This window comes from Pedobacter hartonius, assembly GCF_900107535.1.
Lineage (GTDB): Bacteria > Bacteroidota > Bacteroidia > Sphingobacteriales > Sphingobacteriaceae > Pedobacter > Pedobacter hartonius.
Genome location: NZ_FNRA01000004.1, coordinates 288,358 through 346,028 on the forward strand (window position 1 = coordinate 288,358; position 57,671 = coordinate 346,028).

Annotated in this window: 52 protein-coding genes and 1 tRNA gene (2 of these 53 only partly in view); 27 read left to right on the top strand and 26 right to left on the bottom strand. The window is 42.7% G+C overall.

The features are described 5' to 3' along the window. From BLW16_RS09730 to BLW16_RS09750, 5 genes are all read left to right on the top strand, one after another. Positions 1 to 302, top strand: the final stretch of a protein-coding gene (locus BLW16_RS09730) for a sigma-54-dependent transcriptional regulator (RefSeq protein ID WP_090556386.1). Its footprint begins 1,030 nt before the window's first position; only the last 302 of its 1,332 coding nucleotides appear in the window; its start codon lies off the left edge, out of view; it ends in the stop codon at positions 300 to 302. Between the two features lie 108 nt (positions 303 to 410). Next, a complete protein-coding gene (locus BLW16_RS09735; protein WP_090556387.1) occupies positions 411 to 1,046 on the top strand; it encodes a (2Fe-2S)-binding protein in 636 nt (211 codons plus the stop codon). Then, complete coding sequence (locus BLW16_RS09740; RefSeq protein ID WP_090556388.1) at positions 1,043 to 2,029, top strand: FAD binding domain-containing protein; 987 nt, start codon at positions 1,043 to 1,045, stop codon at positions 2,027 to 2,029. The genes BLW16_RS09735 and BLW16_RS09740 overlap by 4 nt, the downstream gene beginning before the upstream one ends. A gap of 3 nt (positions 2,030 to 2,032) precedes the next feature. Next, positions 2,033 to 4,267 carry a xanthine dehydrogenase family protein molybdopterin-binding subunit gene (locus BLW16_RS09745; RefSeq protein ID WP_090556389.1) on the top strand — a complete coding sequence of 745 codons (2,235 nt, stop codon included), beginning with the start codon at positions 2,033 to 2,035 and terminating at the stop codon, positions 4,265 to 4,267. 372 nt (positions 4,268 to 4,639) lie between these two features. Continuing rightward, positions 4,640 to 5,179 (top strand): YfiT family bacillithiol transferase, encoded by a 540-nt coding sequence (locus BLW16_RS09750; protein ID WP_090556390.1) that lies wholly within the window; start codon positions 4,640 to 4,642, stop codon positions 5,177 to 5,179. A gap of 27 nt (positions 5,180 to 5,206) precedes the next feature. Here BLW16_RS09750 and BLW16_RS09755 read toward each other — a convergent pair whose 3' ends face one another. Further along, positions 5,207 to 7,231: a cation:proton antiporter gene (locus BLW16_RS09755; RefSeq protein WP_090556391.1), complete on the bottom strand. Its 2,025-nt coding sequence runs from the start codon at positions 7,229 to 7,231 to the stop codon at positions 5,207 to 5,209. 337 nt (positions 7,232 to 7,568) lie between these two features. Here BLW16_RS09755 and BLW16_RS09760 point away from each other — a divergent pair, with 337 nt between their 5' ends. After that, positions 7,569 to 8,462 carry an aldo/keto reductase gene (locus BLW16_RS09760; RefSeq protein ID WP_090556392.1) on the top strand — a complete coding sequence of 298 codons (894 nt, stop codon included), beginning with the start codon at positions 7,569 to 7,571 and terminating at the stop codon, positions 8,460 to 8,462. Positions 8,463 to 8,464: 2 nt separating this feature from the next. After that, positions 8,465 to 8,974, top strand: a complete 510-nt coding sequence (locus BLW16_RS09765) for a hypothetical protein (RefSeq protein ID WP_090556393.1) — start codon at positions 8,465 to 8,467, stop codon at positions 8,972 to 8,974. Position 8,975: 1 nt separating this feature from the next. On the opposite strand, the gene BLW16_RS09770 is transcribed toward BLW16_RS09765, so the two are convergent. From BLW16_RS09770 to BLW16_RS09785, 4 genes are all read right to left on the bottom strand, one after another. Further along, entirely contained in the window at positions 8,976 to 10,832 is a 1,857-nt protein-coding gene (locus tag BLW16_RS09770) for an ABC transporter ATP-binding protein (RefSeq protein ID WP_175470535.1), read from the bottom strand. Then, positions 10,807 to 11,952 (bottom strand): metallophosphoesterase family protein, encoded by a 1,146-nt coding sequence (locus BLW16_RS09775; protein ID WP_090556394.1) that lies wholly within the window; start codon positions 11,950 to 11,952, stop codon positions 10,807 to 10,809. Before BLW16_RS09775 ends, BLW16_RS09770 begins: the two co-directional genes overlap by 26 nt. Before the next feature lie 6 nt (positions 11,953 to 11,958). After that, a complete protein-coding gene (locus tag BLW16_RS09780) occupies positions 11,959 to 12,600 on the bottom strand; it encodes a DUF47 domain-containing protein (protein WP_175470536.1) in 642 nt (213 codons plus the stop codon). Positions 12,601 to 12,683: 83 nt separating this feature from the next. Continuing rightward, entirely contained in the window at positions 12,684 to 12,926 is a 243-nt protein-coding gene (locus BLW16_RS09785) for a hypothetical protein (RefSeq protein ID WP_090556396.1), read from the bottom strand. A 250-nt stretch (positions 12,927 to 13,176) separates the two neighbouring features. On the opposite strand from BLW16_RS09785, the gene BLW16_RS09790 reads away from it, so the two are divergent. Beyond that, positions 13,177 to 15,114 (top strand): KUP/HAK/KT family potassium transporter, encoded by a 1,938-nt coding sequence (locus BLW16_RS09790; protein ID WP_090556397.1) that lies wholly within the window; start codon positions 13,177 to 13,179, stop codon positions 15,112 to 15,114. Between the two features lie 75 nt (positions 15,115 to 15,189). Here the strand turns inward: BLW16_RS09790 and BLW16_RS09795 are convergent, their stop codons facing one another. Beyond that, positions 15,190 to 15,987 carry a helix-turn-helix domain-containing protein gene (locus tag BLW16_RS09795; RefSeq protein WP_090556398.1) on the bottom strand — a complete coding sequence of 266 codons (798 nt, stop codon included), beginning with the start codon at positions 15,985 to 15,987 and terminating at the stop codon, positions 15,190 to 15,192. A gap of 83 nt (positions 15,988 to 16,070) precedes the next feature. Here BLW16_RS09795 and BLW16_RS09800 point away from each other — a divergent pair, with 83 nt between their 5' ends. The 3 genes from BLW16_RS09800 to BLW16_RS09810 are packed head-to-tail and all read left to right on the top strand — an operon-like array spanning position 16,071 to position 20,055. Beyond that, positions 16,071 to 17,399 carry a TolC family protein gene (locus BLW16_RS09800; protein WP_090556399.1) on the top strand — a complete coding sequence of 443 codons (1,329 nt, stop codon included), beginning with the start codon at positions 16,071 to 16,073 and terminating at the stop codon, positions 17,397 to 17,399. 1 nt (position 17,400) lies between these two features. Then, positions 17,401 to 18,459 carry an HlyD family secretion protein gene (locus BLW16_RS09805; RefSeq protein WP_090556400.1) on the top strand — a complete coding sequence of 353 codons (1,059 nt, stop codon included), beginning with the start codon at positions 17,401 to 17,403 and terminating at the stop codon, positions 18,457 to 18,459. Continuing rightward, the gene (locus BLW16_RS09810) at positions 18,460 to 20,055 is read left to right on the top strand and encodes an MFS transporter (protein ID WP_090556401.1); all 1,596 of its coding nucleotides are present in this window, start codon (positions 18,460 to 18,462) and stop codon (positions 20,053 to 20,055) included. On the opposite strand, the gene BLW16_RS09815 is transcribed toward BLW16_RS09810, so the two are convergent. Beyond that, positions 20,052 to 20,399: a hypothetical protein gene (locus BLW16_RS09815; protein WP_090556402.1), complete on the bottom strand. Its 348-nt coding sequence runs from the start codon at positions 20,397 to 20,399 to the stop codon at positions 20,052 to 20,054. The two genes, BLW16_RS09810 and BLW16_RS09815, sit on opposite strands and share 4 nt — an antisense overlap. A 167-nt stretch (positions 20,400 to 20,566) precedes the next feature. On the opposite strand from BLW16_RS09815, the gene BLW16_RS09820 reads away from it, so the two are divergent. The 6 genes from BLW16_RS09820 to BLW16_RS09840 all read left to right on the top strand — a co-directional run bounded on the left by BLW16_RS09820 (position 20,567) and on the right by BLW16_RS09840 (position 25,929). Next, on the top strand, positions 20,567 to 20,746 hold the full coding sequence (locus tag BLW16_RS09820; protein ID WP_090556403.1) for a histone H1: 180 nt from the start codon (positions 20,567 to 20,569) through the stop codon (positions 20,744 to 20,746). 171 nt (positions 20,747 to 20,917) lie between these two features. After that, a complete protein-coding gene (locus BLW16_RS09825; protein ID WP_090556404.1) occupies positions 20,918 to 21,673 on the top strand; it encodes a CHASE3 domain-containing protein in 756 nt (251 codons plus the stop codon). Between the two features lie 63 nt (positions 21,674 to 21,736). Beyond that, positions 21,737 to 22,633 carry a LysR family transcriptional regulator gene (locus BLW16_RS09830; RefSeq protein WP_090556405.1) on the top strand — a complete coding sequence of 299 codons (897 nt, stop codon included), beginning with the start codon at positions 21,737 to 21,739 and terminating at the stop codon, positions 22,631 to 22,633. Between the two features lie 69 nt (positions 22,634 to 22,702). Then, a complete protein-coding gene (locus BLW16_RS09835; protein WP_317039952.1) occupies positions 22,703 to 23,326 on the top strand; it encodes a YeiH family protein in 624 nt (207 codons plus the stop codon). A gap of 96 nt (positions 23,327 to 23,422) precedes the next feature. Continuing rightward, complete coding sequence (locus tag BLW16_RS23950; RefSeq protein WP_317039953.1) at positions 23,423 to 23,641, top strand: hypothetical protein; 219 nt, start codon at positions 23,423 to 23,425, stop codon at positions 23,639 to 23,641. Positions 23,642 to 23,748: 107 nt separating this feature from the next. Continuing rightward, entirely contained in the window at positions 23,749 to 25,929 is a 2,181-nt protein-coding gene (locus BLW16_RS09840; protein WP_090556406.1) for a multicopper oxidase domain-containing protein, read from the top strand. A gap of 13 nt (positions 25,930 to 25,942) precedes the next feature. Here BLW16_RS09840 and BLW16_RS09845 read toward each other — a convergent pair whose 3' ends face one another. Beyond that, a complete protein-coding gene (locus BLW16_RS09845; protein ID WP_090556407.1) occupies positions 25,943 to 26,353 on the bottom strand; it encodes a DUF1348 family protein in 411 nt (136 codons plus the stop codon). A 111-nt stretch (positions 26,354 to 26,464) separates the two neighbouring features. After that, a complete protein-coding gene (locus BLW16_RS09850) occupies positions 26,465 to 27,763 on the bottom strand; it encodes a hypothetical protein (RefSeq protein WP_090556408.1) in 1,299 nt (432 codons plus the stop codon). A gap of 1,003 nt (positions 27,764 to 28,766) precedes the next feature. On the opposite strand from BLW16_RS09850, the gene BLW16_RS09860 reads away from it, so the two are divergent. Next, positions 28,767 to 29,411: a response regulator gene (locus tag BLW16_RS09860; protein ID WP_090556410.1), complete on the top strand. Its 645-nt coding sequence runs from the start codon at positions 28,767 to 28,769 to the stop codon at positions 29,409 to 29,411. Here BLW16_RS09860 and BLW16_RS22995 read toward each other — a convergent pair. The 5 genes from BLW16_RS22995 to BLW16_RS09880 form a co-directional block, all read right to left on the bottom strand. Beyond that, entirely contained in the window at positions 29,364 to 29,717 is a 354-nt protein-coding gene (locus BLW16_RS22995) for a hypothetical protein (protein ID WP_139298303.1), read from the bottom strand. The two genes, BLW16_RS09860 and BLW16_RS22995, sit on opposite strands and share 48 nt — an antisense overlap. A 68-nt stretch (positions 29,718 to 29,785) precedes the next feature. Further along, positions 29,786 to 30,832, bottom strand: coding sequence for a phosphotransferase enzyme family protein (locus BLW16_RS09865; RefSeq protein WP_090556411.1), 1,047 nt, complete (start codon positions 30,830 to 30,832; stop codon positions 29,786 to 29,788). Between the two features lie 106 nt (positions 30,833 to 30,938). Beyond that, positions 30,939 to 31,307 carry a YccF domain-containing protein gene (locus tag BLW16_RS09870; RefSeq protein ID WP_090556412.1) on the bottom strand — a complete coding sequence of 123 codons (369 nt, stop codon included), beginning with the start codon at positions 31,305 to 31,307 and terminating at the stop codon, positions 30,939 to 30,941. A 186-nt stretch (positions 31,308 to 31,493) separates the two neighbouring features. Beyond that, entirely contained in the window at positions 31,494 to 33,134 is a 1,641-nt protein-coding gene (locus BLW16_RS09875) for a hypothetical protein (protein WP_090556413.1), read from the bottom strand. 25 nt (positions 33,135 to 33,159) lie between these two features. Further along, complete coding sequence (locus BLW16_RS09880) at positions 33,160 to 33,855, bottom strand: hypothetical protein (protein ID WP_090556414.1); 696 nt, start codon at positions 33,853 to 33,855, stop codon at positions 33,160 to 33,162. A gap of 519 nt (positions 33,856 to 34,374) precedes the next feature. Here BLW16_RS09880 and BLW16_RS09885 point away from each other — a divergent pair. The 5 genes from BLW16_RS09885 (at position 34,375) to BLW16_RS09905 (ending at position 40,396) form a co-directional block, all read left to right on the top strand. After that, a complete protein-coding gene (locus BLW16_RS09885; protein WP_090556415.1) occupies positions 34,375 to 34,995 on the top strand; it encodes a response regulator transcription factor in 621 nt (206 codons plus the stop codon). Between the two features lie 31 nt (positions 34,996 to 35,026). Continuing rightward, positions 35,027 to 36,151: a hybrid sensor histidine kinase/response regulator gene (locus BLW16_RS09890; protein WP_139298304.1), complete on the top strand. Its 1,125-nt coding sequence runs from the start codon at positions 35,027 to 35,029 to the stop codon at positions 36,149 to 36,151. After that, positions 36,148 to 37,620, top strand: coding sequence for a sensor histidine kinase (locus tag BLW16_RS09895; RefSeq protein WP_090556417.1), 1,473 nt, complete (start codon positions 36,148 to 36,150; stop codon positions 37,618 to 37,620). The genes BLW16_RS09890 and BLW16_RS09895 overlap by 4 nt, the downstream gene beginning before the upstream one ends. An 881-nt stretch (positions 37,621 to 38,501) precedes the next feature. Continuing rightward, entirely contained in the window at positions 38,502 to 38,951 is a 450-nt protein-coding gene (locus BLW16_RS09900; RefSeq protein WP_090556418.1) for a DoxX family protein, read from the top strand. 593 nt (positions 38,952 to 39,544) lie between these two features. Further along, the gene (locus tag BLW16_RS09905; RefSeq protein WP_090556419.1) at positions 39,545 to 40,396 is read left to right on the top strand and encodes an SDR family NAD(P)-dependent oxidoreductase; all 852 of its coding nucleotides are present in this window, start codon (positions 39,545 to 39,547) and stop codon (positions 40,394 to 40,396) included. Between the two features lie 123 nt (positions 40,397 to 40,519). On the opposite strand, the gene BLW16_RS09910 is transcribed toward BLW16_RS09905, so the two are convergent. The 3 genes from BLW16_RS09910 to BLW16_RS09925 all read right to left on the bottom strand — a co-directional run bounded on the left by BLW16_RS09910 (position 40,520) and on the right by BLW16_RS09925 (position 43,212). After that, positions 40,520 to 40,828: a hypothetical protein gene (locus BLW16_RS09910; protein ID WP_090556420.1), complete on the bottom strand. Its 309-nt coding sequence runs from the start codon at positions 40,826 to 40,828 to the stop codon at positions 40,520 to 40,522. A 507-nt stretch (positions 40,829 to 41,335) separates the two neighbouring features. Then, the gene (locus BLW16_RS09920) at positions 41,336 to 42,226 is read right to left on the bottom strand and encodes an alpha/beta hydrolase (RefSeq protein ID WP_090556422.1); all 891 of its coding nucleotides are present in this window, start codon (positions 42,224 to 42,226) and stop codon (positions 41,336 to 41,338) included. 110 nt (positions 42,227 to 42,336) lie between these two features. Further along, positions 42,337 to 43,212 (bottom strand): AraC family transcriptional regulator, encoded by an 876-nt coding sequence (locus tag BLW16_RS09925; RefSeq protein ID WP_090556423.1) that lies wholly within the window; start codon positions 43,210 to 43,212, stop codon positions 42,337 to 42,339. A 283-nt stretch (positions 43,213 to 43,495) separates the two neighbouring features. Here BLW16_RS09925 and BLW16_RS09930 point away from each other — a divergent pair, with 283 nt between their 5' ends. Continuing rightward, positions 43,496 to 44,578, top strand: a complete 1,083-nt coding sequence (locus BLW16_RS09930; RefSeq protein WP_090556424.1) for a Fic family protein — start codon at positions 43,496 to 43,498, stop codon at positions 44,576 to 44,578. Positions 44,579 to 44,684: 106 nt separating this feature from the next. Here the strand turns inward: BLW16_RS09930 and BLW16_RS09935 are convergent. Next, positions 44,685 to 44,758 (bottom strand) — tRNA-Arg (locus BLW16_RS09935). A 74-nt stretch (positions 44,759 to 44,832) separates the two neighbouring features. After that, entirely contained in the window at positions 44,833 to 46,215 is a 1,383-nt protein-coding gene (locus BLW16_RS09940) for an exonuclease domain-containing protein (protein WP_090556425.1), read from the bottom strand. A 117-nt stretch (positions 46,216 to 46,332) separates the two neighbouring features. Here BLW16_RS09940 and BLW16_RS09945 point away from each other — a divergent pair, with 117 nt between their 5' ends. After that, entirely contained in the window at positions 46,333 to 46,698 is a 366-nt protein-coding gene (locus BLW16_RS09945; protein ID WP_090556426.1) for a response regulator transcription factor, read from the top strand. Positions 46,699 to 46,747: 49 nt separating this feature from the next. Here the strand turns inward: BLW16_RS09945 and BLW16_RS09950 are convergent, their stop codons facing one another. After that, positions 46,748 to 47,155: an OsmC family protein gene (locus BLW16_RS09950; RefSeq protein WP_090556427.1), complete on the bottom strand. Its 408-nt coding sequence runs from the start codon at positions 47,153 to 47,155 to the stop codon at positions 46,748 to 46,750. Positions 47,156 to 47,200: 45 nt separating this feature from the next. On the opposite strand from BLW16_RS09950, the gene BLW16_RS09955 reads away from it, so the two are divergent. Both BLW16_RS09955 and BLW16_RS09960 read left to right on the top strand, forming a co-directional pair. Continuing rightward, complete coding sequence (locus BLW16_RS09955) at positions 47,201 to 47,650, top strand: PaaI family thioesterase (RefSeq protein WP_090556428.1); 450 nt, start codon at positions 47,201 to 47,203, stop codon at positions 47,648 to 47,650. Positions 47,651 to 47,766: 116 nt separating this feature from the next. Further along, positions 47,767 to 48,006: a hypothetical protein gene (locus tag BLW16_RS09960; protein WP_090556429.1), complete on the top strand. Its 240-nt coding sequence runs from the start codon at positions 47,767 to 47,769 to the stop codon at positions 48,004 to 48,006. 58 nt (positions 48,007 to 48,064) lie between these two features. On the opposite strand, the gene BLW16_RS09965 is transcribed toward BLW16_RS09960, so the two are convergent. From BLW16_RS09965 to kdsB, 6 genes are all read right to left on the bottom strand, one after another. Continuing rightward, complete coding sequence (locus BLW16_RS09965; protein WP_090556517.1) at positions 48,065 to 49,306, bottom strand: nucleoside recognition domain-containing protein; 1,242 nt, start codon at positions 49,304 to 49,306, stop codon at positions 48,065 to 48,067. 92 nt (positions 49,307 to 49,398) lie between these two features. After that, entirely contained in the window at positions 49,399 to 52,191 is a 2,793-nt protein-coding gene (locus BLW16_RS09970) for an alpha/beta hydrolase family protein (RefSeq protein ID WP_090556430.1), read from the bottom strand. A gap of 530 nt (positions 52,192 to 52,721) precedes the next feature. Continuing rightward, positions 52,722 to 54,524, bottom strand: a complete 1,803-nt coding sequence (gene yidC, locus BLW16_RS09975; protein WP_090556431.1) for a membrane protein insertase YidC — start codon at positions 54,522 to 54,524, stop codon at positions 52,722 to 52,724. 20 nt (positions 54,525 to 54,544) lie between these two features. Beyond that, positions 54,545 to 56,161 carry a CTP synthase gene (locus tag BLW16_RS09980; RefSeq protein WP_090556432.1) on the bottom strand — a complete coding sequence of 539 codons (1,617 nt, stop codon included), beginning with the start codon at positions 56,159 to 56,161 and terminating at the stop codon, positions 54,545 to 54,547. 457 nt (positions 56,162 to 56,618) lie between these two features. Then, positions 56,619 to 57,113, bottom strand: coding sequence for a hypothetical protein (locus tag BLW16_RS09985; RefSeq protein ID WP_245735203.1), 495 nt, complete (start codon positions 57,111 to 57,113; stop codon positions 56,619 to 56,621). Between the two features lie 71 nt (positions 57,114 to 57,184). Then, a protein-coding gene (gene kdsB / locus BLW16_RS09990; RefSeq protein ID WP_090556434.1) for a 3-deoxy-manno-octulosonate cytidylyltransferase crosses the window boundary here: on the bottom strand, positions 57,185 to 57,671 show its 3' portion. 254 nt of this gene lie beyond the right edge of the window; the window shows 487 of its 741 coding nt (coding positions 255-741); the start codon falls outside the window, past its right edge — the gene reads right to left on this strand; the stop codon is at positions 57,185 to 57,187.

The window sequence follows — 57,671 nt, forward strand, 5'->3', positions numbered from 1 at the left end:
ATGAACAGTTTGCTGAGCATCTGCAAAATCATGGCTGGAAAGGAAATATCAGGGAACTGAAAAATGTGATTGAGCGGGTGGTGATCCTTGCAGACGGACTAGTGCTGAATGCGTCTCTGCTTCCCTATGAATTCGAGCAGGGAAATGTAGGAGGAGATGCAATGAAGATGGAAACGGTAGAAAAGATGCATATTATCAAAGTTCTGAAGTACTCCCAAAACAATAAAACAGAGGCATCCAGGTTGCTTGGAATAGGCCTTACCACACTTTACCGCAAGCTGGAAGAGTATCAGATCAGCTAAACATAATTAGATTCATTCTATACTGTATTTTCTGCGTTACTACAGGGGCTTTCGTGAAACAAAACCCCGAAATTGGTAGTTGATAACATCAAACTATAATTCAGGCTAATGATAGAAAATAAGACCCGGGAAAAGGAAGATGAAGGAATGGCCAGCAATTCGCGCCGCGATTTCCTAAAGAAATCTTCTGTGATCACTGCCATTGCTCTTACCCCGGTGGCTGCTGTAAAAGCATCTGATCTCAAATTAGACGAAAGACTGTCCGAAGCCATTGAACAGATGTCGCTGAGCATCGAAATCAACGGGCAGCAATATAACCTCAAAGTTGAACCGCGATTGACCTTACTGGATTTGCTCAGGGAAAGGCTGAAGCTGACGGGTACCAAAAAAGGATGTGACCAGGGACAGTGCGGTGCCTGTACAGTGCACGTAGACGGGGTGAGAACAAACTCGTGTTTGTCACTTGCCGTTATGAATGATGGCGCCAAAGTTACTACGATTGAAGGTCTGGCGAACGGACATGAACTGCACCCCATGCAGGAAGCCTTCATCAAACATGATGGTTTTCAATGCGGATACTGTACTCCAGGCCAGATCATGTCGGCCGTGGCCTGTATCCATGAAGGACATGCCAATTCAGAAACCGAGATCAGGGAGTTTATGAGCGGAAATATATGCCGCTGCGGAGCATATGCAAATATTGTGAATGCCATCAGGGAAGTTAAAGCAGGAGGTAAGGTATGAACAATTTCCAATACAAAAGGGTAAGCAGCCCTATCGCGGCTATTACCGAATTGGCTAAAGATCCAGCCGCCAAATTGGTTGCAGGTGGAACAAATCTGATAGATCTGATGAAGTATGGTGTGATGTCCCCGGATAAACTGGTAGACGTAAACCATCTGAATTTTAATGAAATAGTGAAACAGGATGGGTCGCTACATATTGGTGCTACGGTAAGAAACGCTGTGGCTTCGGCCAATGCAGATGTACTGAAATACCAGCCTTTGTTATCGCAGGCTATGCTTTCAGGTGCTTCGCCCCAGTTAAGAAACAAAGCCACGATGGGCGGCAATCTGCTGCAGCGTACCAGATGTGGTTATTTTTATGATATTTCTGCTCCATGTAATAAACGGCAGCCCGGATCAGGCTGTGGCGCCATGGGGGGATACAACAGGATGCACGCCATATTTGGTGCAAGCAGTTCCTGTATTGCCGTAAATCCCAGTGATATGAATGTTGCACTGACGGCTCTGGACGCGGTGATCCTGGTTACAGGGCCAAAAGGCGACAGAAAGATCCCCATAAGTGATTTCCACCGCTTGCCGGGTACCCATCCGGAACTGGATACAACACTTGACAGGAAAGAGATCATCACAGGGATCGTCATTCCTGATAATGCTTTCGCTGCAAATACGACTTATATAAAGGTGCGCGACCGTGCTTCCTATGCTTTTGCGCTGATCTCGGTGGCTGTAGCGATGGAACTGGAGGGGACCACCATTAAAGATATCAGGCTGGCAATGGGCGGAGTGGCACATAAGCCATGGCGTCTAAAAGAAGCGGAACAAATGCTGAAAGGCAAACAGGCCTCAGTAGAAAATTTTAAAATGGCCGCTGAACTGGCAATGAAAGGTGCTAGAGCATATGAGCACAATGCTTTTAAGTTAAAGTTAGCGCCCAACACAATGATTCAGGCATTAAAAACAGCTTCAGGCATAAAAGCATAGATTATGAGCAAGAAACATTTAGAAAACGCGGATATGGAATTGGCAATGTCACGCGTGGATGGAAGGGTAAAAGTAACTGGCGCGGCTAAGTATACCGCCGAAGTACAACTTCCGGAACTTACATATGGAGTGCTGGTTGAAAGTACCGTTGGCCAGGGAGTAATTACCTCGATAGACACGAAAAAAGCAGAATGGGCTCCCGGCGTAATTGCCGTGATCTCACATTTAAACACACCTGGTGTTCCCGAATATAAATTGCAGAACCAGGATGTCATTCAAAAACAATTGCGCGTTTTTAACGACGCCAATGTATATTTCAATGGTCAGCCTATCGCCGTTGTTGTTGCGGATACGCTGGAAAGGGCACAGTATGGGGCTTCACTGGTAAAGGTTACCTATTCCAAAGAAAAGTCATTCAGTAATCTGAAGGATAATATTGCCAGGGCCATAGTTCCAAAAAAAGCTAAAGCTGATCCGAAAGGAATGACCTCTGATTTTATCCGCGGCAGGGCAGAGGCTTATAAGGACGCCGAGTTCCAGGTAAATGAAGAATATATTCAGCCATCTGAGGCCCATCACCCGATGGAGCTGCACTCTATTATTGCAACCTGGGATGCTGAAGATAAACTTACATTGGTAGATAAAACACAGGGCTCACAACAAACTGCGGCAAGCATTGCAAAGTCCTTCCAGCTTCCTGCGGAGAATGTGAAGGTGCTCTCCACCTATGTGGGTGGTGCTTTTGGTTCTGCATTGCGCGTCTGGCCTCATGAAATTGTGGCAATCCTTGCAGCAAAGAAAGTGCAGAAGCCGGTGAAGCTGGTTTTACATAGAAACCAGATGTCTTACATGGTGGGCTATCGTCCTTATACCCTACAAAAGGTGGCTATAGGAGCATCCAAAGACGGGAAGATTCTTGGCCTGTCACATGAATCTTATGGCAAAACCTCCATGTATGAGGAATTCACGGAGAATGTGCTGATCATGTCCCGCATGATGTATGACATTCCCAATGTGGATACCAAATACAGGATTGTTCCGCTGAATGTAAGTACACCCGCACCCATGCGCGGTCCGGGAGAGGCAACGGGTTCTTTTGCACTGGAATGTGCAATTGATGAGCTTTCGTATAAACTGAAAATGGATCCCATTGAACTGAGGCTGGTAAATTATGCAGCACAGGATCCTGACAAAAAAATTCCCTGGTCAAGTAACTTCCTTAAGGAATGTTATCAGCTGGGAGCCGATAAAATAGGCTGGAATAAACGTAAAGCCGAGCCTGACTCCATACAGGACGGGGAATGGAAAGTGGGTTATGGCGTGGCTACCGGTACCTTCGGTGCTTTCCGTAACGCTGCCTCGGTAAAGGCTACATTTAAACCTGACGGAACGCTGCTTCTGCAGTCGGCCATCGCAGATATCGGACCGGGAACAGCTACTTCCATGACAGCTATTGCTGCCAAAAACCTGGGTATTCAGCCTGAAAATATCGCCTTTCAGCTGGGAAATTCGACCTTTCCAAAGGCGCCTATGCAGGGTGGGTCAAATACTGTGGCTACGGTAGGCTCGGCAGTGGTGGCAACCTGTGATAACCTGAAGGTGGAGCTGGCGAAACGTGCTGCAAAACAAAAACCGGAATGGAACAATGCTATTCCTAAAAATATCAGCATTGTAGGAACGCAGTTGGTAAATTCGGATGAGCCTTCTTCAAAAGTGGAAATCGCTTCGCTCTTTAAGGAAGATAATCTTTCTGAACTCGTGATCAAAGGTGATGCGGCACCCGGAGAGGAAAGTAAAAAGTATTCTTTTTACTCTTTCTCTGTCCATTTTATCGAAGCACATGTACATGAGCTGACAGGCGTGGTACGTATTAAAAATGCCGTATCAGTGATCGATTGCGGAACGGTAGTGAGCCCTAAAACGGCGCGCAGCCAGTCAATGGGTGGGATTGTTGGAGGAATAGGCATGGCGCTGATGGAAGATGTGGTGATCGATGACCGCACAGGGCGTACCGTGACAGCCAGCTTTGGTGATTACCATGTTCCTGTGCAGGCCGATATCCCGCAAATGGAAATGATGTTCGTAAATGAAAAGGACCCTTACCTCAACCCCATGGGATCAAAAGGATTGGGCGAAATTGTGATCATCGGCGTGGCGCCCGCTGTGGCGAATGCTGTTTACAACGCGACAGGGAAACGGGTGAGGCATCTGCCGATTACGCCGGATAAACTGATATAAAACAGGCCTGCTTTCAAATTAACGCAGGCTTTTTACTCGATAGCCTGGCAGGATGCGGGGTTATAATGCGGAAAGTTAAATAACCCCCTGCTTAAGGTTCTTCAAGCTTCGCTGGAAAAAAAGCACCTCTCTTTCGATGCTGTATGCTGCTGAAACGCAGCAGAAGGCATCGAAAGAGAGGTGCTTTTTTTAGGATCATCTGTAGCGCGGTGGCTTAGAAGATCTCATAGGAAAATATTTTAAAAAATCACAATTTTTCCATTGTGAAGACGCCATTGAACTTTAAACCATGCATGTTGACGATAAGCTACCATACTCCTGCTTTGATGACAACGCTTTTTTTATTAGTTTTAGTTCTGAATATTCCATTATATGAGCAATCCCGAAGAAGAGCACAGTTATCCGATAGGCCGTTTTATCCCTGCAGAGACCTATACCCCACAATTGCTGGAGAGATGGATAGGTTCCATCAGGTCTGTTCCTTTGCTGTTTGATTACTGCATTGAGAACCTCGATGAAGCGCAGTTAAATACGCCCTACCGTCCCGGAGGATGGACGACCGTACAGGTAATCCACCATGTTGCCGATAGTCATATGAATGCCTATATCAGGCTGAAACTGGCACTTACGGAAAACCGTCCTGAGATCAAACCTTATGATGAAAAGTTATGGGCAGAACTTCCTGATGTTGCGGATGTACCTTTAAATGTCTCCATTACACTGATCCATGCTTTGCACCGCCGCTGGGTTTCAGTGCTGGTTCAGATGAAGGAGGAGGACTGGACACGTGAGTATTATCATCCGGCAGCTAATGCTTATGTGCCGCTCTGGCAGATGACAAACAATTATCACTGGCATGGCAAACACCATGCAGAACAAATCCTTTCCCTGCGTAAGAGGATGGGCTGGTAAGGCTTTAAGAATAAATTGATTGCGGGTTTATGAGGTTTGGGGATAGATCAGTAATCGTGATTGATTTTCAAATAATTGTTCCAGTTTGCTTTGGGTATAACCCAGTGTGGAAAGGTAGCTGGCTTCGGCTTTGCGGTCGAGCACTACGATCAGCAGATCTTCTGAATTTAACCTTGATTTGAGGAGTTTCCATTCCTTCCAGACTTCCGTAGGACTAAAAATGAAATTGGCGTTTGATCTTGTTGCAGACAGGAAATGCTCGATGAGCAGCTGTGTAGGCTCATCACAGTAGCAGGTTACCGTAAGGCTAAGCTCAGAACTCAGCCGGCAAACTTTTGACAGCCATACATTGATTGTTTTTTCCATCAGATACGCAGGCGGGCAAACCAGCTGGATGCTTTTATGTACGGTTATGGGCCTGTTGAGGTGCAGAATGAACAGGTTGGCGGGAGAATTTTCTATCAGTGCCGAAGATTTATCACCGAGGAATTTGTCGATCACTGTTGTTCTTCTGCGCCATCCTGTGATAATGATATTTGCTGACTTTTCTTTTGCAATACGCAGGACGCCGCTGGGCACATTATGGTCCAGTGTGGCGATGATCTCCACCTCAGTTCCGTTTCCGGAAGCATATTTTACTGAATCATTTAGCTTTTTGCGGGCAATCAGCAGGTTCGACTGTGCGTTGTCACTATCAGGAACCACAGATAGGAGGCTGATGGGCTGCAGTCCGCCCTTGTCTTTAAATAAAACGGCAAGATCAAGCAGGGAGTCCATATTGTTGAAATCCGCAATGGGTATCAGTATGTTTTCAGTATCATGTACAGCATTGGGGATTGTGATCTCTTCCTCGGAAACAATTGCACGGCTGGCCCTTTCGGTAGCAAAGGAAGCCGCTACACAGGTCACCAGGATCAGGATAATTGTGCCGTTCAGGATATTATCATCAATAATTTTCGACTGGTATCCTACCAGGATGATGGCCAGGGTAGCTGCGGCATGAGCACTGCTGAGGCCAAATATCAGCAGACGCTGGTTCTTAGTGTATTTGAAGATCCATTGGGTAAAAGTAGCCGACAGGTATTTTCCTGCAATTGCTACCAGTGTTAATGAGCCGGCAATGATCAGGGCATCCGGCCCCCTGAAAAGTACCCGCAGGTCTACCAGCATGCCAACGCTGATCAGGAAAAAGGGTATAAAGAGGGCATTTCCGACAAATTCAATCCTGTTCATCAGAATAGAGGACTGCGGGATCAGGCGGTTCAGGGCAAGGCCGGCTACGAAAGCTCCAATGATCGGCTCTATTCCGGCTAGCTGGGCCAGGAAAGCTGAAAAGAAAACAACAGACAGGACGAAGATGTAATGTGAGGTCTTTTCGCTCTCCAGTTTTGTGAAAAACCACTTCGCAATTTTTGGGATCACAATGAAAACTGTGGCAGTGAATATCGTCAGGGAGATGCCCAGCTGGATCCAGAAACTGCTGTTGAGTTGTCCGTGTACGGAACCCATGATGACGGCGAGAATGATGAGGACCGCTGTATCTGTCAGGATTGTACCTCCAACGGTGACGGCTACGGCTTCATTTTTTGAAATACCAAATTTATTAACGATAGGGTAGGCTACGAGCGTGTGTGTAGCAAACATGCTGGCGGTAAGAATAGAAGTGAGCATGGAATAGTGAAGCAGGAAATAACAGACCGGGAAACCGATCAGTATGGGGACGGCGAAGGTGAGAAACCCGAATATAAAACTCTTGTGTTTCTTTCGTTTAAAATCTGCCAGATCAAGCTCAATACCTGCGATAAACATGATGTATAACAGGCCGATGGTTGAAAAAAGTTCTATTGCGGAGTTTTTTTTGAGAATATTGAGGCCGTTAGGACCAATGAGGATACCGGCGATGATAAAACCCACGATGCCTGGAATCTTGATTTTTCCAAGTAGAATCGGTGCAATTAAAATGATAAAAAGGATCAGTGAAAAGATAAGGACCGGATTGGTAAAAGGGAGGTCGAATTGTCTGGAAATATGATCAAAAAAATTCGTCTGCATAAATGTTATAGTTGCTGTAATAACGCATATAGGCATTCAATAGTTTGAATATGAATGTCTGGAAGTTTGTTTGTGAGGCTTTTATACTCACGCTCTCAGGGGCAAAATAGGTTTTTTTTTATTCGTTTCAATCTGTTAAATGTCATTCCCTTTTTTCTGATGACTGTTTCAAGAGGATGAGGAATGGATTTCAGCGAGCTGATTTTCGTTCAGCCCGGCGGGTGAAATTATTCAAATTAATTTCTTTAGCTAGTCCTAATATTATAAATTGCAAATGAGCCATTAGCCGTATTTTACGATTTGGAAGATGGAAAACTTGTTAAATGAGTGACATCAAATGCAGTATACAACATTAGGAAAATCTGATCTTAAGGTCAGCAGGATCGGCTTCGGCTGTATGTCCCTTACCGGAAGTACGAAAGAAAATGAATTGATTGTTCATCAGGCATTGGAAATGGGGATCAATTATTTTGATACCGCAGATCTGTATGAAAATGGGGAGAATGAGAAGAAAACAGGAAGTTTAATCCGTTCCAGGCGTGATCAGGTGGTCCTGGCAACAAAGGTGGGCAATCAGTACAGGGCGGACGGCAGCGGATGGGACTGGAACCCTTCAAAAGAACACATCCTTTCTTCCGTGGAGGCCAGCCTGAAACGTTTGCAAACAGATTATATTGATCTTTACCAGTTACACGGCGGCACAATAGATGACCCTATAGATGAAACGATCGGGGCTTTCGAACTGCTGAAACAGCAGGGTAAGATCAGGTACTATGGAATTTCTTCTATCCGGCCAAATGTGATCAGGGAATATGTAAAGCGGTCTGCAATAGTGAGTGTGATGATGCAGTACAGCCTGCTGGACAGGAGGCCTGAAGAGGAATGTTTTGAATTGCTTGAACACCATGGCATCAGCGTACTGAGCCGGGGCAGTATTGCACAGGGGCTGCTGGTAGATAAACCTTCGAAACCTTACCTGGGATGGTCTGCGGAGGAGGTTAGCCAGGCTGCAGCAGCCGTACAGCAGGTGACAGGAAAAGGGAGCATGGCCCAGACAGCCATCCGGTTTGTGCTGCAGCATCAGCCGGTAAGCAGCGCAGTCATCGGGATCAGAACCCTGGCACAGCTGGAAGATATCACCGCTGCTTCAGATCTTTCCCCGCTTACCGCGGAAGAAATGAATTTGTTAGCTGGTGTCAGGGCATCACAACGTTATTCAGAACACAGGTAAATATGAAATTATCATTTGGTACCGAAATAAATCATCAGCCCAATTATTTTTTGGAGAAAATATGGAAAGGCCTGTTAAGCGGCCCCGGCAATCTTGAAGAAAGTTATTTCAACTACCAGGGACGTCATATTGCGAAATTTGGAAGAAGCTGGGATGGCGACCGTTTTGGTGATTTTCTGGAACCGAAGATCCATACGATACGCAGGGATCTGGACAACGAATGGACACCGGGAATGGATATTCAGCTGGTGGTGAATTTAAACACGCTCGAGGAGTTTCAGTTTGCGCCGACACTGAAATGTCAGTCGGTACAGAGGATACAGATCGACTATTCGAGGCTGATCAACCCATTGGGACCTTCTGTTTTTATCGATTATCAATTACTGGACAAGCATACTCTGGCCAAAATGGTCAGAAATGATGGTTTCCCCACAATAGCGGATTTCTTTATGTACTTCAAAGAAGATTTCAGCGGAAACCTGATCCACTGGACTTCCTTAAGCTATGATTAGCTTAGCGGTAACCCATTGCCTGGAGATTGAACAGATCAGCATATCTCCCGTTTTTCAGCAGTAATTCTTCATGACTGCCAATCTCTACCAGTTCCCCCTTTTCCAAAACCAATATCCTGTCGGCCATTCTCACCGTTGAAAAGCGATGGGAGATCAGCACTGCCGATTTACCAGCGGTGAGTTCAGCAAAGCGCTGAAAAACTTCGTATTCTGCCCTGGCATCCAGCGAAGCTGTGGGCTCGTCAAGAATGAGCAGCTGTGCATCCTTCATATAGGCTCTGGCCAGCGCAATCTTTTGCCATTCTCCTCCAGAAAGTTCCACCCCCTGTGCAAATCGTTTACCCAGCATCTGCTCGTACTGCTGTGGCAATTTTTCCGCCAGCAGGTCGGCCATGCTCTGATGCGCGGCAGAGCGGATGAGGGTAGCGTTCTCTTTTTCTTTGATGTTACCTACAGCGATGTTCTGCGAAAAGTTCATCTGATAACGGATATAGTCCTGGAAAATAATGCCCAGGTTCATCCGCAGATCTGCAAGGTCATAATCTCTGAGATCTTTGCCATCCAGCAGGATGCGCCCTTCGGTAGGATCGTACAATCTCGACAGTAATTTTACCAGTGTTGTTTTTCCTGCCCCGTTTTCTCCCACCAGTGCCAGTTTTTCACCCGGATACAGGGTAAAATTGAGATGCCTGTTTGCCCAGCGTTCGGAATTCAGGTACTGAAAGCCCACATTCTCAAACTTGAAGCCCGATTTTATGGGATTAGGGAAAGGGATAGGTTTCAGTGCAGTAATGATCCTGGGTTTGATCTCAAAGAAATCAAAAAAGTCGCGCAGGTAAATGGCTCCCTGCGACACGGAGCTGAACCGGTTCAGAATAGTTTCGAGTAGTGACCGGAGCTGACGGAAAGAGCCTGCGAGGAAGGTAAGCTCCCCGATGGTTGCCTTTCCGGAAACCGTATCAAGGATAATAATGATATAAGCGCCATAATAGCCTGCGGTGCCGATCAGGGCGAAAATGGTGCCCCAGGCAGAACGTTGTATGGACAACTTTTTATTCGCTGTGTAAAAGCGGTCAGACAGCATAGAAAAACGTTCAATGACAAAGCCGGACAGGTCAAATATCTTCAGCTCTTTTGCAGTTTCATCACTTGCACCCAAAAACCGGAGATAATCGAGTTCTCTTTTTTCTGGTGTTTGGGTCCTGGTGAGGACATAACTGCGGTCGTTAAAATGAGATTCGCCCAGGAAGGAGGGGAGGATAGCTACAAATAACAATAAGATCAGCCAGGGGTTGAAAACTACCAGTCCTGCTGCCAGGAAACCCATCGTAATCATATCCTGCACCTGGCTCATGACCTGCGAAAGCAATACTGTACGGCCGATAGTCTGCTGCCGCGCCCTTTCGAGCTTATCATAAAATACTGAATCTTCAAACTGGTCAAGATCTAATGTTGCCGCATGTTTCAAAATCCTGATGGAAGTATATTTGGAGAAAAGATCACCCAGGAGGCTATCAATCAGCGTGATGATACGGTTTAACAGATCTGAGCTGATGGCAAGGGCAAATTCAATCGCTACCAGTTCCCACAATAATGTAAGGTCATGGTGCTGCGGTGTTTTGCTCAGGAGAACAACATTGTCGATAATTAGCTTACCTATATAAAGCATGGCCAGGGGCGTAGCTGATCTGGCAATACGGAGCAGCATATTGGCAAAGGTCATTGCCGGGCTTGTCCGCCATACCATTTTTAAAAACAAGGGCAGGTTACTTAATGCGGCGATGCGTTCCCTGAAAGTCAGGTTAGTTTTGCTGGTAGCCTGTAAGGAATCCTTATTGAACAGCTTGCTCGTTCTCATGTTTGCAAAAATACACAAACTCATCATATAGATAAGCATCTTCGCCGGGCTGCAGCCCTTCATGCGGAATGGCGTAATATTTCCCGCTGATCTGGTGCCCGTCATCTGTTTTTTGCACTTCAAGGTTCAGGAACCCATGCTGCATGGCGCAGAAGTTTTCAAGTTTTACGGTGTCAAAGATCTCACTGTCGCTGGTGTATACTACCTCGTCCGCCTCAGCAAGCCAGTGTAATTCGTCAAATCCTCCGGCGCCGCAGACAATGTAGGGGGTGATCTTTCCGCCAGGATAACTTTTACTGAAACGCTGGTAGTTGTGCACATGTCCGCTCATCACGAGATCAGGTTGAACGCCGGCCTCGTCAAAAGCACTTTCAAGGAAGGTGATCATTGGCAGGCTGGAACTGTGGTTAAAGTCTGCTGAGTAGGGGGCATGGTGCAATGCAATAATAATTGCTTTTTCGGTATGCTCTGCGGCGGCATGTTTAAGCTCTTCAACAAACCAGGCCCTTTGTTCTTCACTGATCACCCCGTATTTTGGTACATTGGTGGCCAGGCCAATAATATTGGCTACCGGCGTTTGTAAGGTCCAGTACACATTTGGCTGTATGCCGCTTTTACGTGAAGTAGCTGATCCGAAAGGAACAGGTCTTGGTTTTACACCGCAGAATACGCTGGTGAAGGGGCCAAGACTTAAATAAGGGGTCGGATTCGCGGGGTTTACATCGCCGTCATGGTTTCCGGGAATGGCATATATAGGGAGGGGGTAATCTTTATAGGGTTTGAAAAATTGCTGTTCATACTGCTCGGCTTCTCCAAAGTGGTATACAATATCGCCGACGTGGTAAAGGAAGGATGGTTTGGCGGCAGGACTTTCAGGGTGTAAATATTGTTTTGCCATTTGTCCGGCAATAAGCTGCTGGAAGGCTGGTGACTTTAATCCGCCGGTATCACCCACCACCTGGAAAATCATTTTATCAGGGTCCGGGGTCTGTATGTCTGGCTTCAGGCGGTATGGATAGTTGCCAATTGGCTGGGGCAGGGGCTGGAACTTGTAATTATCGTCGGGTTGGTTTAATTTGAATAATGGTTTTGTAGGTATACTTTTTTTTTCTGACAACATGTTGGTTTACGCGTTTTTAATCAAGATAGATTCCAGCACATTAGCAACATCGTCACATTTATCTGTGGCCATTTCCAGGCTCTGGAGGATCTCCTTTTGTTTGATGAGCTCGATGGCGTCTGTTTCGACTTCGAACAGGTACGCAATGGCAGTATTGCAAAGATGATCTGCCTCGCTCTCTCCTTTGTTTATTGTGATACAAATATCGGCAATAATTTTGATATTTTTAAAGTTACGGAGCTCTAAAATTGCGATTTCCAGATCTTTGCACATGGTATTGATCAAAATGGCGAGCTGTATGATCTCTTTGCTAAAACTATTTATCCTATAGAGTTCGATGTTGAGTGATGTGGCATAGATATAATCGGCAATATCATCTATAGCGCTCACCAGCGAATGGATATCTTCCCTGTCAAAAGGTGTAATGAAATTCTTGCTGAGCTCCAGGAATATGGTATGGGAAATATCGTCTCCTGCCTGTTCCAGTCGCTCTGTTTCCCTGAAATGGCTCTCCCTCAGTTCTTCGTTGTCCTCAGTTACGGTCTGCACCAGGCTTTGTGAAATGTCTACCAGGTTTTTAATATCGCGCTCAAATAAAGGCTGGAACTTTTTATCCCTGGGGCTGAAGAAGTTAAATACGGAGTTCATGATCATTCTTTTAGATGCGTAAATGTAAAAGAGCAATGTTAAGTCATCATCAATTCAGCATGAGATTACAAACAGATGAACCTCTAAGCCGCGATAGTGTCTTTTGCAGGGGTTTTTGCGATCAGGAGAAGATCTGATTCGAAAACAAGTTCGGGATCTTTAAATTGTCTGTTCAGGATAGCTTTCCGGATTCTTAACTTTCTGTTGGAAGTGATCACTACTGCTCCCGATGTATTAAAAGTATGGGACTTGTAAGATCCGATGGAAGGATCAAACCGCTGAACTCTCAGCAGTAATTCATAAATAACAAAAACAGGTATCGGCACGCGATAAATTTAAGTTTACAATTTCGTAATATATAATTATCATTCTGTTAATTCCGGGATGGAGTTAACATAGATTTAACATAGTAGATAAAATGATTTAGCAAAAGCCTTGTTAAAATATTATACAGTTTAAAATAAAAAACACAGGATGATGATATGGATTGTATTTATATAAAAAATAAGGAAAATAGTGCGCGTCAATGACTTAACAAATACCTACATTTGCGCCACTTAATTTTAAAACATAATAATGGGAAATCACAAAGATGTCAATAAACTAACAGCAGCTGGTTTATTAATAAGCTTAGGGATCATTTACGGAGATATCGGTACTTCTCCGCTGTACGTATTTAAGGCCATTATTGGCGACAGACCAATTACCTCAGATCTTATTTTAGGAGGATTGTCATGCATCATCTGGACATTAACCCTTCAAACCACTATTAAATATGTTGTCATTACGCTTCAGGCGGATAATAAAGGTGAAGGCGGAATTTTCTCTCTCTATTCCCTGGTAAAGCGAAAAGCAAAATGGCTGATCATTCCTGCAATGATTGGCGGGGCAGCCCTGCTCGCCGATGGGATCATGACACCGGCAGTAACCGTTTCTTCGGCTATTGAAGGTCTGGGAATCATTTACCACGATCTGCCTACAGTTCCCATCGTTATCCTGATCATTACTTTTCTTTTTGGTATCCAGCAATTCGGTACTTCTTTTATCGGTAAAGCTTTTGGACCTATCATGTGGCTGTGGTTTACCATGATTGCCGTGCTGGGAGGCGTATATGTAGCACAGTTCCCCGAAATACTCAAAGCAGTTAATCCATATTATGCCTATCATATCCTGACTACAAACCCCGAAGCTTTTTTAATCATCGGTGCAGTTTTCCTTTGTACTACGGGAGCAGAAGCCTTATATTCAGATCTTGGGCACTGCGGACGGTCTAACATCCGTGTCAGCTGGGTATATGTGAAAATATGTCTGATCCTGAACTATATGGGGCAGGGCGTATGGCTGCTTCAGCTGCATGGCAAACACCTGGGAGGTATCAACCCTTTCTTTCATATCATGCCGCAGTGGTTCCTGATCTACGGTATCCTGATCGCTACCGTGGCGGCGGCAGTTGCCAGCCAGGCGCTGATCTCCGGATCGTTCACGCTGATCTCTGAGGCGGTACGTTTAAACTTATGGCCAAAAGTAAAGATCAACTACCCAAGTAATTCAAAAGGACAGCTGTATGTGCCTTCTATGAACTGGGTATTATTTATCGGTTGTATCCTGGTGGTGCTGATCTTTCAGAAATCTGAAAATATGGAGGCCGCATATGGTCTGTCTATCACGGTGGCGATGCTGATGACTACAATTCTGGTGTCTATATTCCTGATGCGCAAAAAGGTGCCGAAATACCTTATTGTGATATTCCTTACAGTTTATGGTATAATCGAACTGACATTCCTGGCCGGAAATGCGGCTAAGATACTTCATGGAGGCTGGTTCACATTGATATTGGGTGTTTCCCTGTTCTCTATCATGTGGGCATGGTCTAACGGAAGAAGGATCAGAAACCGTTATATGCGGTTTGTAGATATTGAGAAATTTTATCCGATCATCAGTAAGATCAGTGAGGATGAGTCTATTCCAAAATATGCTTCCCAGCTGGTATACCTGACGAGTGCCAACTTTAATTCAGAAATTGAATCTTCTATCATGTACTCCATGATCCAGAAACATCCTAAAAGGGCCGATGTATATTGGTTGCTGCATGTGGATGTAACGGATGAACCATTTACAATGGAATATAAAGTAGAGCAGCTGATTGATAAAAAACTGGTAAGGATAGACTTCCGTCTGGGCTTCAGGGTTGAACAGCGCGTGAATGTCCTGTTCAGAAAGGTTGTGGAAGAACTGGTTAAAAATGGTGAAATTGATATCACCAGTAAATATACCTCCCTGAAAGAACACAAAATAGCAGGTGATTTCAGGTTTGTTGTGATAGAGAAAGTACTTTCTACATCCAACAGCCTTCGTTTTATTGAGCGTGTGACGATGGTTTATTATGCTGTGCTCAAAACATTCAGCGTGCCCGAAGAAAAGGGTTTTGGTCTGGATTTAAGTTTTGTTGCGGTGGAAAAGGTTCCATTGATTGTAGATCTGCCTACAGATTTTTACCTGAAGCGATTGAAATAAGTCATTCCCGGGAGTGGGGGTAAGTGGCCTGCACTCTTTTTCTATGAATAAGGACGAATCCGGAATATGCCGCTGTTAAGAATTGTGTTTGGCAAAGTCCGAAGGCCTGATGTTTGTCAGTTGAAAAAATGCTTTACTGAATGCCGCCAGGCTGTTATAACCGGTGAGGTAAGCGATATCTGTTGTAGAACGGTCTTCCTGAAGGATCATTTCAATGGCCCTGACGATCCTCAGCAGCTTCAGATACTGCAGAAAAGAGATGTTCATGGTGGACTGAAATAAGCGCGATAAAGTCCGTTCGCCCATTCCAAACCGGCTGGAAATGCTTTCCAGCGTAATTTGCTGTCCGAAATACTGCGCCATATACAATACGATGGGCCTTAACCTGGAGTTGGTGGTAGTAGGCAGGGCAATAGGAAAAGACCTGGTGCTCAGCTGCGGCAATATATTCTTTATGGCAGCCATAAAATGATAGGTATTGTCCTTTTTCTCAATATCACCGTTCCAGTTATTCGTAAAGCCTATCATTTCATATAAGAGGGTGTTTACAGGATAGATGCCCAGTTTCCCGTAGAAGGGCTCAGTATGATCATCGTCAGTATAAAAATACAGGTTTCGGGTAATGGTGGCGGAGGTCCTCACTTTCACAAAATGCGGTAGTCCCTTTGGAATCCATACGTAATGCCTTGCAGGAATAAAATATGTTTTGTTCTCGGTATAAATATAAGCAATACCGCCCTCTACATAAGTAAACTGGCTCTTGGTATGCGAATGCATAGGCAAAAGCCGCTCTGTTTTTTCATGAACGATATATACACTTTTTGGCTGAAGTTCTATCGCATGTAAATATGCTGTGATCTCTAAATCCTGCATTGGCTGGAATGGACAAATAATTGGTAATATATGTAAAATAACAGGTTAAACATTGATGTAATTTTGTGTAACTTTTTAATATCATGTGCTACAGTAATAAATATTTCGTTCTCACCTGTTTCTCGCTCTTCCTGCTGAACAACGCAAATGCCCAGCATCTGGACGATATTCACCTGTCTCTTCCCGAGATATGGTCCAGGGTAGCCGCCAACAGTAAAACATTGAAAATGCAGGACTTCAAGGTACTGCGCAGCCTGGAAGGGGTTAAGGATGCGAAAGCTGAGCGCCTTCCTGAGATCTCCGCAGAAGGCGAGTATTCTAAAATCACCAACCTGCCGATCTACACCAATGGATTGTTTCATACGCCCGACCAGTATGAGCTCCCTACACATACCGTTTATAGCTTTGGGGCAGAGGCTTATCTGAATTTATATAACGGTGGAAAAGTAAACACCAATATTGCAAAGGAAAAGAAGGAAAATGAGATTGCTGTTGCGCAAAAAAATCTAACAACTGAAGAAATCAAACTCAGGGCTACAGCTTATTATCTCGATTTACAGCGTAGCCGGATCTTTAAAACACTGCTACTGAAGGATATCAGCACCCAGGAGAAACAACTGGCAGAGATCCGGGAGCTCCTCAAAAACGGAGTAGTACTGAAAAGCGATTTGCTGAGGGGAACACTAAAATTATCCAGACAAAAAATGTCACTCATTCAGCTGGACAATGACATTCTTATTGCCAATCAGAAACTAAATATCCTGACAGGTTTACCAGAACAGTCGGTGATTGAGACCGAAGATAGCGATAGTGCCGAAATGCCTGTTCTGAAATCTTATGCTGACTATCTGAATGATGCAATAGAAAACTCTCCGGCCTACAGGATCTCTGAAAAGGAAACGCAGCTGAGCAAGTTAAATATCAAAAGTGTAAAAGCAAACGGAGCAATTAAACTGGGGCTTTACAGCAATTATAATTATAGCTATCCTCAGATCCTGATTTTTCCCTACTCGATTGGGCTATACGGGCTTGGTTTTAACGGGATCAAGGCCAGTGTTCCGATCTCTGCCCTTTACCACAACAGGCACAAGGTAAAAGCAGCCGAAATACAATACCAGCAGCAGGAGGTGGAGCATGCCGATACGGAGGACAAGATCAGACAGGAAGTAAATGAGGCTTTCCTAAGGTTTAAGGAGGCCTTAACCCGTATTGATGTGGCCAAAGAAAATATCAGCCAGGCTACAGAAAATCTCAGGATTGTCAACAATACATATTTCAACCAGCTGTCATTAATTACTGACCTGCTGGATGCGGATACACAGTTACTGCAAACCCGTTTTGATTACGCTGCAGCAAGGATTGCAGCACAACTACAATATTATCAATTACAAAAGGCCATAGGCAACCTCTAAAATGCAAACACAGAATAAATATACACAGACTGACCTGTTAATCACGAGAATAACAGCATGGATAGCGGGAGTGATCGCCATAGGACTGGCAGTTTGGGGAGTAATAGCCCTGATTGAGCTGTACAGTTATGAGGAAACCAATGACGCCCAGGTAGAAGAATACATCAACCCGGTTACTTCCCGTGTAACGGGATTTATCAGGGAGATCAAATATGAGGAAAACCAGGATGTGAGGAAGGGCGATACCCTGCTGATCATCGATAATAGTGAGTATCAATTGCAGCAGGAAGAAGGTGAAGCAGCATTATCGAATGCACAGGCACAGATTCAGGTACTGGAAAGTAACGTTGCGACCAGCGCCAAAATGTCGCAGGCGAGCCAGTCGCAAATTGCCTCTGCCAGAGCTAAATTGACCAGGGCACAGCAAGATTATGACCGTTATTCCAAATTATTTAAAGTGGAATCTGCTACACAGCAGCAACTGGAGAACAGCAGGGCCGCACTGGACGTAGCCACCTCGGAATACCGCTCCGCACAGGAAAATTACCAGGCTTCACTGTCAAAAGTGAATGATATCAGGTCACAGAAAGGTGTTTATGAGGCGGAGATCAAACGTCGTCAGGCATTGCTGAACAGGAACAAACTGGATGTGGGGTATACGATCATCCGGGCGCCATACAATGGTAAAATGGGAAGAAGAACGATCCAGCAGGGGCAGCTGATCCAGGCAGGACAAACACTTGCCTATATCGTTGATCAGGATGCCGGGAAATGGGTGATCGCAAATTTCAAGGAAACACAGATCTCCCATATGCATATTGGCGGTACTGCCGAAGTCACGGCCGATGCCTTTCCGGGAAAGAAATTTAAAGGAACGATCGTTTCCCTGTCTCCTGCAACCGGGGCCCGTTTCTCTTTGCTGCCGCCAGACAATTCTACAGGTAATTTTGTGAAGATCGTACAGCGGATACCTGTGAAAATCAAACTCACAGAAAGCCCGGATGTGCTGGCACAGCTGCGTGCAGGCATGAATGCCAATATCAGTATAAAAAAAGATTAGATGAGTTCGGTATTACCAGTATTCAGATCGTGGGTTCCTGTATGGCTGATCAGGGCGACTATTTTCATTGTGATCGTTCCCGGCCTGCTCTTGTTTGGGCTTTCTACTGCCAATGCCCCCGGTGCGGCGGGGTATTACGGTATTGAACCTTCAGATGTACAGTATTCTATGATTGCATTTTATGCTGCTGTAGCCGGTTTTTTTGCGTTGGAAAGACGATTTTTTGTGTTCACAGCTACAAGGGAGTATTTTCTGATCTCTACCATTCTGCAGGTTGTTACCTCTTATCTATGTTTTCATACACATAGCCTGAGCATTTTATTTGCATTCAGATTTTTACAGGGCATGGCCAATTGTATGTCTACCAGCATCTGCATTACACTGATCTTCGGCAGCCTGCACAGTGAGAGGGCCAGGGAAATCGGTTATTCCATTTTTCATGGGCTTTTGTTGTGTATTACCCCGCTTTCTACGATCATCACAGCCCCCATTATTGATGCATTTGATTTTAACGTGCTTTACAAATTTATAATCTTCGCGTACCTGCCGGGAACGGTGATGCTCCTGATAATTATGAATAATGTACGTCTGAACAAAAAAATGCCGCTTTATCAGCTCGACTTTTACAGTTTCATCATTTATTCCTGCCTGCTCTGCAGCCTGGGATATGTACTGATTTACGGTGAGCAGTACTACTGGCTTCAGGATTCAAGGATCTTGTGGAACGTAGTCGCCAGTACGGCACTGCTTATCCTCACTATTGTGCGTCAGATACATTTAAAGCGTCCTTATCTTGATATGTCTGTCTTTAAATCCAGGAATTTCAATATCGGGGTATTCATGATCTTTACCTTATATATTGTACGGGGTGCTTTGGGAATGACCTCCCAGTACTTTGCATCCGTTCTTGGGATGGACCCCAGGCATATCGGTTACCTGATGATTGCCAATATCGGCGGGATTGCAGTCAGTATACTCATTTCATCCAGGCTGATTATTCTGAAAAGACCTATACGGCTGATCTGGATGTACGGCTTTTTTATGTTGCTCGTTTTCCATGTCTGGATGTGGTTCCTTTTCAGCAGTCAGGCTGACTACCCCACCTTTATTATCCCGCTGTTTGTACAGGGAATGGGGGCGGGGATGCTGATGGCGCCGATCATTATTTTTATGATCTCTTCGGTTTCACTTAATTTAGCGGGTTCTGCATCGGCTATGGGGGTATTCTTCAGATTTACAGGTTTTTGCAGCAGTATTGCCGTAATCAACTATTTCCAGTTACAGCATAAGGCAATCCATGTCAACAGGTTTCAGGACCAGCTGAGTGGTGCAGACGGTATTGCGTCCGACCGGCTGAAGGCCTACACCGCTGCAGTAACAGCGAAAGGAGTGGCGCCAGACCAGGCAGCCAAAATAGCCAGGGGCCTGTTAAGCCGCACGATTGACAGTCAGGCATCGCTCAGGACAATGATGGACTACTACCTCTTTATCAGTATTATTCTGATCATCATCCTAATGGTCATTGCCCTGTTTCCTTATCTGAATAAAACCAGGATCAACCTGATGTCGAGCCAACCAGCTCCCGTAGGTTATTAACTCAGCTTATTTTTCGGGGAGGATGATCCGGTGCGGATGATCTTTTCAGCCTCACCTTCGCCTTCATCCCGCTGGCCGGCTCCAAGGTCTGTTTTGGTGTTTTTACCATACAAAGATTCATCATTGTTAGGTGCCGAAGGGTCGGAATCGTCCTCCCTGGCATCTTTCAGATCGGTTTTTAAGCCTTTTATTTGATTTAAGTTTTCCACAGCGGGTAATCCGGGACCTTCACGGTGTGCCGTTGTGCTATTGAACTGAGGTTGCGTTAAATTTTGTGGATTTGCAATGTCATATTGCTCATTATCAGGAGCTTTGTGCTTTTGTTCTTCCTTTTCGTTTTTCATAGTTTTGCCTGATTTAGGAGGCCTGTTATTTAACAAAGGCCGCCCCAAATGGTTTTAAATAAACCTGCAGGGATATTAAAACCGTATATTCATGCGTTAATGATTTGGAAGAAAACCAATAATTATTACCTTTAAGCCCATAAATCAAATTTAATTAACAAAATATCATGGAAAAATTCGCAAAATTAAAAGAACTAATTGCTGGAGTTGAGGCTGATGCAGACAAGTTTTACAATTCAGGTAATGGTGCAGCTGGTACTAGAGTACGTAAAGCAATGCAAGATTTGAAAACACTTGCTCAGGACATCCGTACTGAAGTAACTGATAAGAAAAACACTGCTAAATAAAATACTTTAGTTTCGCGAACCGCAAGCTATTGCAAAAATCCCGGATGGTATTTACTATTCGGGATTTTTCATTAGTTCATATTTCTATTCACCTCCGGCCCGGCGGTATTTTGAAGGAAATCTATTCTATATTTGTGAAACATAAAATATTTTATTTGAGTTTCAGTAAATATGGTCAATACCTTTAGAAGAAATATACGCTTAGGATTAGGCATTTCTCTTGCCGTTTTAATTATCAGCTCCGCAGCTTCCTACATTAGTATCCGCAAGTTGCTTGAAAGTGACTACTGGGTTGACCACACCTTCCAGGTGATCCAGGAGCTGGACAATATCATTTCGAGGCTGAAAGATGCAGAAACCGGGCAGCGTGGTTTTTTGCTGACTGCCGATCCTGTTTTTCTTGAACCCTATAACGGCTCGAAAGAAGATATAGGGGATTTAATTGATCATGCCCAATTGCTGACTACCGACAATCAGGTACAACAGAAAGACTTTCCCTATCTCCGTGAACTGATTGAAAACAAATACGTCTTTATCAATACCACCATAGCTGACCGTAAGCGGGGAATACCGGTAACTGAGCGCAAACTGCTCGAAGGAAAAGCGATCATGGATCATATCCGAAGCCTGATCAGGGTGATGGAGCAGCGGGAGCGTCAGCTGCTTGTCTCAAGAACATCAAAAATGGATACGTTCGCCACTTTTACACCTGTACTTATTCTGCTGGCTTCTTTCATTGCCGTAATCATCACCTTCGCTTTTTACCGCCGTATGAAGAACAACATGGCAGAAAATGAAAGGCTTCAGGAAATTCTCGAACAGAAAGAAGAAATGACGGAAAAGAATATTAAAGTGATCAGTGATCTGGCCGAACAGATCTCAAAGGGAAATTATGATGTCAGAATCAGGGATTCAGATTTTGAATAGTATCCTGATGATGTCATGGCAGGCATGCATAACCTCGCAAATAATGATTAATTTACCTGCCTCATGTCAGATTTTCGTTTAGAAGTTTTTCATACCGTTGCCAGGCGCCTGAGCTTTACAAAGGCCGCTGCCAGCTTGTATATTACCCAGCCGGCGGTAACCAAACATATTTATGAACTGGAACAGCAGTATGACAATAAGCTCTTTGAACGAAAGGGGAACAAGATCACCCTTACAAAGGCAGGGGAGGTATTACTGAGCCATACGGAATCACTTTTTGCTATCTACAGGAATATTGATTTTGATATGAATGCACTGGTGCATAAAAAAGAGGGAACCCTTCGCATTGGTGCCAGCACGACGATCGCACAATATGTGATCGCACCGCTGCTGGCCGGATTTCATCAAAAGTTCAGTGCCATACAACTCCATCTGATCAATGGCAATACGGAGCAGATCGAGAGGGCTTTGCTGGACAAAGAAATAGCGCTTGGTATCGTGGAAGGACGATCCAGGAACCAGGAGATCAGCTATACCGAATTTATAATGGATGAAATTGTACTGGTTTGCGGTAAAAACCATCCTTTTGCAGGACGTACGGAACTTGATCCCGAAATGCTGAGATCTAATCCGTTTGTGATCAGGGAACAGGGATCCGGTACACTGCAAGTGCTGGACTATGCTTTAAAAGGTGTGGGCATGCGGCTGTCCGATCTGAACATAGAAATACAGCTGGGCAGCACGGAAAGTATAAAATCATATTTGATGCATTCAAATTGCCTGGCTTTTATCTCTGTTCATGCCATCAGCAATGAACTCCACAGTGGCACACTACGGGTAATCGATGTTGCAGGATTGAATATTTCAAGGAATTTTTATTTCATCCATCTGCAGGGTAAAACGGACGGACTCTCTGAAGTATTTCTTCGTCATGTGATGTTATCCCATAACTTGAAGTAATGGCAGATTAATTTTATCAATTTTAAAAGCGTAACTGAGATCAGCATCTTTGATCAACAATAAACATAGATGATGCAACTCCAGTTAAATGCCCGCAAATTCCTATTTATTTCAGCCATACTTTTATGTCTGCTGCCATTCATATCGCCGCCGCTGGCGCTGTTGCTGGGGCTGATACTGGCCCAGCTGATGGAACACCCCTTTGCCGGGCTGAATCACAGGGCCACTAACTGGCTGCTGAAATTCTCTGTCGTCGGACTTGGATTTGGGATGAATGTAGTGACCGCCCTGGAAGCAGGAAGAGAGGGCATCTTGTTTACTGTAGTTTCTATTTTTGTGGTTTTGTCTGCCGGTTTTGTACTCGGCAAGTTATTCCATACGGGGCCTAAGACCTCCTTTCTCATTGCTGCAGGAACGGCAATTTGCGGGGGGAGTGCTATCGCTGCCCTATCGCCGGTGATGAAAGCCAGCGAAAAAGAGATTTCCGTTTCCCTGGGAATCGTTTTTATGCTGAACGCTGTTGCCCTGTTTCTCTTCCCCGCTGTCGGGCGGGCAATGCACCTGTCCCAGGGCCAGTTTGGCATGTGGTGTGCAATAGCCATCCATGATACCAGTTCGGTAGTCGGCGCGGCCGGTAAATATGGAGAGCAGGCACTCCAGATAGCCACTACCGTTAAATTAGCACGAGCCTAATGGATCATTCCTGTAGCATTCGGAACGGCTTTTTTCTTTAAAGCAGACCGCAGGAGAATAAAGATCCCTTATTTTATCGGTCTTTTTATTCTTGCGATGTTGGCCAATACCTATCTGCCCTTTCTGAAGCCGCTTTCTCCCTTTATCATTGCCCTGGCCAAAAAAGGCCTAACCTTAACGCTGTTCCTGATTGGCACTGGATTATCGCTCAGTGTAGTGAGGTCTGTTGGGCTGAAACCATTCCTGCAGGGAACACTGCTATGGGCAGCGATATCAGCAGTTTCATTATGGGCCGTCATCTCACTCGTCCGGTAATCACGCAAGTATAAATTATATAAAAATTAACTTCAATTCTGTAAAAGCATCATCCCAAAGCTTTCTACCTTTATCCTGTATTATTTTACAGGACCCTGAAGCTAACCATGAGCATTTACAACCCAAAATTCTTACCCACAGTAATTCTCTTTTTTACCTTTTTTGTTTGTAGTGGACAGATGCTGACGAATGGCAAACCGAAAACGGTCCGTTATGATCTGACCATCGGGCATAAAATGGTGAATTACACAGGTAAAGAAAGCATGGCAATGGCGATCAATGGTACCATACCCGGTCCTGTGCTCGAATTCGCCGAAGGTGATACCGCGGAAATCTATGTACACAATACCCTGCATGAAGAAACCTCTATCCACTGGCACGGACTGATCCTGCCCAACCGCTATGATGGAGTATCTTACCTCACCACTCAGCCCATTAAGGCAGGGGATACACATGTATTCAAATTCCCCCTGGTACAGAACGGAACGTACTGGTACCATTCCCATACCACAATGCAGGAACAGATGGGCCTTTACGGTGCCTTTATTATTCACAAGAGGGAAGCGCCTGTACTCAAAGAATATAACATGGTGATCAGCGACTGGGCAGATATGGATGCCATGGAAATTGACCGGCGCCTGCACAATGCATCAGATTGGTTTGCGATAAAAAAGAATGCTGTTCAGAGTTATGCCGAAGCCATCAGGCAGGGGCATTTCATGACTAAAGTGACCAATGAGTGGAAGCGGATGGCTGCAATGGATGTGAGTGATGTGGCCTATGACCGGTTTCTGATCAACGGAAAGACCCTCAATGAGCAGCCTCAGTTTAAGGCTGGTGAAAAAGTAAGGCTGAGGATAGTTAATGGGGGCTCTTCAACGTATTTCTGGCTTACCTATGGGGGTGGCAAGATGACTGTAGTGGCCAATGACGGAATGGATGTAGTGCCAGTTGAGGTGGACAGGCTGATCATTGCAGTAGCCGAAACCTATGATGTGATGGTTACCATCCCGGAAAATAAGCGGTATGAATTCCGCGCTACGGCAGAGGACAGGACAAAGTTTACCTCGCTCTGGTTGGGGAAGGGCGCGGAAGTGGATGCTCCCGGACTGCCCGGATTGAAATATTTTGAGGGAATGAAGATGATGAACGGCATGATGACGCTGAGCGGCAAAATGAAAATGATGGAGGGGATGGAGATGGCCAACCAGCAAATGGATATGAACAACGTGATGTACCCCGAAATCACAGGTGACGGCAAAGGAAAAATCCCGGAAGGCGATATCACCACGCTGGATTATGGCATGCTGAAATCGCCCGTGAAAACAACGCTTCCGGACGGGCCCGTGAGGTCGATGAACTTTGAGCTGACAGGAAATATGAACCGCTACGTATGGTCCATCAATAACAAAACGGTATCAGAGGCAGACAAGATCCTGATCAAAAAAGGAGAGAACGTTCGGGTCATTCTCACTAACCATACAATGATGCGGCATCCCATGCACCTTCACGGGCATTTTTTCAGGGTGCTGAATGGCAACGGTGACTATTCACCCTTAAAAAATACACTGGATATTATGCCGATGGAAACAGATACCATTGAGTTTGCCGCTACGGAAAGCGGCGACTGGTTTTTTCACTGTCATATCCTGTACCATATGATGAGCGGAATGGGCCGGATATTCGAATATGAGAATTCGCCCCCGAATCCGGAAGTGCCTGATCCACGTTATGCATTGCGGCAAATTTATAAGGACGACCGCAAATTTCATGCAACGGCCAGCGCCGGACTGGAAAGCAATGGTTCTGATGGTATGGCCGCTGTAGCCAATACACGCTGGAAGATCAATACGTTATGGCATCTGGGCACAAGCAGCAGTAAGGGCTATGAAAGTGAGACCATGGTAGGAAGGTACCTTGGTGCGATGCAGTGGTTTATGCCCTATATAGGTTTTGATTACCATTACAGAAAAACAGATGAAGCAGAGAAGAATCTTTTCGGGCAGCAGAGCAATAAAAATAACCGGAAGACGGTGGTTGCAGGTCTGGCGTATACTTTGCCCATGCTGGTCGTTGCCGATGCCAGAATTGATGGCGATGGTAAATACAGGTTCCAGCTGAGCAGGGAGGATATTCCTGTTTCCAAAAGGCTGCGGGCCAACTTTATGGCAAATACCGACAGGGAGTATGCCCTGGGACTGAAATATACTTTAACCAGGTACTTCTCCCTGTCCAGCCACTACGATAGCGATATGGGCTGGGGCGGAGGTTTAACGCTCACTTACTAAGCCCCGGTCCTCGTTACAGGTATCTGTCCTCTATTTTAATCGCTACGTCATTGATCGATGCAAGCCTTCTTTTCATCAATCTGTTTTCATCGAATTCCCAATTTTCATTGCCATAAGCGCGGAACCATTCTCCGGCGGTATTGTGGTATTCATATTCAAAGGTGACGGCGATTCTGCTACCTGTGAAAGCCCATAACTTCTTTTTCAGCTTGTACTCCAATTCTTTGTCCCACTTGACAGTTAAAAATTTAACCACTTCCTGGCGGCCGTTTATAAACTGCGAACGGTTTCTCCATTCGGTATCCACTGTATAACTCAGAGATACTCTTTCAGGATCTTTACTGTTCCAGGCATCCTCTGCCAGCTGCACTTTTTGCTTGGCGGTTTCAAAATTGAACGGAGGTAAAGGGAGCTTTTGTTCCATGATTTCTGTTGATTTAATTTGGAATAAATTTATTCCAAATTAAATCAACATGTATAGTGCAATTCAATGATTCAGTGGTATTAAACGAAGAAAATCAGGCTTTGCATATATTCACTGCACCGGGCTTCTCAGCAGGGTGCTGATATTTGCCCGCACGCCGATGTACAGGTTGATAATAGGCTCGTAGGAGGGAAGGAAACCCCTGATTTCACCTCCGACAGTAATTCCCAGACCGGAAAGCTGTTCTGTTATCCTGAGTCTGAACAGATAAAAGGCCCTCAGTTGTGAGATCAGGATTTTGCTGAGAGATATCCTTGATTCATTCAGTACATAGGAAGAAAAGGTATATTTTGAGAGGCCTATATTGGGGTCAAAGTATAACTTAAACTTATCTTTCGAGTTCAGGAACATCGGTACGCCGATGCTGTAAAATCCATTGGTATGAACTTCGGTAACGCTTTTGGGTATGATGCCTTTACCTGTCTGAAAAACGGGGTTTTCTCCCAGAGGCCTGTTGGTTACGTCGGTGTACAAGGTGTCTGTAATGAACGAAGTTGTAGTTGCGGTACGGAGTGCTTCCAGCCGCAGCGAAAGGTACATGTTGAAGAAATCGCTGCTCTGCCGGTTGATGCGCCAGGTTGGGTTGATATAATAACTCCACTGGTTGATGGAGACCCTGGTATGGTCTACAAATGTACCTTCAGAATAGCGTGTTTGTCCGTTAATATAAGGTCCTGTAGTATCTACACGGACACGTTCCATACGTACATCGTTTCTGGAGGAGTCTATAGAAAAATTCTGAAAATTTGAGACCCCCAGGAATCCGCCCCATCTGTTATCTTTTCCGGCAATGTCGTTTGCATTGACATGGAATTCGCCGCCGATATCCTGAAACCTCAGATTGTCAAAGAAATCAAGTGTGCCGCCGGTAAATATTTCGAAAGAGAGGCGCTTGTTTTTCTGGCTTTCTTCAGGCGTGTATTGCGGATCATTGCTTGTGCTGTCATTCAGATCGAACAGATAAAGCACATATTCAATTTCTTTATTTACCCCTGCCTGATCAGGGTAACTAAAGGTCAGGGTGACATCCTCTCTGGCCTCAGTGAAGAGGTCAGCTCTTATGGTAAAGTCGAAGTGGCCCTGGTACCCATTGGCGGCGGTGAGATGATAAGGGTTTTGCAGCGGCAGCACATAATCCCTGCCGATGGTAGCCGAGGTCTTCTCTTCGTTAACTTTAACGGTCAGGTCACAGTCCTGAACTGCATTTTCCAGAGAGAATGTGACCGGTATCGTTCTGTCCGTAAATTTTTCTTTCAGGCTAAGTGGCGACAGGTGACCGAACTTCAGATCCTGCCCATGGCCGGTCAGGACAATACAAATCAGGGTAAAAATTGAGATTATGGTTTTCATTAGCTATTGATGTTTTTCCACATTAATTTACTCAACAATGGCTTGCATATCAATTGCAAATGGTTTTTGGGGCTATTGTCCCACCCTTTCAGACCTCATCGTAAAGGAGAAAATATTGTGGGAAAAAGCAAGTAGGTTAAAATCGAGGAATACTGTCTACAGCTGAGTATTTTGCTCCTCATGGTTGTCATTTGAGCTCAACTTTTCCATTACGACATTCAGGTTTCCTGTTAATTTCATTGTAACATTCATGTGAATAAAAAATATAGTAAAACAATAAATACGATCGGTTTGTATCCTCAGGTTAATTTTGTTGATATTTATAATTGTTGAAACATTTTGTTTCGTACCTGGCCAGGCGATTCATTCGTGACGCCGGCATATTGATACATCCCACCGGCATTCTTTCTGCTCATCAAATAAGCGGCAGCATTCTTGCAAAATGTGCTGATATATCTCCAATATATTAATGTGATACCTACCGTTTTAGAACCGAGAATTGAATTATGGAAAAAGAAAAAAATTGGATAAACGTTGCAAAAGCCTATAAAAGCTGCCCGCATTGTGAAAGAGGTCTGCTAAATACCAGGGTGAGGAGGGGCTTTTTTGTTAAAAATCTATTTTTATGGATGGATGTAAAGCGGTATCAATGCAATGTTTGTACAAGAAAAGTATATTTAAAAAATGGTTCCGGCGAGACTCAGTTGGTCGGAAATTAATTATTGAATGGCCTGCGTTCTGCACTTAGTTTTTAGCCTACCGGGCCTTCATCAGTTTGCAGCAAACTGATGATCTACCACTGCTCTTCTAAGTTATCTTGATAAGTGAAATCTTTAGTAGTGAGATTCATTTGATGTTTATATTTTCTGAATGAATATATCACTGATTTAAGTGTATTGGTTTGTAGTCTGGTTGCTAAAGTCAGAAAGCAGATTTGTTGGGAAGTTAACAACTTTTGGCTATTCCGGCGTGAAATCTGTAGTTGGATAAAAGAGTAAAACTTATGAGCATTAGAATAGCCTTGTTTGACGACAATAAAAATATCAGGAACAGCATCGCTTTGTTACTGAATACAGACGATGATTTCGAAATTGTTGGCAGCTTCAGCAATGCAAGGGATTGTGTGAATAATGTACTCCGGACTATGCCTGATATTGTTTTGATGGACCTGGAAATGCCCGGGGTAAAAGGGACAGAGGCCATCCGCTTACTGAAAAAGGAATTTCCTCAGATAGACATTCTCATACAAACGGTATTTGAAGATGATGACAATATCTATGAGTCCATTGTTGCAGGTGCTTCAGGTTATGTTTTAAAAAGCCACCTGAACAGCATGCTGCTGAATTCAATTAAAGATATAAAAACCGGCGGTTCACCCATGAGCCCTTCCATTGCCAGGAAGGTACTGCATATGCTGCAGGAAAACCCTGGGCGTAAAGTCAGGTCAACTGATGATTATAACTTAACTGCAAGAGAAAAAGAAGTATTGACCTGTCTGGTCAACGGATTAACCTACAAAGCCATCAGTGATGAACTGAACATCAGTTATGAAACGGTGCGCAGCCATATGAAAAAGGTTTATGAAAAGCTGCATGTAGCTTCACTCACAGAAGTAGTAGCGAAGGCCATCAATCAGAATATTGTCTGACCTTCGCCAGCCGGAGAAGTTATTCAAATCTGACCATTTCCTCCCAACGCTTAGTTTGCCCTGCTGATAGGTACCGGGAGTAATCAATGCGCCACAGATACAGGAAGGATTGATCTTTTTATCATGAAGCGGAATCCATCCAATTGTACCGGCATTGAAAAATTTCAGGGACATGCTTACGATGCACAGGCATCCGCCGGGAACCTCAAATGTAAACCTATGCGGTTCCAGAACCTTCATGTACTTTGTCATCTCCAAACCCTGAGCTGTGTTGTGCTGCTGCACCCGTGCCTGTGCCTTTCCCAACTCACACTCAGGTGCCGCCCGCTAACAAGAACGAACGAAGAAACAAGCTTTTCGCTGCCCTGACAGGGTTAGGCCCCAATCAGCTCTTTTAAGTTTTTCTCTGATTCCAGGTATCTTTTTAAAAGTATAAGCTGGTTTTCTGCACGGTAAAAGTTATGCCCTTCGTATTTCGAACCGTAATACACGTCGTTCTGCAGATAATCTGCAAGGAAACGAAGCGCCTGCATGTAAATAAGAAATTTCCCGGCGTAGATAAAATACGATTTTTCCGTTTCGGTAAGTGTAGTTCCCATCTCTTCCATATAGCCGTCATAAATAGCTTTAAAGAATTCTTCCCGTATGACAATCCTGCTCATATCGGTTTCTTCTTCGCTCAGGGCGCAGATATACGTGCGGATCATATCTCCCACATCGCTGATAAAATAGCCGGGCATCACTGTGTCCAGGTCAATAACGCAAATACCCTTGTTTTGTGCGTCAAACAGCACATTACTGATCTTGGTATCGTGGTGGATCACCCGAAGGGGAATTTCGTTGTTTTCAAAAATACGTTCGAAGGTCTCTACAATATCTTTATTTTCCAGTATGTATGAAATCAGTGCCGAAGCTTTTTCTTTTCTGTCTGCCTCTGCATGTTCACAGGCCGATAAAAACTGTCGGTAACGAAGGATCAGGTTATGAAAATCAGGAAGTGTGGTATGCAGTTGTTTTACATCAAAGCCGCTGAGCAGCCTGCTGAATTTTCCAAACTGTCTGGCTGCTTCATATGCCTCATCTTTTTGATCCACTACATTGACGGTGTGGGAGTTTTCTACAAAAGGGAACATTCTGAAATAACCGTCACTCGTTTGATTCAACGAGTTTCCGGACAGGTCCTTTACCGGAGCAATAAAAAGGTATTCAGGATACTCCTGATCCAGGTATTCTTTTAGCAGAGAAAGGTTCTGATCGATATCAAATGGACGTTTGAAGACAAATTGGTTCAGCTGCTGCAGAATGTACCCTGCTGATACAGTATTTACCAGCCAGGTATGGTTAATCAGGCCGTCACCAAAAGCTTTTACCTCGCAGGCCGAGGGATCAATTCCATATAATGGTAGGATCTTATTGAACATAGAGATAGCAAAAATTTGATTGTGTGCGTAAACGTAAGCAATCTTTGTGAAAAGCGTCACTCCTATCAGCCAAAAATTTCAAACTGCCAAGATGAAAAATGCAATTCTAGCTGATTGATTTTCCGAAAGGGGAGAAGGCGAGGTTCATCAGTTTGAAATGCTGTCTTCCAAATGGAATTCCAACAATGGTAATGCATAAGAGAATCCCAAAGAACAGGTGGGTGAGTGCAATCCAGATGCCGCCGCACAGCAGCCAGATGATGTTCATAATGGTTGAAAGACAGCCGGTATTGGACGATGTATCAGTGATTTTAACCCCAAAAGGAGCAAGGCCCACAAAAGCGAATTTAAAACATTGCAGGCCAAATGGAATACCAACAATGGTGAGACACAGGATAAAGCCACCGATCAGGTATTCAAAAAAAATAAATATTCCACCGAAGATAACCCATAAGATATTGCCTATAAAATTCATTTGCGTTTTTTATGGTTTAGATCGGAAATGGCAGGATTAGTTACAAATTATCTGTCGATTCTTTATTCCTCAGGATGACAGGGTTTCTTCAACCAAAAAGAGCAATTTCTAATAAAAATTGCTCTTTTTGGTTGAAGAAAATGAGGTCCAACCGTTGCTGAATGATGCCTGGGTCTCCTCCGGATTTTAATTCAGTGATTTACAAGCCTCAATTAAAAGGGCATTGTTTGCTGCCGGGTTTTTACCCAGATCCAATCCTTCACCAACTACGGTTGACATATCAAGATCTGTGATTGCTCTGTTAGGAATGATTTTCACCTGGCTTCCCCAAACGGCTTTGAAATCATATGAAGTTCCTCTTTTCAGCAATGTGGTTTTGATCAATCCACTGCTGGCAGTACCTAAGATGTTATATGCTGTTGCCGGGGCACCAGCTGGTTTGTAATATAAATCAAAGTTAGGTACCAGGATTATTCCTTTATTCGGACAAACGATATTGAGTTGTAAAGTGATATTTTCCAGGGCAGCGCTTGGCGGGGTCAATGTGATAATGATTGAGTTACCTGCACATGGGTTAGCTAAATCGCCTGTAGACAGGGTTTCACCACTGGCATCGATCACTTTATAGTGAAGCGGGATACCCGGCAGCCCGCTGAAGAGGTCATTTAACTTGTCAGACAGCAATACCAGAGATTTAGCGATGATTTTACCACTGTTTGTTGATATTTCTATATCCATCGGGCGTGTTCCTGTGCTCAGCCAGCTTGCTGAATAAGACACCTTTGTATCGGAACAAGTCGCGGTAGCAAAGACTTCACCAGCTACGAATATGGTTAAGTGGGAAGTACTGATGTTAACTGCCAGTTTTCCTCCTGAGGAGAACACTGTAGCAGTAGATTCATAGGTGAATTGTCCTGTCTCTACCTGGTAGCTATAAATTGGCAACTGATCGCCCACTTTCACCGGTGCACCTGTTGAAGCCATTGTGTATGCAGGATCCAGCTGTGTAGTAACGGTAATTGGTGTGGTGAACGATTTTACCTGCTGATTTCCTACGGTCATCTTGATGCTGGTTGAAGCTGCAGGAATAAAAAATGCGTCGGTCGGGGTTGTTGACCCAGGCATGATTACATTACTTGATGAAAGTTTTCCACCGGGGAACAGGCTTAATGAAGCCGGATCGCCAGCATCGAAACTGATTAACTGAACGCCTAAAGCAGCGCCTGTCAGGACGGTACCTGCGGCATTTTTAAACTGTGTACCTGATGCAATAGTTACTGAAGTGGTGGTCGCTACATTTGCATTTGCCGCTGTGGCAATAGTTGCAGCAGCAGTGGTGGTTCCGGAAGCGTTTAGTGCGACAGTACTTAAAACCACAGTGGATGCTGCGGTATTGTCTGTCGACTTTAACAGGGTCACTTCCTGTAACTGGCTAACCTGTCCGTTTACAATTTCCATCGGAATATTGATATCCTCATATCCGTTGGCTTTGACTATAACATTGAATTTAATTGATTTGGATGTAGTTGGCTCAGCATTAGGGTTAACTCCTAAAGTAATGATCCCACCGGGAGCATAGATAGCTTTGGTTCCCGAAAAGTCATAGATGCTGGCGGCATCAGCTCCCGAGATCGTAAGGTTCAGTGTTGGCAATGTTGCACCCTTTGCATCGGAAACGATCAGGGTTGCTTTGTATTTGATTACTGCTGCATCAAATAACACATCAATATTGTAGGCCGGGTTTCGGCAGCTGTTAAACAGGAAAGCGGATGCCAGCGTGATGAGCGTTATCAGCGTATATCCTTTTCGGGTAAATAAGTTTTTCAAGTTGTATGGAATTAAAGGTTGAAGATTATAAGTGAATGTTAAAGTTGAGCTGCACAACGGGCAAGAAACGGTAGTAAGACAAGTTTTTTGCGAATTGTTCTGAATTGCTGGTATTAGCGGCAAGCAGTTTTGTACCGGTTAATGAAGCATCCGGTTTACCCATGTAATAAGTACCGATAGAAAAACCAAAGTCGAATGTTCTTGCTGAGAAAATGTCATCCAGTCCAACGCCTATATATGGAGTAACTTTATTCCATTGTACTTTTCCCTGGAGTTCGCCAAGCTGATCACTTGGGATTTCGATATCTCCGTATTTGTAGATACCATTATAAGTGATTACAGCTGTACCTTTATCTTTCCACCAGTAGGCACCGCCTACGGTAAGGATGAATTTATCCAGAATGTTATCGTGATCAGTTGAGGGATGCCAGTCAAACATCAAATGTGCATTGGCAAAATCAGCATCTAATTTCAGGTTTGTAGGTTCAGAGCGGCCTGTATATACAGTTTGCCAGTTAAAAGGCAGGATGCTTACCCCTGCACGCACGCCGAAGGGCTGAGACAGGTTCACTTTAACATCGGCACCAATACCTTGTGTACCGGCAGTAGCACTGACAGACACATTCGGGAAATCACCATAAGGAGTTCTGTTCTGAGCTTGAATCTCATTGACTGCAAATGTGAGGAGGATAAGGCTAAGGAAAGTAAATTTTATATTCATATAATTAATTTTGGTAAGGATGTCTTTTCGTCGGCAATGAATGATGACTACACGTAATTAAAGGACTCGTGTTTATACGGTAGAAGCAGTACATTAAACACAGTCAAATGTACGGGAGGAAGAAAGAAACGGATATCACGAAACTTACCTGTTTTCTTACTAAAATTGAATTATTCTTGAAGGTTGTTATCTTTAGTAATCTTTTTATTGGTAACTTCAGACAGAAATAAGTTGAATTACCTGATTTTTAAGTTGTTTAAGGACTAAAAGAAAGCACTCTCGTCAAAAAATAAGAAATTCATATTTATAGAGATCTGGTAATGTTTGTTACCCGTTTAAGTAATATTGTAATAGGTTGAAATGGCCGATATTTGAATTAAATATTGATAGAAGTTCATGATTATTGAAGAGAGCGTAAAGATATTATTTTCATATATTTTTTTTGAATTCCTGCTGCAGGACTATTTCGCTGGTTCACAAAAGGCTATATTTTATTGACACTCTTATTTGAATATATTTATGATAAATCTTGGTATTATCGAAGACGATGCCGCATTGCTTAACAATTATGTAGATTTCTTTGAAATGGAAGGTGAATTCTCGGTTTCATTTTCCTTAAATGATATCAGTAAGCTTTCTGCTCTTCGCTCATCCTGTATGGCCGACATTATTCTCTTAGACCTGGTTTTGCCTTCAGGAAATAGCTTAAATTATATTCATAAGATTACGCAGCGTTTCCCAAGATGTAAGATTGTTATCTTGTCGGGTATAGCTGATCAGCAAATGTCTCAGTCTGCGCTGCAGAGAGGGGCCAGCGGGTTTCTTTTGAAGTCCAGCAGCCTGCACTTTATCAAAGACGCGCTCATACAAGCTAACGATGGCGGTACACCTTTATCACCATTGATCGTAAACCATCTGATTCACTACAAGAATGTGCAAACGCTGTTCCAGGCACATCCTGATTTAACGAGGCGGGAAATTGAACTTGTTTATTTACTAAAGACGGGGATGTCTAACAAAATGGCGGCCGCCGAACTTAAGGTTACCTCCTTTACTATCAACCAACATCTGAAGAATATATATAAAAAGTTGAAGATCAACTCCAGGGGAGAGCTGATTACGATTGCTGCTAAGTATTAAAAATGCTAACCCTGTTAAACCGGTTAAGTTTATGGCACTATTGTTACTGATTGAGGATGAAGAAACACTGAGAAATAATACGCAGGAGCTGCTTGAGTTACATGGGTATCAATGTATCGTAGCTGCTAACGGAAATGAGGGAGTGGATCTGGCAAAAGAGTTTTTGCCGGATTTGGTCATCTGCGACGTTTTGCTTCCTGGTATCGATGGATTTGGCTTGAAAACCGTGCTGAACGATTTTGAGCCTACCAGTAATATCCCTTTTATATATCTCAGTTCAAAAGCTGAACGCGAGGATATGAGAAAGGCGATGGACCTTGGTGCAAAAGATTATATTACCAAGCCGTTTAAGTTTGTGGAGGTAGCAAGTTCAATCGAAAGGATCCTGCTGCAAAAGGCAGATCTCCACAAGTCGATCGATGACCATGTAATTAAAGTACTGGTGGATTATATCAAGCTGGCAAAACATGAGTGTAACACCCCATTACATGCCATTACCACACTTACAGAATTGCTGAGGGTTAAAAATCAGAGCGGGGAAACCATCGATGAACTTGCGGTGGCCATCATTACTTCCAGTAAGCGTCTTTCCAAGACACTTACTAACCTGGGAGAGCTGATGCGTTTGACACATTACTTTCCCATGGAAGAGTATGTATATAAGGCTTTCAATGTCAGTGATGTGATCCTGATTACTGCCCGGACTAATCTGAAAATAAACAACCGGCTGTCAGATCTGACAGCTGAAATTGAACAGGTCAGTTCTGCTGAGTTTGCAAAAGAAGATATTGCTACAATGATTGATGAGCTCACAGACAATGCCGTTAAATTTTCGCAGCCACTTAGCAGGATAACAGTTGATTTCGGGAAAGCGGATGCAAGTGATCAGTTTGTATTAAAAGTGCATAACCAGCTGTCGGTGGCAACTACTTTTACTGAAAATGATATTCGTCCGTTTAAGCAGCATGACTGTACCCTGGTGCGGCAACACGGCAGTGGTCTGGGTCTTTATCTTGTTTCATTGATCGTAAAAAAATACAATGGGAAATTAAGGGTTGAATATACTGCGGATATGGGTATTACTATCGTTGTTTCTTTACCGGTGGGAAGATCAAATCCTGCTCATCAGGACAATATAAATATGGTGGGGATATGATTCAGGTAAAAGCAGGGACAGTGGATAAGATGACGCTCAGCGCTTATAAGGATTTGGTTGACAGTATCAACGATATTGTTTTCCAAATCAATAGTTGTGCCGAATGGACTTTCCTGAATCGCTCATGGACCCGCATCATGGGGTACGAAATAGAGGAGGTAAGAGGAATGCCTTTTTTTGATTATCTGCATCCGGATGACAGGCTAAAGGGGATTACCTCCTTTCAATATAATATTGCCGGCTCATGCAGTTATTTTCATCAGGAAAAACGGTTTGTGACTAAAAGAGGCGATGTAGTCTGGATGAAGGTGATTTCTACCCTGCATAGAAATGATTCCGGCGAAGTGATTAGTATTTCAGGTACGATGCAGGATGTGAGCCGGGAGAGGAAGATCAGGGATATGAGCGAGCTTGTTTCTCATAATATACATGACCTGGTTTGTATGCTGGAATTGAATGGGAAATATAAATACGTATCACCATCAATCAAGGAAATCACGGGTTACCTGCCGGAAGAATTGATAGGTAAGTACCCGTTGGATTTCGCACATCCCGATGATGCGTCAAAATTGAGCTATCAGCACGTCAAGAAGAAAAAAGTAAAAGATATCAATATCAATTCCCGGTTTAAAACAAAAAATGGCGAGTATAAATGGCTTGAAACAAATACTAAAACCATTTCTGACGAAAGCGGTGCGGCGATTGGATTTGTATCATCGTCCAGGGTGATTGACATCCGCAAGAAAGCTGAAGATATCATCTTAAAGTCTCTGGAGAAAGAGCGTGAACTGAATCAAATGAAGTCTAACTTTGTAAGTGTTGCCTCTCATGAGTTCAGGACCCCCCTCGCAATTATCAGGTCCAGTCTTGAATTGTCAGAGATCTATGCTGCTAAAGTTTCGCATCTGGTTCCCAATATCGCCAAACATAATCAGAATATTTTCAGGCAGATTGACCGCCTGAGCTTGCTGATTGATGAGGTGCTGATCGTAAGTAAACTTGAATCAGAGGTTTTTGTCTGTAAGCGGGAAGAGTCGGACATCGTAGAAGTATTGAAGGAGATTATTTTTTATCTCGAGAATATTCAAAAAGACAATAGAAAAGTAGTTTTCAATATCAAAGGTATACCGCGGAAAGTGATGATAGATCCCTTACTGGTAAACCATGCGATTACCAATATCATCACCAATGCGTTTAAATACAGCGCAAGACGTCGCGGACCGGTCATCACCTTGTGCTTTAATGAAAAGACATTTTCTATTACCATCAAAGATTTTGGTATAGGAATTCCACATGATGATCAGGCTAAGATCTTCCGCGCATTTTACCGCGCGGAGAACGTTGCCCTGATAGAAGGTACAGGTCTGGGGATGTTTATTGCTAAAAGATTTATGGAGCTGCATAAAGGAAAACTTTCATTCAAAAGTCGTCTTGATGTGGGAACAGAATTTTTGATAAAGATGTCCTGATCTCCTATAACTTACCTCATTAAGTAATTTTTTTTGAGTTCAAAAAAAGTAATCTTTGAGCTATATGCAGAAGATCCTCGTAAAATGTAGCAGATGCCAGAATCTAGGTGATAACAACAGGGTTAAAAGACCCAGGGTCCTTAAAATTTTTTTCCCCTTTTTACCGGTTAAAAAATATATGTGCTTTCGTTGTCTCAAGACATTTTATAAGGTTGATCTGTTCAGAAGCTTTCATATAATCGGAATAAAGTCATAGATTTTAACGATTGGCCTGTTGCAGGGTTTCTATTGTTCTTTGCGATGATTAGATCGCAAAGAACAGCTTTCTTACTTCGCCCGAAACTGTGGGTTGCAACCTGCCATAAAGCGCCATAGGCTTTACCATTTTGCTCGCTTTTTTTTCCTGGTAATCCGTTACCTCAACAACATATCTTCCCGGCCAGAGCGCGTGAATTCTATGATGCCTTCTTTGTTTGTAGTGAAAACTTTAGACCATCCTGAAGGAGAGAATATCGAAACAGTAGCGTCGCCTTTCAATCATTTTGCGCGTACTCGCCATAAAATAATTTAACCTCCTGCGCCTGTCCGATTTTTCCAGACCTGTTGGTTTCTATCCAAAGCGCATACGCAAATGATGTTGTTCCGTAAGCCAGACCAATGATGGTCAGCAGGAGTGTTTGATATATTTTATAATTTGTATATTAAATTGTTTGCTGATTCCTAACCTGACAAATATAGAAGTTATTCAGAATAATTACAGACAAGCATAAGGTGTTTAACGCGTATGGCTGAATTGTGTTGATTATTAGAAGGTTACTCTTGATAGTCTTATATATTGTTCGTAGATTTAATAGACCATTATATAAACAGGAGGAAATATCATGACTGTTATTCAAAAAATTGAGCGGTGGGGCGATCAGCATACCGCTAAAGCACTTGGCTTCGTGCGCATGGGATTAGGAATACTTATTTTTTGTAAGGGAATTGCCATTGTAAGCAACACTCAGGCACTGCAGGAACTGCTGGTGCAGCACAGTGTATTCGGCTTCTCAGGCATGATGGCAAGCGTCGCCATTCATATAGTAGGGTTTGTGCATCTTGTAGGCGGTATTTTGATTGCCATAGGGTTGCTTACCCGTTTTGCTGCTGTAATACAGATTCCCATCCTTTTGGTTGCAGTATTCTTTGTGAATATATCCAGAGGTTTTACGATGCTGAATTCAGAATTATGGCTTTCGCTGATCGTATTATTACTGCTTATCTTATTTTGGGTTACAGGATCAGGACCTTATTCTGTAGATCAGGCGATGAAGAAAAAACCGGTTGCATAAAGAATTGGAAGGTAAACCAATCTGCTTTCCGGAATTTTAGGATCTCTCTATTGAAGAGATCCGGGGGGACTGACTGATCTATGTTAGCATCCTTTTTAATTTGGCTGTGGATTTAGCAGCTCATCAGGATTGAATGCATCTCCGAATATACCCCGGTTGACTGAGGAATATTGCGCCTTCAAAAACATTTACCTCCAGGCTGCTGATCTTCGCCAACGTAGGTGATCCACCATGATAAATGTTCCGCGGGGTATTCATTAATATAATCCAGACCTTGCTGCGAAAGAAATCGGTGTTTGTAAACTTTCCACCTTTAGGGAGAGCGTGGTTAATGCCTTGATAAGTGTGTCTTAGCGATAGGAGTAAAGGTGTGATCTCGACAGTTTAAACATATCAGTTGTATGATGATATGGTAAAAATGATACGTTGAAGGACAGTATCTGTACACTAGATATCAAATGATGATAAGGCACATAGACCACGCTTAGAAAAATAATTTTACTATTTAGAATTTTCCCAAACTATTTCCTTAGTGAATTCCGTTATGTAATTGTATCGAGAATTAATAGTTATGATAATCATTTGGAAATAATATGAAGAACGTAGTAGTAACCGGAGTATCTACAGGGATTGGACGTGGAACGGCAGGTGTGATGATCGGAAAGGGCTGGCATGTATTTGGGAGTGTGCGCAATGAAGATGATGGGCATCAATTGAAAAAGGAATTTGGTAAGGCATTTACGCCTCTGATTTTTGATGTGCAGGATAATGATGCTATCCTTTCAGCTTCCATAGAAGTACGTAAATGTCTTGCCGGAAAAACCCTGGATGGTTTGGTTAATAATGCCGGCAGTTCAATGCCTGATCCTTTGCTGCTCCAGACTGTAGAGGATTTTCGTAAACAGATCGACATCAACCTTGTGGGTATGTTTGCAGTTACAAGAGCGTTTGCTCCGTTGCTGGGAACAGATCAGACACTGATTGGAAGTAAGGGACGAATTATTAACCTGAGCTCTGTAGCCGGAAAGACGGGCTTTCCATTTATGGGTGCCTTTTCTGCCGCCAAATATGGTGTTGAGGGTTTTTCTGAGGCCTTGAGAAGGGAACTGCAAATGATAGGAATTGATGTGATCATCATCGGCCCCGGTTCTGTAAACACTGCTACTTGGGATAAATTAGAAAATACATCATTTGACCATGTTGACGGTACAATTTGGGATAAACCTTTCCGAACCTTCAACAAATGGATGAGTGAAAGTGGTCGCAAAGGCTATTCCCCGGAACAGGTGGGCAAAGTAATTGCCACAGCCTTAATTGTATCCAGACCACATGCACGCTATACAGTATTAAAGGGCAGATTTCTGAATGCAACTTTGCCATCATTGCTCCCCAGCCGGACTATTGACAGAATACTTGGTAAGAAGCTTGGTTTATTACCCAAATAACATAATTCTTTAATGTCTTTGCCGAACATTTTACTGAGGTTGTCTGAAAATAGCCGATTGTCAGAGTAGATGATACCCGATTGTTCATTTGGACCATCGAGTATCATCTGCTAACAAAATATGTTATTTTAAAGCTCTAAGGATTTCTTCAAGCTTTAATTCACCCTCTACAGTCTGTGCCCCATTTTGTATTGCCTTTTTCATAATTCGTGCTGTCTCTGGATTATATACCAACGAAGCCCAACCATCGTTTTCCGATTGAAACCCTTCTGCGTTTCTGATTGGAGGCAATATTTTTTTTGTTGTTTCTATTACACTTTCAGGTAAGTTTGCAATGTTTTGTGCCAGGCGATCTACGAATGTGTCTATTTCGGCATCGGGTATTGCACGATTAATCCAGCCATAATGCTCAGCAGTAATGGCATCGAACAACCTGTCGGGGGCCTAATACAACTATGGCTTTTTTAAAATCAACTTTGGTTTCTAAAATATTTTGTAAAGATCTCTTTATCATAATAATTTTTATTCACCAAATATAGCTCTTTTTGGGGAACGTATTCGCCAAAAAGAGCTATATTTGGTGAATATGTTCCTTGAAATTGATCTTTGATGTAAATGAATTTTTTAGAATTCTGAGATTTATATGCCAATGATTAATGATCTGTATATTTCACTTGTAAACAAAACCGAACTTTATCGAACCATTTTGTATCTGATTGTGCCAATCTAGTAACTATATTGGATTCGAATGACAGAAAATGATGTTTTATGATTTCTAGTTTGTGATTCATATTTCTAAAACGTTGCCTTCTTCAAGGGTAATTGCTACATAAGCTAATAAAAATATTAAACTCAAAAAACTACTGGTAGTCAAATTGCTTATAAAACTCGATTTGGTTACCAACCACAGGCAGCTAAAATCTATTCTATTCGCAGACATTAATTGCCACCTGTCAAGGACATCATAAATTCGCCCGCCTTTTTTAAAGCATCTCTTCCTTCAGGAAGCAACGAGTGCCACAATGGAAAATTATGTATCATTTGAGGCCACACTTCAAATCTTATATGAACTCCTGCCATTGCAGCTTTATGTGTAAATGTCAGGGCTTCACTCAGCATTTCTTCCGCTTCGCCAACAATTATATACATTGGTGGAAGACCATGAACATCTGCATAAATTGGAGAGGCCAGTGGAAGATTAGGATTGGCACCACCCAAATAGGCGGCAGCTTGTGCCTGAATAGCTTTAAGGTTTACTATAGGATCAATTCCTTCTCTTGTCTGGTAGGTTTCTCCAGTCTGACCTAAGTCAATCCAAGGTGATATTGGAATTCCACCTGCAGGCATAGGTACTCCCCTGTCGCGTGCAAATAGCATTAGATTAATGGTTGCATTTCCACCAGCAGAATCACCGCAAATAATAATCTTTTTAGCATCATATCCTTGCTCTAATAACCAAAGATATCCATCAAATATATCTTCTAACGGTTGTGGGAACGGATGTTCAGGAGCTAAACGGTAGTCTAAGGCAAAGGTCTTCATTTTTCCGGCTCTTCCAAGCTCACTGATTTCCCCACGATATGTTGCCGGACTGCCAATAAGAAATGCGCCACCATGTATGTAATATAAAACATGGGTATCTCTTGCTTCAGGAGAATCAGTCCATTCTCCCTTCAGGTTGCCTACCGATACAGTTTCATAAGTGATGTCATCGGCTACCGGTAAAGTAGCATACATTTTATCTGCTGCAATCCGTAATTCAGGAATTGGCGCATTAAGATCCAGGTAAGTTTTGAAATAATCTCTTGCAATTTTGAGTTCTTTGTTCATGCTGTTAACATTAAATATTAGGACAGCAAATTTCGGATGGACTCTACAGATACGTTAGCAAATAAGGGTTCAATATTGGTACTTTATATGCCAGATTTTTAGATAACCTTTTATTGATTTAAATATTTCTTGTACATAGATTTACGGTAATCTGCTGGGGACAAACCTTCTTGTTTTTTGAATTGTCTGGAAAAATAAGAAAAATCATTAAAGCCAAGTTCTTCACTAATCTGACCTATAGGAAGATTGCAGTATACCAGCATCCGTTTTGCTTCCACTAATCCACGGTCGCGGATCATAACCCCTGCCGTTTTACCCGTTAGGTTCTTAACAATCTTGTTGAGATAATTGGCAGAGATGCTTAGTTTATCCGCATAAAATGCCAGATCAGCTTCGTTTCTATAATATTGTTCTATCAACTTTTTGAACTTTTTATAGACTTGTACATGGAAAGAGTCTGACGTTTCGGTAGGTGCTGTGCCCATTAACCGCTGAATACGATTGAGCAGAACCAGCAGTAACCCATTAATTATTAAGGGAACTTTCACCTCTCTATTTAGCTCTTCTGTAATTGGGTCTACAATTGCCCGTAGTTCATTTTTGGCATTTTCATCTAAACATAAATAGGGTTTAGTAAAACTCTCTTCCAAAAATGTGAGTTCAAAAATAGATTCCTGTGTCTGGTGGGTAAGCAGAAATTGCTCAGTGAAAGCGATACTGTAACCTTTCACCTTTTCTGGCGAACTTAATAAATGAATCTGACCTGGAGAGGTGATCAGTAGTGTGCCTGTTTTAATAGGAATATCGTGATAATCGATAGTATGTGTGAACGTTCCCTCGGTAACCCAAATGATTTCATAAAAATCGTGCTTATGTGGCCACTCCAAATCTTTTGGCCATGACAGATCTTCAAACCGCGCCAACTTAAATAAATTCTCAATCTTCTTATCAGATGGGAAATCTTCAATCCTGTAGGTTGGAATCATAGTATTGCATTAATTACAAAGGCAAAATTAATCATTTAGATGTTTAAGACTGATTTATAATTTAACCTTTTTGTTGAGGATTTGATGATATTGGTCAATATATAGGATGATACTTTAGTTAAGCTAACCCTCTCATCAGATGTGATTGACTGGTGGATTTACAACATCTAAAGAACAGGAGTAATTTTTACTCTTGAAAATGTAACGAGGGCGAAAAATCTGTATATTCGACTTTGATTAGATAACGAAGGCGTATACTGCCCTTGTTCAAATTTAATATAATATGGTATATTATTCTGAAAAACCTTTCAACGATCTACCTTCCTTGCCACCAAAGGCTGAGATTGAAACTGTGGAAATACTTAAGAAAACTATTTTAGCAAGTAGAGCGCTATCAGAATTAAAGGGCGCAATCACTAATCTACCTAATCCGACATTGTTTATTGACACTATCTATTTGCAGGAAGCCCAGGCAAGTTCGGCTATTGAAAATATTATAACTACGCAGGATGAGCTTTTTAAGGCATCTATTTCTGATAGAAAGATAGAAAATTTTGCAACCAAAGAAGTGATTCACTACAAAGATGCGCTATGGTATGGCTTTCAACAATTAAATAAGCGACAGGTTTTAAATACCAATTTGTTTATCTCTATTATGCAAATCATTAAAGAGAACCAATCTGGAATAAGAAATACTCCTGGAACGAAACTTACCAATCCAGCTACCGGACAGATAATTTATACCCCGCCAGAAGGAGAGCACATTATAAGAGAAAAACTTAAAGACCTTGAAGACTTTATTCATACTGAAGATGATATTGATCCATTGATAAAATTAGCGCTGATTCATTATCAATTTGAGGCTATACATCCGTTCATTGATGGAAACGGACGGACCGGACGTATAATAATACTGTTATATCTCAAATTAACAGGATTATTGGATCTACCAGCCCTCTACATGAGTGAATACATCATAAAACATAAACAAGATTATTATTTAAGCCTTCGAAGGGTAACTGAAAATGGTGATTGGAAAAGTTGGATACTTTATATGCTTGATATGGTAGAAGATACAGCTATAAAAGGCCGTGAACAGATTGCCAGCATAGAACGATTAATGAGAACTATGGGTGAAAGAATCCAAAAGGAATTGCCAAAATTATATTCTAAAGATCTGATGGAGGTATTATTCAAATTACCTTATACCAAAAGAGTATTTCTGGAACAGGCTGGATTAGGTAATCTAAAAACTGCAGGGAGCTATTTAAATGAATTAGAAAAAGCAGGTATTCTAAAAAGTGAAATGGTAGGGAAGGAAAAGTTATATCTAAATACTGAATTGATGCAAATATTAAAGAGATAGAATATAAAGAAATAGCCTGATTTATTGGCGAGATTACTTTGAACACATCTTCTTATATAACAAAGAAACGGCCTCTAAATGTATTTAGAAGCCGTTTTTAACGATGTACACCCAATAGGATTCGAACCTATGACCTACGGTTTAGAAAACCGTTGCTCTATCCAGCTGAGCTATGGATGCGTGTTTCCCTGTTGGAGCGCCAAAGATAGGATTTATGCGCAATATCAACAAATCTATTTTCAGATTTCTGTCGTCTAAGCTTCTTTCAGCGGCATGACTTTTTTACTGGGATTCATTTCGGCATAATCTAAAACCATATTCAGGATATAATCATTTGAGGGATAAGGTTCTATGCAGGACTTCAACGTTTCCATATCTGCCACATCTGTTGGAAAGGAAATATAACCCATCCCATAGAACTTGCCTTCTTCTATCCAAAGGCAGCTCTGTTCATCATCATTTCTGCCTGCATCGATCAGTGCAAAAGAGGGCAGGGTAGATTTCAGGTGTGCAATTGCTGCTTTTACGCGGCTGTTGTAGCTATATGGATGCTCGAGTCCCTGGCAGGCGCCATGGCAGTTACCGGTATCAACGGCCGTGCAGGACGACCTGTTCTTCTGAATGAAACACAGCTTTTCACAAAGCGTATGTTCAGTGATCATTCCTCTTAACATGCTTTGTCCGGCAAGTATACTGTTAAATGTAAACAGCGCATTGGAGTTCTTTTTATACTTATCGATGCCCAGCCGCATATAGCCTTTTTGATCTTCAAAAGCGTAAAGGGCATATTTTTGCTCAAAACGTTTCAGTGCCCTGTTATTCTCGGGCCAGTACTTCTGGATTTCTGCGGCTTCCAGGATCAGTGCCATCAATTCTGTACCACAGACTGTAAAATCTATCTCATGAATGTTCTTCAGAAATTCCTGTCTTTGTTTTTTGATACTGTTCCCTGAAAAATGCGAGCACACCCTCTTTTTAATATTTATAGCTTTACCGATATAGATGATCTTACCCTTGTTGTCTTTAAAATAATAGACACCAGGATTTTGCGGTAAGGCGTCAATGGTGGCCCTTGAAAGGTTTGGAGGCAACACCTGTTCCTTTGATGCCTTATGCAATGAAAGTGAGATCAGTCCCTCCGTATCGTTTTCCAGCAGGAGGGAGAGCAGAAGAGCGGTAGCTGCGGCATCGCCGCCTGCGCGGTGACGGTCATTTAAGGGGATGCCCAGTGAACTGCATAATTTCCCCAGGCTGTAGGAAGGATGACCAGGAATGATCTTTCTGCTCATCCGTACAGTACAAAGTTTTTTACCGGCCAAGACAAAACCACTCTGGGCAAGCTGGTGCCTGACGAAGGAAAAATCGAAATTCACATTGTGGGCAACGAATACCTTGTCATGCAGCATTTCATATATTTGAGGAGCAACATCGGCAAACAACGGTGCGTCCTGCACCATCTCATTACTGATCCCAGTCAGGCTTTCTATATAAAACGGGATCTCCTGTTCCGGATTGATCAGGGTTTCAAAGGCATCAATAACTTTTGAACCATCATGAACAAGAATGGATATTTCCGTTATCCCATTGCCGGAAGCAAAACCGCCGGTCGTTTCAATATCTACTACTGCGTACAACATTTATCAATTGATATTCAAATACAAATGTGCTAATAAATTTAGTAATAAAAATGATTATTAAAATTATTCTCTAATGGCATGTAAATGGTATAGATCAAAATGAAATGGGGATAAATAATGTCTAAGAAAATATTGGCGGTGGATGATGATAACGACATTCTGGATGTTATCAGGATTATACTTGAAGATGAGGGTTATGAAGTTTTTACGCTGGCTAACGGCAAACAGGTATTTGATTTTGTGGGTGAAACAGACCCTGATCTGATCCTGCTGGACGTAATGTTGGGCGGATTGGACGGCAGAGATATTTGCAGGGCTTTAAAAGAACACGAAGTGTTCAAGAAGATTCCTGTGGTCATGATCTCTGCAAGCCATAATTTAAACAATTTGTTATTAATGCCGGGAGCGCCGGATAACTTTCTCGCTAAACCTTTTGATATTGATCGTTTGGTGGATATGGTCAAGGCCCAGCTGGCTGCCTGATAAGAACTGTACTAATTAATATATATAATCGTACTAAATTCCAGATGAATTATCCTAAAACGGTATCTATTTCTATTGGATTGATCAGCATCTTATGAATAGGGCATTTATCAGCAATCGCTAACATTCTATTCCTCTGCTCGGCGGTTAAATCACCGGTAAGCTCTATCTTACGGCTGATCTTCGTTGAAGCACTCATCTCCTCCTCTTTACAAATAGTCAAATGAATTTTTACAGCTTCCAGGGGAATCTGTTTTCTGTCAGCATACATCCTGATGGTAATCGCTGTACAACTCCCTAAGCTTGCCAGCAACAATGCTCCCGGTGTCATCCCTTCGTCTTTTCCTCCAACTTCTTCAGGTTCATCTGCATAGATGAAATGTCCTCCCGCATAAACTTTAGTCAGGTAATTTGTCTGATCTAATTCAGTAACTGCTGTGATCTGATTTTCATCCATTCGAAATATTTTATTTTTTTAGATTTACAATATATAATTTTATTTATGGAACCACCAATAATAAATGAACGTATACAAATGCTGCAGTCTTTTATTGGAAAGGAATACACTGCATCTGTTTCCCCGTTTATGAACTGGCTCAGGCCAACTGTAGTGAGTGCTGAACCGGGCGCACTTGCATTCAGTTACATCATCAGAAAGGAAATGACGAATCCTGCCGGAACACTGCATGGCGGAGTGACTGCAGGGATCATGGATGACCTGATCGGGGCAACAGTTTATTCACTGAATCTTCATGATCCGTATACCACGATTAATAATGCGATTGACTATTTTGCCACAGCGAAGGAGGGCGACCTGGTTATCGCCCGGACTGCGATTGTAAAACGCGGCAGAACAATCATTAATTTACAGTGTGAACTGACCCTTCCCGGTAAGGACAGGCTAATTGCCAGAGGCTACGCTAATATGCTGAAAATTAATTCATACAGCTAAAATGATATAGCATTACTGAACTGAAATTTGTTAACAATTACATGTTGTCAGCTTAAGATTTACTGAACATTTGACACCCATATTTGTTATGATAAATGAACTAACCAGATATGAGTATGTTAAGTAATTATCTCAACTTTGAGTTTGATGTACAGGGTAAGCCTGTAACAGGTTTTTGCATGAGAATTCAGGATGATTTTCATGAAACCTACGCGGTGATAATGGATGGATACCATTCGTTTTGTGTTTGGCTGGATAAGCCATCCTCAACATGGAGATCATCTAAATATGTAAATGTTGAGCCCGGTGTTCTGGAAAAGATCATCAACCATTTAAATGTTCATCAGATAGCGTAGCTAAATTCACATAAAAAGGGTCTGTGCTGATTTAGCACGGACCCTTTTTCGGCTGTATCTATTTGTGAAAGAATACGTAAGCAACAAAGACTGCCGCAATGATTCCGGCAAGATCTGCTATCAATCCAAATGGAATGGCGTAACGCGTACGTTTGATGCCTACTGAACCGAAATACAGGGCTACAATATAGAAAGTGGTGTCGGCAGAGCCATTGAATATGCATGACAACCGACCTACGAAAGAATCAGGGCCAAAGGTCTTCATCGTATCTGCCATCATTGCCTTGGCGCCGCTTCCGCTGAGTGGTTTGATGATCGCTGTGGGCAGCGCAGGAGTAAAATCTGTATTGATACCTATCTGTACAAAACACCAGGTGAACCCGTCAACAATATAACCCAGCACTCCTGAATTTCTGAGTACTCCAATGGCTACCAGCATACCTACTAAATAGGGAATGATGGTAATGCAGGTGGTAAAACCTTCTTTTGCGCCTTCTATAAAGACCTCATATACATTTACTTTCTTGCGTACAGCACCCAGAATAAAAGCGATGATGATTGAAAACAGAATAACGTTGGAAGCTACTTTTGATACGATCTGGATCTCTTCCTTACTTAAATAATTACTGAAATAATAGATCAGCGCTGCTATACCCAGTGTAATACCGCCCAGCCAGGATATCACTACACGGTCAAACAAATTGATCTTTTGTTTGATTGCCACGGCAATGAGTCCCACTACAGTGGCTACATAAGTAGCAATCATACAGGGGATGAATATATCTGATGGATCGGCCGCCCCCAGGATTGCCCGCTGGGCCATGATTGCCAGTGGGATCAGCGTAAGGCCTGAGGTATGCAATACCAGGAACATGATCTGTGCATTGCTGGCAGTTTCCTTATCCGGATTGATTTCCTGTAAACTCTTCATGGCTTTTAATCCGAAGGGCGTGGCTGCATTATCCAGTCCCAGCAAATTGGCCGAGAAATTCATTACCATATGCCCTGTTGCGGGATGATTTTCTGGTACTTCAGGAAAAATACGGCTAAAGAACGGGCCTATAATACGTGACAGAAAGTTGATTGCTCCGGCTTTCTCACCAATGTTCATAATGCCCAGCCAAAGGGTCATGATGCCTACAAGAGGCAGTGCAATATCCATTACCCCGGTTTTGGCGGATTCAAATGTACCGTCCACGATCAGTTTAAAAATTTCTGTATCACCAAAAAAGATGAGCCTGATGAGGGCAACTACAAAGGCTACCAGGAAAAATGCAATCCAAAGATAATTTAATGCCATTAATTTTAGTTTGAAGGTATGAATGTAAAAAAAAGGATCTGTATTCATGAGTATACAGATCCTTTTTTTAACAATGTACCGTCAGGCCGGTCTCAGGGTTTATCATCAGTAAGTTCAAAACCCCATGTTTTTCCCTTTTCCGTTGCAGGTATGCCGCCTGTCATCCATACAGGTGCTTTGGCGCCTTTTAAATAATAATCGAAAAACTGCTGTTCGCGGATCTGGATATCTTTCTTATTCTGACGAAGTTCGAGATTGTGCGCTTCGTTATTATAATTTAATAACCATGATGGTTTTCCCAGTCTTTTCAAGCCGGTGAACATTTCTATTCCCTGATACCATGGCACGGCCCCATCAGCATCGTTAGACATGATCACTACCGGTGTACTTACTTTAGGAAGAGAGAATAACGGTGAGTTTTCAATATACAATTCTGGTTTTTCCCATAAGCTTGCACCAATCCTGCTTTGCGTCTTTTCATACTGAAACTGGCGGTTCATACCAGTTTCCCAACGGATACCACCATAGGCAGAGGTCATGTTGACCACCGGGGCACCTGCCCATGCTGCGGCATACATATTGGTCCTGGTGATCAGAAAGGCCACCTGGTAGCCTCCCCAGCTCTGTCCCTGGATACCAATCTTGCTACCGTCCACCCAGCTGTTTTTCTTCAGTGATTCTACACCTGAATTGATGAATTCTTCGGCAGATCTTCCCGGATATCCTTTTTCATAGCTGATGTCCGGAGCAAATACCAGGTATCCGTTACTTACAAAATAGGAGATATTCAGTCTTGAACGCGTAGGGGCCGGCGGAATATAATTGTATAAACCTTCAGAAAGTTTTTCATAGAAATACACAATCATCGGATATTTTTTTACCGGGTCGAAGTTTTCTGGTTTATATAAAATGCCCTCTGAAGGATATCCTTTTGGGGTTGCCCATTTCACGAGTTCTGCTGTGCCCCAGTTATAGGTCTGTTGTTGAGGATTGGTATTACTGACTTTAGTTTCAGTTTTCAGATCTGTAGATACATAGATATTTGGTGATGAGGTATAATTTCCTTTGTCATAGATGTACCGCTCGGCATCTTTGGCCTTTATTAAATTTGAATACTTAAACTTAGCCATGACGGCCAGTTCAGGATTCTTACTGTCACCGGCATGTGTTCTGTAAAAGCCGTTTTCTTTAGTGTCGTTGTTGAATGCGGAGAGCCAAATGTCATCTTTCCGGGTAATGAAACGCGCTTCAGGATCAACCTGTTCGTAACGGAAAGTGATCTTTTTTTGTCTCCCGAAGCCATTGGTGATGGTCTTTGGCGCAGATTTCCCGTCAGGGGAGAAGCTCCAGATATCATACCGGTCGTAAATCAGCACTTGTTTATCTTCTTCTGTCCAGCCGGCAGTACCATACGCTGAAGGATCATCCGGCACATCATTATCCTCGTCAGCAAATTTAACTTTACTATCAGTGTTGAGCACCGTTGTTTTTCCAGTGGCCACTGCATATGCAGACCACAGGGAGGTTTTTTGATCAAAGAAGAGGATGTAATTTCCGGCGGGGGAGGGCGAAGCATATCCGTCAAGAGCGGAGATTATCTTTTTTCTTACGCCGGTTTTTATATCTACGAGATAATAATCACGGATGGGAGAGCCCGTCCATTGTGATTGTACCCTGTTTCCGTAATCTGTCGAGGCAAGTACGAAGCTGGCATCTCCTTCTTTCACGATGGTGGCTTCCGGCAGTTTGATATCTGTCAGCGGAACGATCTTAGGGTCACTGCTGAAGATATCAATCACAGTCTGGTAACTTCTTTTTGATTCTTTATCCGCATTTTTTAGTTGCATAGGCTGCAGATAATCGTCTTTATACCCCCAGACGTCCACTTTGGCGTTCTCAAAGTCAACCAGTGTGGTATCTTTTGCTTTTTTCAGTGGTGCAATGCCGAAGAATAACTTTGTTCCCTCTTTGCTGAAAGTTAGTTTTCCGTCTCCGCTTACTGTCCATTTGGCGGGGAGTCCGTCAATTTCATTGTCTACCAGAACCTGCGCGGTATCCAGTGTCAGCGAGTTATAATAAATACTGTAGTCCTTAATTTCTGATTTTTCAGGGCTGTTTTCACCCAGGAAGGCCACCTGTGTACCATCTTCATCAAAAATAAAGCCTTTGTAATTGCCTTTGGTATACACTAAAGTTTTAACCGTGCCTTTCTCCGTGTTAAAGATGAATACACCTGCCTTTGCAGTGTTGTCCTTTTTCGATCCGGGAGACGTGAAAATTAGCTGTTTGCCGCTTTTGCTGATGTCATATTCAGTTACATATTTGAAAGTTCTGTCAATGCCGGTCAGCAGGTTTCTCAGGATAAGGTCTGAACCTTCTTTATTCTCTTTTTTTGGCTCATCCGGCTTAGCCTTTTTGGTGGTGTCTGCCGCCGGCTCTTTCTGGTAAACGAGAAAATCACCCGCATTTTCGGGTATTTTAAATGATTTTACACGCGGGATCTTTGTAATGGCGCCTGTAGTAAGGTTGATAAAACCCAGTGAATCCCTGAGCATTTCTTCAGGTTTTTTCTTTTTGATCCTATCCATCCTGGTTGTGGCAAACTGGGGCTGGATCTGGAAGGCGGCATATTTTGAATCTGCGCTGAATTTAAGCAGGGTGCCTCTGTCTACTGTGATTCTGGTTGTTGTGCTGAGGTTACTGAGGTAAAGTTTTGTATCTCCTTCCTGCGGTACAATAGTATATCCTGCCCATTGTCCGTTGGCAGACAATTGTTTAACACCAACACTCTCCCATGAGTCATAAACCGTATGGTTAAGCGGTTTTTTCTGGGCAAAGACAGTCGCTGCAAAAAACAGGAGGATAATAGTGAACTTTTTATGCATGATATGAGTATAAATTTAGATTTAATATTGTTCAGGCTTAAAAATTGCATTTTTTAATCAACAAATCCTATTAGTATATCAAATTTTACATTTTTTGAGCTAAATGCATAATCGTTATGGAGACTGAAATGATGATACGGAATACATTTCCCTAATTATATTGTCATTCAGTTTATGGAATTTCATTTCAGTTTTCATCATTATGATATAAAGATATTATATGGGTATTCGTCTGCGAAATTTAAGAATATGTTTTATTGTGTTGTGCCTGTTTTGCAGCTGTTCTCAAAAACCTGGAGGCCATTTCAGCCGGAATCAGCCTGTGCTATCAGGACAACCTAAAAACTACCGTTTCACAATTTACAGGAACGACACTGCATTGCTGTCTTTAACCCGGAACAGGCTCAAATACCGGTGGAATTCTCAGACTTATGTATATCAGTGGGAGTATTGACCCGCGAAGGCCCGTCATAAAAAAACCGCCCTATCATTAAATAAGGCGGTTTTTCTAAAGAAGAAGAATAAATGAATTATTTATTCTTTTTTTCCTGTGTTTTTACCTGTTGCTGCTGACGCATATAATCGTCCAGGCGAGTCTGGAACTTAGATTTTTTCTTTTGTTCTTCAGGTTTTTTCTTGTTTTCCTTCAGGATATTATGAATTTTCTCGTCGTTAACCATTGATTTGATCAGGTACTGCTGTCCGAAGGTCATCATGTTGGCAAGGAAATAATAATAGTTCAGTCCGGCTGGGTACTTGTTCAGTACACCAAGGAATACGATCGGCATAATATAACCGATATATTTCATTTGTCCTGTTGCACCAGATACCTGGTTATTGAAATACGTATAGATCAGTGTAGAGATGGTCATCAATACACACATTAAACTCAGGTGGTCACCAATAAATGGAACAGTAAATCCAAATTTGATGAAATCATCATAAGTAGAAAGATCATGCATCCATAAGAAACTTTGTCCCCTTAATTCGAACAGGTTCGGGAAAAAGAAGAAGAAGGCCATTACGATAGGCAACTGAAGCAGCATCGGCAGACATCCGCCTAATGGATTGACACCTACCTGTTTATATAACTTGAGATATTCCTGCTGAAGCAATGTAGCATTGTCTTCACCCACTTTGGCTTTGATCTCATCCATTTCTGGTTTCAATATTCTCATCTTAGCCATAGAGATGTACGACTTGTACGTCAGCGGTGACAGCACCAGCTTTAAGGCGATGGTGAGCACTAAAATGATCAGGCCATAGTTCCATCCAAAACCTTCAAGGAAGTTAAACACTGGTAATACCACAAACCTGTTGATGTACTTCAGCGGCCAGTAACCCATTTCCACGAGTTTCTCCAGTTCCTGTCCTTGTTTTTTTAACACTGCAAACTGATTGGTTCCGAAGTAGAACTTCATTTTATAGTTTTGTACAGCAAGCTGGTTGAACGGCAGGTTTACGTTAGCGGTATAACCTTTTATCTCACCCGGAGCAGTCAATATCTTTACATTCACATTTCCTTTTATAAATGGATCAGCGGGAATCAGCACAGCTGAAAAGAAATGCTGTTTGAAGGCGATCCATTCGATCTTGGCTTTGTTCAGCTCCTGGCTTTCATCTTTTGCAAAACTTAAGTGGTCTGGATTCTGATCAACATATTTATAATATGGTGCTGAATACTGCTGTTCTGCCTGTAATGATTTTTCCTGCTGCAGCAGTACAGTTTCCCAGTTTAGCGCAATGCTGTCCCTCTCAATCACCTGGTTCATACCATTCAGGTTGATATTAAAAGAAACGTCATGTGCATCAGCGGCATTTAATCCGTAAACAAATTCAATGTATTTATCCGCACTGTAATTTGCGCGCATCACCATTGAGTTGCCGGTTTGGGTGGCTGTAAAATAAAGATCATCTGTTCTGATCATTTTGCCGCCAATGTTCAGGCTTAATCCGAATTTGTTGTCGTCACCGTCAAAAAGCACTACAGGTTTACCTATGTAACTTTTTTCACTTTTGACCTCTACCGACTTAATTTTACCGCCTTTATTGCTGAAGGTTAATTTCAGGGCACTGTTTTCGAGTACGCTGGTTGTAGCCGTACCTGATATGTTTGTGCCGAAAGGACCTTTCAAGGCTAATGAATCTACTACCGGAGCAGCCGCAGGCAGGTTAGCCGGAGCTGCTGGTTTAGTACCAGCTTTCATTGCAGAATCAAGTGAGATCCGCTCACGCTCTTTCTTCATTTCAGCCTCACTGGGCTTGAAAAAGTAGAATGAACCTGCCAGAACGATCATAATCAGGAATAATCCTGTGAATGTATTTCTATCCATTATTGTTATTTAAACGCGTATTAGTTTGTTTTTTTCTTCGCATACTCCATCGCAGCGGCGACAAATTTAACAAAAAGTGGGTGAGGATTAGCAACTGTTGACTTTAATTCGGGATGAAATTGTCCACCGACGAAAAACGGGTGGTTTTTAAGCTCGATAATTTCTACCAGCTTACTGTCCGGATTAATACCTGAAGCAATCATTCCCGCTTCTTCATATTGTTTTAAATAGGCATTGTTAAATTCATAACGATGTCTGTGACGTTCGTTGATATGTGCTTTTCCATAAGCGTTGAAGGCTTTTGTTCCCTTTTTAAGGTCGCATGGGTAAGAACCCAGACGCATGGTACCGCCTTTGCTGGTCACCGTTTTCTGGTCTTCCATCATATTGATTACCGGGTCAACGGTTTCCACATCAATTTCTGTAGTATTTGCTGTTTTTAATCCCAGTACATTACGGCCGTATTCGATCACAGCACATTGCATACCCAGGCAGATCCCGAAAAAAGGAACTTCGTTTTCACGAACGTACCGGATAGAGTCGATTTTTCCTTCTATACCGCGGCTTCCGAATCCCGGCGCCACAAGTACACCATCCAGGTGGCTTAGTTTCTCGGCAGCATTGTCAGGGTAGATCTCTTCAGAATGGATGTATTCAATTTTAACTTTACACTCATTTTTAGCACCTGCATGAATGAAAGATTCAATAATGGATTTATAGGCATCTGGTAATTCCACATATTTACCGATCAGTCCGATCGTTACGTCGGCAGTAGGGTTTTTAAGTCGGCCCAGGAAGTCTTTCCAGCTTTCCATATCCGGCTCATTCTTCTGTGGAAGCTTAAGTTTGCTCAGTACGGTTTTATCCAGCTGCTCTTTCATCATCAGCAGGGGCACTGAATAGATGGAAGAGGCATCCATAGACTCAATTACCGCGTTCACGTTTACGTTACAGAACAGGGCTATCTTTTTACGGATATCCATATTGATGTGGTGTTCTGTGCGGCATACCAGAATATCAGGCTGAATACCGTATTCCAGTAACATTTTAACAGAGTGTTGTGTAGGTTTTGTTTTCAGCTCACCGGCAGCGGCAAGATAGGGAACGAGGGTAAGGTGGATCACAATTGCATTGTTGGCTCCGGCCTCCCACTTGAATTGTCTTACTGCTTCAACAAAAGGAAGTGATTCAATGTCACCCACGGTTCCTCCAAGTTCGGTGATCACGATATCAAATTCTCCTGTATCTCCCAGGATGCGCATGTTGCGTTTAATTTCATCAGTAATGTGCGGAACAACCTGTACAGTTTTGCCAAGGTATTCGCCCTGGCGTTCTTTGTTGATCACGTTCTGATAGATCCTTCCGGTAGTAATGTTGTTTGCCTGTGAGGTAGGCACATTCAGAAAGCGTTCATAGTGGCCCAGATCGAGATCGGTCTCTGCGCCGTCTTCTGTTACGTAACATTCGCCATGCTCATATGGATTTAACGTCCCGGGATCAATATTAATATAGGGATCGAATTTCTGGATGGTTACCCGGTAACCTCTTGCTTGTAAAAGTTTGGCTAATGAAGCGGAGATGATGCCCTTCCCTAGTGAGGAAGTAACACCGCCCGTAACAAAAATATACTTAGTCATGTTTGTGAGTTTGTGAAATAAGAGTAGTTTTTATGGCTCTCTTATTGTTTTTGTACGGGATACAAAGCTACAGAAATATTGTCAGAATTCATTTAAATAATCGAATTTGAATAAATTTAAGAAGATCAGAACTCGCTGTAAACAAAAAAGACCTGGTAAAATACCTGGCCTTTTTTAATTTTATATTTGGTTAGAATATGCTTGATTGTTCAAATGTTAAAGGTGTATACCGTAACACTAAGGTAAATCTAATGTTATTTTTATAATATTGTATATGTATTGCGAAAAAAAACATATTATTTTTGTAATCCGTTGATATTCAGCAATAAAAATTAAGGTGATAACATATGTTTTATTGTTTTCAAATCAAATTTTACATTATTCAGATACTTCTTATAATTGTATATTTGAAGCTTATTACGTCTTCTTAGTGTTTTATGTACACTAAGTGTATCGTTTACTTGCAGCATTCGTAATATGTTTTCACTTTTCTATCTGCGGCAGACCACGCAATATATACATTGCTCTCCTTACCCAGTCGGTATTTGAAACCATTCACTCCGGAACGTTTTAATTCCGCAAAAAAACTTTTGTCAGTGGTATTTTTATCGGGCTGTTCATTTTCGGTAACTGCAGGTTCAAGGAAGTTCTCTTCATCGAGGAAAAGAGCCAGCTCATCCTGCATAAACTGCATCTGTTTTTTCTCTTTTCCTAAATCCACATTGTCCCTGTAATTGTCTAACAGGGCAGTGGCTTTTAATGTTTTCGTATAGATCGGTTTGCCTGAGGGAGGGGTAATGGTAAAGACCAGCTCCATATCCTTCGGCCGTTCGCCGTTGAGCACAATTTTAAAGGTATCCAGCTTTGTGGTGTCACTGAAAGCGCGCAGCATTATCTTCGTTCTGGAGGCAGGCGGGATCTTGCTGGTCTTTTCCTGGTGACAGGCTGTCAAAAATAAACAAATAAGTAAGGCTGAACAGGTATATCTCATGAACAAGGAAAATTAATGCCTAAGATAGATAATTAATTGCCCTTCATCTTCATGATTTTTTCAAGATCTTCAGGCGTATCTACCGCAACCGACTCCATCTGCGTAATCCGGGTCTGGATCTCATATCCGTTTTCTATCCAGCGCAGCTGTTCCAGGCTTTCGGCGAGTTCCAGAGCAGAGGGCTTTAGCCTGGTGATCTGCAGCAGTGTTTCAGCAGTATACCCGTAAATCCCGATGTGCTTGTAAAACTGGTGTGCCTGCAGCCAGTTTTCCTGTTCGGTATTCCTCAGAAAGGGGATAGTATGCCTGCTAAAGTAAATTGCCTGCTGGCGGTGGTTGAGCACTACTTTTGGTATATTTTGATTAAACAGCTCGTCCTTGTCAATTATTTTTTTGACAAGTGTGGCCAGTTTTACTGCAGGGTCTGCAAAGCAGGAGCTCAGGAGGTCTATCTGAACCGGGTCGATGTAGGGTTCGTCGCCCTGGATATTGATGATCACTTCGAAACCCTGAAATTGC

What these genes read in the sequence shown, in the direction of transcription:
- BLW16_RS09745 (WP_090556389.1), top strand. Translation starts at nt 2,033, where the DNA reads ATGAGCAAGAAACATTTAGAAAACGCGGATATGGAATTGGCAATGTCA.
- BLW16_RS09905 (WP_090556419.1), top strand. Translation starts at nt 39,545, where the DNA reads ATGAAGAACGTAGTAGTAACCGGAGTATCTACAGGGATTGGACGTGGA.
- BLW16_RS09800 (WP_090556399.1), top strand. Translation starts at nt 16,071, where the DNA reads ATGTGCTACAGTAATAAATATTTCGTTCTCACCTGTTTCTCGCTCTTC.
- BLW16_RS09770 (WP_175470535.1), bottom strand. Translation starts at nt 10,832, where the DNA reads ATGAGAACGAGCAAGCTGTTCAATAAGGATTCCTTACAGGCTACCAGC.
- BLW16_RS09740 (WP_090556388.1), top strand. Translation starts at nt 1,043, where the DNA reads ATGAACAATTTCCAATACAAAAGGGTAAGCAGCCCTATCGCGGCTATT.
- BLW16_RS09930 (WP_090556424.1), top strand. Translation starts at nt 43,496, where the DNA reads ATGGTATATTATTCTGAAAAACCTTTCAACGATCTACCTTCCTTGCCA.
- BLW16_RS09960 (WP_090556429.1), top strand. Translation starts at nt 47,767, where the DNA reads ATGTTAAGTAATTATCTCAACTTTGAGTTTGATGTACAGGGTAAGCCT.
- BLW16_RS09820 (WP_090556403.1), top strand. Translation starts at nt 20,567, where the DNA reads ATGGAAAAATTCGCAAAATTAAAAGAACTAATTGCTGGAGTTGAGGCT.
- BLW16_RS09860 (WP_090556410.1), top strand. Translation starts at nt 28,767, where the DNA reads ATGAGCATTAGAATAGCCTTGTTTGACGACAATAAAAATATCAGGAAC.
- BLW16_RS09980 (WP_090556432.1), bottom strand. Translation starts at nt 56,161, where the DNA reads ATGACTAAGTATATTTTTGTTACGGGCGGTGTTACTTCCTCACTAGGG.
- BLW16_RS09810 (WP_090556401.1), top strand. Translation starts at nt 18,460, where the DNA reads ATGAGTTCGGTATTACCAGTATTCAGATCGTGGGTTCCTGTATGGCTG.
- BLW16_RS09760 (WP_090556392.1), top strand. Translation starts at nt 7,569, where the DNA reads ATGCAGTATACAACATTAGGAAAATCTGATCTTAAGGTCAGCAGGATC.
- BLW16_RS09795 (WP_090556398.1), bottom strand. Translation starts at nt 15,987, where the DNA reads ATGCAGGATTTAGAGATCACAGCATATTTACATGCGATAGAACTTCAG.
- BLW16_RS09790 (WP_090556397.1), top strand. Translation starts at nt 13,177, where the DNA reads ATGGGAAATCACAAAGATGTCAATAAACTAACAGCAGCTGGTTTATTA.
- BLW16_RS09815 (WP_090556402.1), bottom strand. Translation starts at nt 20,399, where the DNA reads ATGAAAAACGAAAAGGAAGAACAAAAGCACAAAGCTCCTGATAATGAG.
- BLW16_RS09825 (WP_090556404.1), top strand. Translation starts at nt 20,918, where the DNA reads ATGGTCAATACCTTTAGAAGAAATATACGCTTAGGATTAGGCATTTCT.
- BLW16_RS09870 (WP_090556412.1), bottom strand. Translation starts at nt 31,307, where the DNA reads ATGAATTTTATAGGCAATATCTTATGGGTTATCTTCGGTGGAATATTT.
- BLW16_RS09940 (WP_090556425.1), bottom strand. Translation starts at nt 46,215, where the DNA reads ATGTTGTACGCAGTAGTAGATATTGAAACGACCGGCGGTTTTGCTTCC.
- BLW16_RS09890 (WP_139298304.1), top strand. Translation starts at nt 35,027, where the DNA reads ATGGCACTATTGTTACTGATTGAGGATGAAGAAACACTGAGAAATAAT.
- BLW16_RS09780 (WP_175470536.1), bottom strand. Translation starts at nt 12,600, where the DNA reads ATGAACTCCGTATTTAACTTCTTCAGCCCCAGGGATAAAAAGTTCCAG.
- BLW16_RS09735 (WP_090556387.1), top strand. Translation starts at nt 411, where the DNA reads ATGATAGAAAATAAGACCCGGGAAAAGGAAGATGAAGGAATGGCCAGC.
- BLW16_RS09900 (WP_090556418.1), top strand. Translation starts at nt 38,502, where the DNA reads ATGACTGTTATTCAAAAAATTGAGCGGTGGGGCGATCAGCATACCGCT.
- BLW16_RS09945 (WP_090556426.1), top strand. Translation starts at nt 46,333, where the DNA reads ATGTCTAAGAAAATATTGGCGGTGGATGATGATAACGACATTCTGGAT.
- BLW16_RS09965 (WP_090556517.1), bottom strand. Translation starts at nt 49,306, where the DNA reads ATGGCATTAAATTATCTTTGGATTGCATTTTTCCTGGTAGCCTTTGTA.
- BLW16_RS09830 (WP_090556405.1), top strand. Translation starts at nt 21,737, where the DNA reads ATGTCAGATTTTCGTTTAGAAGTTTTTCATACCGTTGCCAGGCGCCTG.
- BLW16_RS09885 (WP_090556415.1), top strand. Translation starts at nt 34,375, where the DNA reads ATGATAAATCTTGGTATTATCGAAGACGATGCCGCATTGCTTAACAAT.
- BLW16_RS09880 (WP_090556414.1), bottom strand. Translation starts at nt 33,855, where the DNA reads ATGAATATAAAATTTACTTTCCTTAGCCTTATCCTCCTCACATTTGCA.
- BLW16_RS23950 (WP_317039953.1), top strand. Translation starts at nt 23,423, where the DNA reads ATGTTGGCCAATACCTATCTGCCCTTTCTGAAGCCGCTTTCTCCCTTT.
- BLW16_RS09895 (WP_090556417.1), top strand. Translation starts at nt 36,148, where the DNA reads ATGATTCAGGTAAAAGCAGGGACAGTGGATAAGATGACGCTCAGCGCT.
- BLW16_RS09865 (WP_090556411.1), bottom strand. Translation starts at nt 30,832, where the DNA reads ATGTTCAATAAGATCCTACCATTATATGGAATTGATCCCTCGGCCTGC.
- BLW16_RS09775 (WP_090556394.1), bottom strand. Translation starts at nt 11,952, where the DNA reads ATGTTGTCAGAAAAAAAAAGTATACCTACAAAACCATTATTCAAATTA.
- BLW16_RS09835 (WP_317039952.1), top strand. Translation starts at nt 22,703, where the DNA reads ATGATGCAACTCCAGTTAAATGCCCGCAAATTCCTATTTATTTCAGCC.
- BLW16_RS09970 (WP_090556430.1), bottom strand. Translation starts at nt 52,191, where the DNA reads ATGCATAAAAAGTTCACTATTATCCTCCTGTTTTTTGCAGCGACTGTC.
- BLW16_RS09840 (WP_090556406.1), top strand. Translation starts at nt 23,749, where the DNA reads ATGAGCATTTACAACCCAAAATTCTTACCCACAGTAATTCTCTTTTTT.
- yidC (WP_090556431.1), bottom strand. Translation starts at nt 54,524, where the DNA reads ATGGATAGAAATACATTCACAGGATTATTCCTGATTATGATCGTTCTG.
- BLW16_RS09765 (WP_090556393.1), top strand. Translation starts at nt 8,465, where the DNA reads ATGAAATTATCATTTGGTACCGAAATAAATCATCAGCCCAATTATTTT.
- BLW16_RS09920 (WP_090556422.1), bottom strand. Translation starts at nt 42,226, where the DNA reads ATGAACAAAGAACTCAAAATTGCAAGAGATTATTTCAAAACTTACCTG.
- BLW16_RS09850 (WP_090556408.1), bottom strand. Translation starts at nt 27,763, where the DNA reads ATGAAAACCATAATCTCAATTTTTACCCTGATTTGTATTGTCCTGACC.
- BLW16_RS09805 (WP_090556400.1), top strand. Translation starts at nt 17,401, where the DNA reads ATGCAAACACAGAATAAATATACACAGACTGACCTGTTAATCACGAGA.
- BLW16_RS09950 (WP_090556427.1), bottom strand. Translation starts at nt 47,155, where the DNA reads ATGGATGAAAATCAGATCACAGCAGTTACTGAATTAGATCAGACAAAT.
- BLW16_RS09925 (WP_090556423.1), bottom strand. Translation starts at nt 43,212, where the DNA reads ATGATTCCAACCTACAGGATTGAAGATTTCCCATCTGATAAGAAGATT.
- BLW16_RS09755 (WP_090556391.1), bottom strand. Translation starts at nt 7,231, where the DNA reads ATGCAGACGAATTTTTTTGATCATATTTCCAGACAATTCGACCTCCCT.
- BLW16_RS09750 (WP_090556390.1), top strand. Translation starts at nt 4,640, where the DNA reads ATGAGCAATCCCGAAGAAGAGCACAGTTATCCGATAGGCCGTTTTATC.
- BLW16_RS09955 (WP_090556428.1), top strand. Translation starts at nt 47,201, where the DNA reads ATGGAACCACCAATAATAAATGAACGTATACAAATGCTGCAGTCTTTT.
- BLW16_RS09845 (WP_090556407.1), bottom strand. Translation starts at nt 26,353, where the DNA reads ATGGAACAAAAGCTCCCTTTACCTCCGTTCAATTTTGAAACCGCCAAG.